The 57,671-nt window shown below is 40.3% G+C and carries 59 protein-coding genes and 1 pseudogene (1 of these 60 running past the window's edge); 41 read left to right on the top strand and 19 right to left on the bottom strand.

Annotated features, from left to right (window positions below; all coding sequences use genetic code 11):
• From Q8W26_RS08785 to Q8W26_RS08725, 13 genes are all read left to right on the top strand, one after another.
• Window positions 1-342, top strand: the end of a protein-coding gene (locus Q8W26_RS08785; RefSeq protein ID WP_101215199.1) for a M48 family metallopeptidase. 465 nt of this gene lie to the left of the window's left edge; the window shows 342 of its 807 coding nt (coding positions 466-807); its start codon lies beyond the left edge, outside the window; the stop codon is at window positions 340-342.
• 132 nt (window positions 343-474) lie between these two features.
• Window positions 475-1,092, top strand: a complete 618-nt coding sequence (locus Q8W26_RS08780) for an FKBP-type peptidyl-prolyl cis-trans isomerase (RefSeq protein WP_101215200.1) — start codon at window positions 475-477, stop codon at window positions 1,090-1,092.
• 858 nt (window positions 1,093-1,950) lie between these two features.
• On the top strand, window positions 1,951-3,105 hold the full coding sequence (carA, locus tag Q8W26_RS08775; protein WP_101215201.1) for a glutamine-hydrolyzing carbamoyl-phosphate synthase small subunit: 1,155 nt from the start codon (window positions 1,951-1,953) through the stop codon (window positions 3,103-3,105).
• 37 nt (window positions 3,106-3,142) lie between these two features.
• Entirely contained in the window at window positions 3,143-6,358 is a 3,216-nt protein-coding gene (carB, locus tag Q8W26_RS08770) for a carbamoyl-phosphate synthase large subunit (RefSeq protein ID WP_101215202.1), read from the top strand.
• 160 nt (window positions 6,359-6,518) lie between these two features.
• Entirely contained in the window at window positions 6,519-6,893 is a 375-nt protein-coding gene (locus Q8W26_RS08765; protein WP_101215203.1) for a rhodanese-like domain-containing protein, read from the top strand.
• Window positions 6,894-6,939: 46 nt separating this feature from the next.
• Window positions 6,940-7,617: a TIGR01621 family pseudouridine synthase gene (locus Q8W26_RS08760; RefSeq protein ID WP_101215204.1), complete on the top strand. Its 678-nt coding sequence runs from the start codon at window positions 6,940-6,942 to the stop codon at window positions 7,615-7,617.
• Between the two features lie 119 nt (window positions 7,618-7,736).
• Window positions 7,737-8,069, top strand: coding sequence for a hypothetical protein (locus Q8W26_RS08755; protein WP_153071521.1), 333 nt, complete (start codon window positions 7,737-7,739; stop codon window positions 8,067-8,069).
• Between the two features lie 278 nt (window positions 8,070-8,347).
• On the top strand, window positions 8,348-9,592 hold the full coding sequence (locus Q8W26_RS08750) for an efflux RND transporter periplasmic adaptor subunit (protein WP_101215206.1): 1,245 nt from the start codon (window positions 8,348-8,350) through the stop codon (window positions 9,590-9,592).
• A gap of 11 nt (window positions 9,593-9,603) precedes the next feature.
• A complete protein-coding gene (locus Q8W26_RS08745) occupies window positions 9,604-12,753 on the top strand; it encodes an efflux RND transporter permease subunit (RefSeq protein ID WP_101215207.1) in 3,150 nt (1,049 codons plus the stop codon).
• A gap of 41 nt (window positions 12,754-12,794) precedes the next feature.
• The gene (locus Q8W26_RS08740; protein ID WP_101215208.1) at window positions 12,795-13,304 is read left to right on the top strand and encodes a DUF4124 domain-containing protein; all 510 of its coding nucleotides are present in this window, start codon (window positions 12,795-12,797) and stop codon (window positions 13,302-13,304) included.
• Between the two features lie 195 nt (window positions 13,305-13,499).
• Window positions 13,500-14,603, top strand: a complete 1,104-nt coding sequence (locus Q8W26_RS08735) for a phosphoribosylaminoimidazolesuccinocarboxamide synthase (RefSeq protein ID WP_101215209.1) — start codon at window positions 13,500-13,502, stop codon at window positions 14,601-14,603.
• A 239-nt stretch (window positions 14,604-14,842) separates the two neighbouring features.
• Complete coding sequence (locus tag Q8W26_RS08730; RefSeq protein WP_101215210.1) at window positions 14,843-15,781, top strand: slipin family protein; 939 nt, start codon at window positions 14,843-14,845, stop codon at window positions 15,779-15,781.
• The gene (locus Q8W26_RS08725; RefSeq protein ID WP_101215211.1) at window positions 15,781-16,233 is read left to right on the top strand and encodes an NfeD family protein; all 453 of its coding nucleotides are present in this window, start codon (window positions 15,781-15,783) and stop codon (window positions 16,231-16,233) included. Before Q8W26_RS08730 ends, Q8W26_RS08725 begins: the two co-directional genes overlap by 1 nt.
• Before the next feature lie 112 nt (window positions 16,234-16,345).
• Here Q8W26_RS08725 and Q8W26_RS08720 read toward each other — a convergent pair whose 3' ends face one another.
• From Q8W26_RS08720 to lpxL, 4 genes are all read right to left on the bottom strand, one after another.
• Window positions 16,346-16,693, bottom strand: coding sequence for a hypothetical protein (locus Q8W26_RS08720; RefSeq protein ID WP_305473123.1), 348 nt, complete (start codon window positions 16,691-16,693; stop codon window positions 16,346-16,348).
• Window positions 16,694-16,731: 38 nt separating this feature from the next.
• Window positions 16,732-17,085, bottom strand: coding sequence for a hypothetical protein (locus Q8W26_RS08715; protein WP_305473121.1), 354 nt, complete (start codon window positions 17,083-17,085; stop codon window positions 16,732-16,734).
• Between the two features lie 93 nt (window positions 17,086-17,178).
• Window positions 17,179-18,267 carry an energy transducer TonB gene (locus Q8W26_RS08710; RefSeq protein ID WP_305473119.1) on the bottom strand — a complete coding sequence of 363 codons (1,089 nt, stop codon included), beginning with the start codon at window positions 18,265-18,267 and terminating at the stop codon, window positions 17,179-17,181.
• 239 nt (window positions 18,268-18,506) lie between these two features.
• Window positions 18,507-19,430: an LpxL/LpxP family Kdo(2)-lipid IV(A) lauroyl/palmitoleoyl acyltransferase gene (gene lpxL / locus Q8W26_RS08705; RefSeq protein WP_305473117.1), complete on the bottom strand. Its 924-nt coding sequence runs from the start codon at window positions 19,428-19,430 to the stop codon at window positions 18,507-18,509.
• Between the two features lie 120 nt (window positions 19,431-19,550).
• Here lpxL and hldE point away from each other — a divergent pair, with 120 nt between their 5' ends.
• Window positions 19,551-20,978, top strand: a complete 1,428-nt coding sequence (gene hldE, locus Q8W26_RS08700; RefSeq protein ID WP_101215215.1) for a bifunctional D-glycero-beta-D-manno-heptose-7-phosphate kinase/D-glycero-beta-D-manno-heptose 1-phosphate adenylyltransferase HldE — start codon at window positions 19,551-19,553, stop codon at window positions 20,976-20,978.
• A 123-nt stretch (window positions 20,979-21,101) separates the two neighbouring features.
• Here hldE and tolC read toward each other — a convergent pair whose 3' ends face one another.
• Window positions 21,102-22,463: an outer membrane channel protein TolC gene (tolC, locus tag Q8W26_RS08695; RefSeq protein ID WP_101215216.1), complete on the bottom strand. Its 1,362-nt coding sequence runs from the start codon at window positions 22,461-22,463 to the stop codon at window positions 21,102-21,104.
• 282 nt (window positions 22,464-22,745) lie between these two features.
• On the opposite strand from tolC, the gene Q8W26_RS08690 reads away from it, so the two are divergent.
• The 8 genes from Q8W26_RS08690 to Q8W26_RS08655 all read left to right on the top strand — a co-directional run bounded on the left by Q8W26_RS08690 (window position 22,746) and on the right by Q8W26_RS08655 (window position 30,196).
• Entirely contained in the window at window positions 22,746-23,387 is a 642-nt protein-coding gene (locus Q8W26_RS08690) for an NUDIX domain-containing protein (protein WP_101215217.1), read from the top strand.
• Window positions 23,387-23,851 (top strand): DUF1249 domain-containing protein, encoded by a 465-nt coding sequence (locus Q8W26_RS08685; protein ID WP_305473112.1) that lies wholly within the window; start codon window positions 23,387-23,389, stop codon window positions 23,849-23,851. Before Q8W26_RS08690 ends, Q8W26_RS08685 begins: the two co-directional genes overlap by 1 nt.
• Entirely contained in the window at window positions 23,848-24,657 is an 810-nt protein-coding gene (gene cpdA, locus Q8W26_RS08680) for a 3',5'-cyclic-AMP phosphodiesterase (protein WP_101215219.1), read from the top strand. Before Q8W26_RS08685 ends, cpdA begins: the two co-directional genes overlap by 4 nt.
• A gap of 80 nt (window positions 24,658-24,737) precedes the next feature.
• Window positions 24,738-25,346, top strand: a complete 609-nt coding sequence (locus Q8W26_RS08675) for a YqiA/YcfP family alpha/beta fold hydrolase (RefSeq protein ID WP_305473110.1) — start codon at window positions 24,738-24,740, stop codon at window positions 25,344-25,346.
• A gap of 75 nt (window positions 25,347-25,421) precedes the next feature.
• The gene (gene parE / locus Q8W26_RS08670) at window positions 25,422-27,335 is read left to right on the top strand and encodes a DNA topoisomerase IV subunit B (RefSeq protein ID WP_101215221.1); all 1,914 of its coding nucleotides are present in this window, start codon (window positions 25,422-25,424) and stop codon (window positions 27,333-27,335) included.
• Window positions 27,336-27,344: 9 nt separating this feature from the next.
• A complete protein-coding gene (parC, locus tag Q8W26_RS08665; protein ID WP_101215222.1) occupies window positions 27,345-29,654 on the top strand; it encodes a DNA topoisomerase IV subunit A in 2,310 nt (769 codons plus the stop codon).
• Window positions 29,655-29,661: 7 nt separating this feature from the next.
• Window positions 29,662-29,892, top strand: a complete 231-nt coding sequence (locus Q8W26_RS08660; protein WP_101215223.1) for a DUF3565 domain-containing protein — start codon at window positions 29,662-29,664, stop codon at window positions 29,890-29,892.
• Window positions 29,882-30,196, top strand: a complete 315-nt coding sequence (locus Q8W26_RS08655; protein WP_305473106.1) for a hypothetical protein — start codon at window positions 29,882-29,884, stop codon at window positions 30,194-30,196. Before Q8W26_RS08660 ends, Q8W26_RS08655 begins: the two co-directional genes overlap by 11 nt.
• A gap of 144 nt (window positions 30,197-30,340) precedes the next feature.
• On the opposite strand, the gene Q8W26_RS08650 is transcribed toward Q8W26_RS08655, so the two are convergent.
• From Q8W26_RS08650 to Q8W26_RS08635, 4 genes are all read right to left on the bottom strand, one after another.
• Window positions 30,341-31,942, bottom strand: coding sequence for an ATP-binding protein (locus Q8W26_RS08650; protein ID WP_101215225.1), 1,602 nt, complete (start codon window positions 31,940-31,942; stop codon window positions 30,341-30,343).
• 3 nt (window positions 31,943-31,945) lie between these two features.
• Window positions 31,946-32,530, bottom strand: coding sequence for a YfiR family protein (locus tag Q8W26_RS08645; RefSeq protein WP_101215226.1), 585 nt, complete (start codon window positions 32,528-32,530; stop codon window positions 31,946-31,948).
• A 315-nt stretch (window positions 32,531-32,845) separates the two neighbouring features.
• The gene (locus Q8W26_RS08640; RefSeq protein WP_101215227.1) at window positions 32,846-33,418 is read right to left on the bottom strand and encodes a tRNA-(ms[2]io[6]A)-hydroxylase; all 573 of its coding nucleotides are present in this window, start codon (window positions 33,416-33,418) and stop codon (window positions 32,846-32,848) included.
• An 88-nt stretch (window positions 33,419-33,506) separates the two neighbouring features.
• The gene (locus Q8W26_RS08635; RefSeq protein ID WP_101215260.1) at window positions 33,507-34,145 is read right to left on the bottom strand and encodes a sulfotransferase; all 639 of its coding nucleotides are present in this window, start codon (window positions 34,143-34,145) and stop codon (window positions 33,507-33,509) included.
• A 222-nt stretch (window positions 34,146-34,367) separates the two neighbouring features.
• On the opposite strand from Q8W26_RS08635, the gene Q8W26_RS08630 reads away from it, so the two are divergent.
• The 4 genes from Q8W26_RS08630 to rraB all read left to right on the top strand — a co-directional run bounded on the left by Q8W26_RS08630 (window position 34,368) and on the right by rraB (window position 37,464).
• The gene (locus tag Q8W26_RS08630) at window positions 34,368-35,675 is read left to right on the top strand and encodes a M20/M25/M40 family metallo-hydrolase (RefSeq protein ID WP_305473103.1); all 1,308 of its coding nucleotides are present in this window, start codon (window positions 34,368-34,370) and stop codon (window positions 35,673-35,675) included.
• Between the two features lie 160 nt (window positions 35,676-35,835).
• A complete protein-coding gene (locus tag Q8W26_RS08625) occupies window positions 35,836-36,144 on the top strand; it encodes a hypothetical protein (RefSeq protein WP_101215229.1) in 309 nt (102 codons plus the stop codon).
• 135 nt (window positions 36,145-36,279) lie between these two features.
• The gene (locus Q8W26_RS08620; RefSeq protein ID WP_101215230.1) at window positions 36,280-37,005 is read left to right on the top strand and encodes a 1-acylglycerol-3-phosphate O-acyltransferase; all 726 of its coding nucleotides are present in this window, start codon (window positions 36,280-36,282) and stop codon (window positions 37,003-37,005) included.
• Between the two features lie 57 nt (window positions 37,006-37,062).
• Window positions 37,063-37,464: a ribonuclease E inhibitor RraB gene (gene rraB, locus Q8W26_RS08615; RefSeq protein ID WP_101215231.1), complete on the top strand. Its 402-nt coding sequence runs from the start codon at window positions 37,063-37,065 to the stop codon at window positions 37,462-37,464.
• 71 nt (window positions 37,465-37,535) lie between these two features.
• Here rraB and Q8W26_RS08610 read toward each other — a convergent pair whose 3' ends face one another.
• Window positions 37,536-38,075 (bottom strand): thioesterase family protein, encoded by a 540-nt coding sequence (locus Q8W26_RS08610; protein WP_101215232.1) that lies wholly within the window; start codon window positions 38,073-38,075, stop codon window positions 37,536-37,538.
• Between the two features lie 162 nt (window positions 38,076-38,237).
• On the opposite strand from Q8W26_RS08610, the gene Q8W26_RS08605 reads away from it, so the two are divergent.
• Window positions 38,238-39,086 carry a tetratricopeptide repeat protein gene (locus Q8W26_RS08605; protein WP_101215233.1) on the top strand — a complete coding sequence of 283 codons (849 nt, stop codon included), beginning with the start codon at window positions 38,238-38,240 and terminating at the stop codon, window positions 39,084-39,086.
• A gap of 16 nt (window positions 39,087-39,102) precedes the next feature.
• On the opposite strand, the gene Q8W26_RS08600 is transcribed toward Q8W26_RS08605, so the two are convergent.
• The 5 genes from Q8W26_RS08600 to Q8W26_RS08580 form a co-directional block, all read right to left on the bottom strand.
• Window positions 39,103-39,822 (bottom strand): endonuclease, encoded by a 720-nt coding sequence (locus Q8W26_RS08600; protein WP_305473098.1) that lies wholly within the window; start codon window positions 39,820-39,822, stop codon window positions 39,103-39,105.
• 129 nt (window positions 39,823-39,951) lie between these two features.
• A complete protein-coding gene (locus tag Q8W26_RS08595) occupies window positions 39,952-40,449 on the bottom strand; it encodes a SprT family zinc-dependent metalloprotease (RefSeq protein ID WP_101215235.1) in 498 nt (165 codons plus the stop codon).
• A gap of 56 nt (window positions 40,450-40,505) precedes the next feature.
• On the bottom strand, window positions 40,506-42,035 hold the full coding sequence (locus tag Q8W26_RS08590; RefSeq protein WP_101215236.1) for a SulP family inorganic anion transporter: 1,530 nt from the start codon (window positions 42,033-42,035) through the stop codon (window positions 40,506-40,508).
• A gap of 252 nt (window positions 42,036-42,287) precedes the next feature.
• Entirely contained in the window at window positions 42,288-42,494 is a 207-nt protein-coding gene (locus tag Q8W26_RS08585; protein WP_101215237.1) for a cold-shock protein, read from the bottom strand.
• Between the two features lie 237 nt (window positions 42,495-42,731).
• The gene (locus Q8W26_RS08580) at window positions 42,732-42,989 is read right to left on the bottom strand and encodes a YfhL family 4Fe-4S dicluster ferredoxin (protein ID WP_101215238.1); all 258 of its coding nucleotides are present in this window, start codon (window positions 42,987-42,989) and stop codon (window positions 42,732-42,734) included.
• A gap of 260 nt (window positions 42,990-43,249) precedes the next feature.
• On the opposite strand from Q8W26_RS08580, the gene Q8W26_RS08575 reads away from it, so the two are divergent.
• The 7 genes and pseudogenes from Q8W26_RS08575 (at window position 43,250) to Q8W26_RS08545 (ending at window position 48,033) form a co-directional block, all read left to right on the top strand.
• Complete coding sequence (locus Q8W26_RS08575; protein WP_101215239.1) at window positions 43,250-44,866, top strand: recombinase; 1,617 nt, start codon at window positions 43,250-43,252, stop codon at window positions 44,864-44,866.
• A gap of 321 nt (window positions 44,867-45,187) precedes the next feature.
• Window positions 45,188-45,394: pseudogene (locus tag Q8W26_RS08570) on the top strand (transposase domain-containing protein); the annotation flags it as partial.
• Window positions 45,395-45,605: 211 nt separating this feature from the next.
• The gene (locus Q8W26_RS08565; protein ID WP_101215241.1) at window positions 45,606-46,055 is read left to right on the top strand and encodes a hypothetical protein; all 450 of its coding nucleotides are present in this window, start codon (window positions 45,606-45,608) and stop codon (window positions 46,053-46,055) included.
• Between the two features lie 10 nt (window positions 46,056-46,065).
• Window positions 46,066-46,521, top strand: a complete 456-nt coding sequence (locus tag Q8W26_RS08560; RefSeq protein WP_101215242.1) for a hypothetical protein — start codon at window positions 46,066-46,068, stop codon at window positions 46,519-46,521.
• Between the two features lies 1 nt (window position 46,522).
• On the top strand, window positions 46,523-46,966 hold the full coding sequence (locus Q8W26_RS08555; protein WP_101215243.1) for a hypothetical protein: 444 nt from the start codon (window positions 46,523-46,525) through the stop codon (window positions 46,964-46,966).
• A gap of 45 nt (window positions 46,967-47,011) precedes the next feature.
• Window positions 47,012-47,563, top strand: coding sequence for a hypothetical protein (locus Q8W26_RS08550; RefSeq protein WP_153071522.1), 552 nt, complete (start codon window positions 47,012-47,014; stop codon window positions 47,561-47,563).
• Between the two features lie 20 nt (window positions 47,564-47,583).
• Window positions 47,584-48,033, top strand: coding sequence for a hypothetical protein (locus Q8W26_RS08545; protein ID WP_101215245.1), 450 nt, complete (start codon window positions 47,584-47,586; stop codon window positions 48,031-48,033).
• 258 nt (window positions 48,034-48,291) lie between these two features.
• Here the strand turns inward: Q8W26_RS08545 and Q8W26_RS08540 are convergent, their stop codons facing one another.
• Complete coding sequence (locus Q8W26_RS08540) at window positions 48,292-48,711, bottom strand: hypothetical protein (RefSeq protein ID WP_101215246.1); 420 nt, start codon at window positions 48,709-48,711, stop codon at window positions 48,292-48,294.
• Window positions 48,712-48,764: 53 nt separating this feature from the next.
• Window positions 48,765-48,950: a helix-turn-helix domain-containing protein gene (locus Q8W26_RS17920; RefSeq protein WP_101215247.1), complete on the bottom strand. Its 186-nt coding sequence runs from the start codon at window positions 48,948-48,950 to the stop codon at window positions 48,765-48,767.
• 362 nt (window positions 48,951-49,312) lie between these two features.
• On the opposite strand from Q8W26_RS17920, the gene Q8W26_RS08535 reads away from it, so the two are divergent.
• The 3 genes from Q8W26_RS08535 (at window position 49,313) to Q8W26_RS08525 (ending at window position 50,631) form a co-directional block, all read left to right on the top strand.
• On the top strand, window positions 49,313-49,654 hold the full coding sequence (locus Q8W26_RS08535) for a hypothetical protein (protein ID WP_101215248.1): 342 nt from the start codon (window positions 49,313-49,315) through the stop codon (window positions 49,652-49,654).
• Window positions 49,655-49,847: 193 nt separating this feature from the next.
• Entirely contained in the window at window positions 49,848-50,159 is a 312-nt protein-coding gene (locus Q8W26_RS08530; RefSeq protein WP_101215249.1) for a hypothetical protein, read from the top strand.
• A gap of 70 nt (window positions 50,160-50,229) precedes the next feature.
• Entirely contained in the window at window positions 50,230-50,631 is a 402-nt protein-coding gene (locus Q8W26_RS08525; RefSeq protein WP_101215250.1) for a hypothetical protein, read from the top strand.
• 149 nt (window positions 50,632-50,780) lie between these two features.
• Here Q8W26_RS08525 and Q8W26_RS08520 read toward each other — a convergent pair whose 3' ends face one another.
• A complete protein-coding gene (locus tag Q8W26_RS08520; protein ID WP_101215251.1) occupies window positions 50,781-51,653 on the bottom strand; it encodes a hypothetical protein in 873 nt (290 codons plus the stop codon).
• 78 nt (window positions 51,654-51,731) lie between these two features.
• Here Q8W26_RS08520 and Q8W26_RS08515 point away from each other — a divergent pair, with 78 nt between their 5' ends.
• Both Q8W26_RS08515 and Q8W26_RS08510 read left to right on the top strand, forming a co-directional pair.
• Window positions 51,732-52,007, top strand: coding sequence for a helix-turn-helix domain-containing protein (locus Q8W26_RS08515; protein ID WP_305473090.1), 276 nt, complete (start codon window positions 51,732-51,734; stop codon window positions 52,005-52,007).
• A gap of 391 nt (window positions 52,008-52,398) precedes the next feature.
• The gene (locus Q8W26_RS08510; RefSeq protein ID WP_101215252.1) at window positions 52,399-52,638 is read left to right on the top strand and encodes a hypothetical protein; all 240 of its coding nucleotides are present in this window, start codon (window positions 52,399-52,401) and stop codon (window positions 52,636-52,638) included.
• Between the two features lie 28 nt (window positions 52,639-52,666).
• Here Q8W26_RS08510 and Q8W26_RS08505 read toward each other — a convergent pair whose 3' ends face one another.
• Window positions 52,667-53,524: a hypothetical protein gene (locus Q8W26_RS08505; RefSeq protein ID WP_101215253.1), complete on the bottom strand. Its 858-nt coding sequence runs from the start codon at window positions 53,522-53,524 to the stop codon at window positions 52,667-52,669.
• Between the two features lie 2,087 nt (window positions 53,525-55,611).
• Here Q8W26_RS08505 and Q8W26_RS08500 point away from each other — a divergent pair.
• Window positions 55,612-56,604, top strand: a complete 993-nt coding sequence (locus tag Q8W26_RS08500) for a nucleotidyltransferase (protein ID WP_101215254.1) — start codon at window positions 55,612-55,614, stop codon at window positions 56,602-56,604.
• Between the two features lie 3 nt (window positions 56,605-56,607).
• Window positions 56,608-57,516 carry an S-4TM family putative pore-forming effector gene (locus Q8W26_RS08495; protein WP_101215255.1) on the top strand — a complete coding sequence of 303 codons (909 nt, stop codon included), beginning with the start codon at window positions 56,608-56,610 and terminating at the stop codon, window positions 57,514-57,516.
• The last annotated feature ends 155 nt before the right edge of the window (window positions 57,517-57,671 follow it).

Genomic DNA, 57,671 nt, shown 5'->3' with positions numbered 1-57,671 from the left:
GCTTTTGATCTCGCTGGTGTGCAAAATAAAGAGTTATGGATGCAGGGTTTAGGCCTTGGTGCTCAATATGGTGTGGCATTACCTTTTGGGCGTAAGCAGGAAAGTGAGTCTGACAAAATAGGCTTAGATCTAATGGCTAAAGCTGGTTTTAAGCCTGAGCATAGTGTGACGCTATGGCAAGCTATGGGTGCTGCGGCTGGTGGGCAACAGCCAATCGAGTTCTTATCAACTCACCCATCAAATGAGAGACGCATTAAAGACTTAAATAAGGGTATGCCTAAAGCCAATGCCACTTACCAACAGGCACAAGCGTCAGGTTTACGACCAAGCTGTAAGGTCTAATTTTTGAAAATCGTAACCCTCTGACTATATAATCGTTAGAGGCTTAGGGTTTACTGTACACCGAATTTAATCGGCTTTAGTTTATAAACTGTGGCCTAATTAAATAATTATAATTAAATTAAAGAGAATAATATGTCTGATTACACATCTATCGAACAACGCGCAAGCTACGGTGTCGGCCGTAACATGGGTGAGCAACTTGCAGCTAACCCATTTGAAGGAATTGATATCACTGCTGTTCAACAAGGTTTAGCTGATGCTTTCAATAAAGCAGAAAGCCAAGTTAGCTACGATGATTTAAATGCTGCATTTAAAGAAATCAACGAGCGCATGCAAGCTGATGCTGCTGAAAAAGCAAAAGTATTAGCTGCTGAAGGTGAAGCTTACTTAGAAGAAAATGCTAAGCGTGAAGGCGTTACGGTTCTTGCTTCAGGTCTTCAATTTGAAGTTATCACTGAAGGTGAAGGCGAAAAACCAACGGCTGAATCAACGGTACGTACTCACTACCACGGTACATTAATTGATGGTACTGTTTTCGATAGCTCTTACGATCGCGGCCAGCCAGCAGAGTTCCCTGTAGGCGGCGTAATCAAAGGCTGGACTGAAGCATTACAATTAATGGCAGTTGGTTCTAAATACAAACTACATATCCCTCATCACCTAGCATACGGTGAACAAGGCGCAGGCGGTCAAATCGCACCATTTAGCGCATTAGTATTTGATGTTGAATTATTAGAAATCATCAGCTAATAAGCTTCATTAGTTGATAAAGAGCCACTAACGAACGTTAGTGGCTCTTTTTTTTGCTTGAAATCTTAGCATGGGGTAATCACCCACTAATCAGTTGACCAGATATTCTCGCTTAAATAGGTAATTAGTTTCTTTATTACCTGAGTACATCTCACCTCTCCAATGAATGGTTACTGTGTCCAAAATAAGTTAGACGTGGCTACTTGTCCCTATAATACTCTTTTTTATTCCTGTTTTTGGAATGCCTAAAGATAACCTTGCAATCATTAGTTTTTAACTCTCATGTCGGTAAATAAGGTGTTTTGGTGTTGATTTGTGGCTTTATTGCATGGTTAAGTTATTGTAATTGTTGGTTTTGTTTGGCTTTTTTGTTTCTGAGGGTGTTACTGGGTGTTATTTGAGTTAAGATTGCTTTAGTTGGCTTATTTGAGCGTTTTTTAATGTTTTTTTATCAAAAGAAACGAAAAATATATTGATTGCGTTGATTACTCTCATTAAGGTGTGCTCGTCCTCAATATTTTTTCACTTATAATAATAAATGGCTCTTTAATTGTACTCTAGTTATTAAATCGACGCCTAACGCTATTAAGGGTTGTATGTAATGGTAAGGTACTGATAAATAATGGTATTGCTTTGTTTTTTGTTGCTGGTAAGTAGGTGTTAAAGAGTGTTTTTCTCGTTGTTATCTTTGGTATTAATGACTTTCACTATGTAATTTATTTTAGTTGTTTATTTTGGTGTGACTCTGGACTATTGCTGTTACCTCGACTATACTACGCGGAATTTGGCTTAAAAAAGTAATTTAAGCTGTTTTGCATAAACTATGATGTCTCATAATGAGATGTTTTTTATTGTCTTTTGGAGGTTGCTTTGAGTAAATCTGCCTTATTAGTGCTTGAAGATGGTTCTGTTTTTCACGGAACATCAATTGGTGCAGAAGGTCATTCAGTGGGTGAAGTTGTATTTAATACTTCGATGACTGGCTATCAGGAAATTTTAACTGACCCATCTTACGCTCGACAAATTGTCACTCTTACTTACCCTCATATTGGTAACACGGGTACAAACTCAGAAGATGAAGAGTCTGACAAGATTCACGCTTGTGGTTTAGTTATTCGTGATTTACCACTATTAACAAGTAACTTCCGTAACGAGAAAACATTAAGTGATTACTTAACTGATAGCGGTGTTGTGGGTATTGCTAATATCGATACGCGTCGTTTAACTCGTCTCTTACGTGAAAAGGGTGCGCAAGCCGGTTGTATTATGGCAGGTGAAGTGGATGAAGCAAAAGCACTTGAGTTAGCTCAAGGTTTTGCTGGTCTAAAAGGCATGGATTTAGCTAAAGAAGTAACAACGAAAACGACTTATGAGTTTACTAAGAAAACTTGGTCTTTAGTTGGTGGCTTACCAAGTGATACGCCAAGTGAAGAGTTACCTCATCACGTAGTCGCTTATGATTTCGGTATCAAAGATAACATCATGCGTATGTTAGTTGACCGTGGTTGTCGCTTAACTGTCGTACCAGCTCAGACTCCTGCTGCTGATGTGCTTGCATTAAACCCAGATGGTATCTTCTTATCTAATGGCCCAGGTGATCCACAGCCTTGTACTTATGCAATTGATGCAATTAAGTCTTTCTTAGAAACTGATATCCCACAATTTGGTATTTGTTTAGGCCATCAGTTACTCGCATTAGCAAGTGGCGCTCAAACGGTTAAAATGAAGTTTGGTCACCATGGTGCAAACCATCCGGTTCAAGAACTTCAAAATGGCCGTGTGATGATCACTGCGCAAAACCATGGTTTCGCTGCTGACGAAGAAACATTGCCAAAAAATGTAGTTGCAACACACAAATCTCTATTTGATGGTTCTTTACAGGGCATTCATCTAACAGACAAGCCAGCATTTAGCTTCCAAGGTCACCCTGAAGCAAGTCCTGGCCCACATGATGCTGCTCCATTGTTCGATCATTTCATCGAATTAATCGAAGCGCGTAAAGCTGCTAAGTAACCATAAGTCTCAGACGAAATAGATAGGATTAAGAACGATGGCAAAACGTACCGACTTAAAAAGTATTCTTATTCTGGGCGCTGGCCCGATAGTAATTGGTCAGGCTTGTGAGTTTGATTATTCTGGTGCTCAGGCTTGTAAAGCACTGCGTGAAGAAGGTTACCGAGTAATTCTAGTAAACTCGAACCCAGCAACTATTATGACAGACCCAGAGATGGCAGATGCAACATACATCGAGCCAATTCACTGGGAAGTTGTAGAAAAAATTATTGAAAAAGAGCGTCCATGTGCGGTTTTACCGACAATGGGTGGTCAAACAGCATTAAACTGTGCGCTTGAGTTAGAAAGTAAAGGTGTACTTGAGAAATACAATGTTGAAATGATCGGTGCAACGGCCGATGCGATTGATAAAGCTGAAGACCGTAAACGTTTCGATGAAGCGATGAAAAAAATCGGTTTAGCGACGCCTGAAGCGGGTATTGCTCATTCGATGGAAGAAGCACACGAAGTTCAAAAGAAAGTTGGCTTCCCGTGTATTATTCGTCCATCGTTCACTATGGGTGGTACAGGCGGCGGTATCGCTTATAACATTGAAGAGTTCGTGGAAATTTGTACCCGTGGTCTAGATTTATCACCAACGTCTGAACTGTTAATCGATGAGTCACTAATCGGCTGGAAAGAGTACGAAACCGAAGTAGTACGTGACAAAAATGATAACTGTATCATTGTTTGTACGATAGAAAACTTTGACCCTATGGGGATTCACACTGGAGACTCAATCACTGTTGCTCCTGCGCAAACGTTAACTGATAAAGAATACCAAATCATGCGTAACGCATCGATGGCTGTATTACGTGAAATTGGTGTTGAAACGGGTGGTTCTAACGTTCAGTTTGGTATCTGTCCAAACACTGGCCGTATGGTAATCATCGAGATGAACCCACGTGTATCTCGTTCATCTGCATTAGCATCGAAAGCAACAGGTTTCCCAATTGCTAAAATCGCGGCTAAGTTAGCGGTAGGCTATACTCTTGATGAATTATCAAATGACATTACTGGTGGCGCAACACCAGCATCATTTGAACCATCAATTGATTATGTTGTTACTAAGATTCCTCGCTTTAACTTTGAAAAGTTTGCTGGTTGTGAAGATCGCCTGACTACTCAAATGAAGTCTGTTGGTGAAGTAATGGCTATCGGTCGTAACCAACAAGAGTCAATGCAAAAAGCATTACGCGGCCTTGAAGTCGGCGTGAGTGGTTTTGACCCGATTGTTGATGCTGATGACAATGAAGCGTTAAACAAAATTAAACACGAATTAACGACTGCTGGTGCTGATCGTATTTGGTACATCGCCGATGCATTCCGTTTCGGTATGACACTTGATGAAGTTTTCAACATCACGCGCATCGATCGTTGGTTCCTGATTCAAATTCAAGACATCGTTAGTGAAGAATATAAAGTCGCAGATGGTGGCATGGCTAACTTAACACCTGATTACTTGCGTTCACTTAAGCGTAAAGGTTTCTCAGATGAGCGTTTAGCGACGGTATTAGGTGTAGCTGAGTCAGAGGTTCGCAAAATTCGTGACCGCCATGACATTCACCCTGTTTACAAGCGTGTTGATACGTGTGCGGCTGAATTCTCTTCAGATACTGCTTACATGTACTCTTGTTACGATGAAGAGTGTGAGTCAAACGTAACCGATAAAGAAAAAATCATGATTATCGGTGGCGGTCCAAACCGTATCGGTCAAGGTATTGAGTTTGATTATTGTTGTGTACACGCTGCAATGGCGATGCGTGAAGAAGGTTACGAAACAATCATGGTTAACTGTAACCCTGAAACTGTTTCAACTGACTACGATACATCAGACCGTTTATACTTTGAATCAGTCACCTTTGAAGACGTGATTGAAATCGTACGTATCGAGAAGCCTAAAGGCGTGATCGTACAGTACGGTGGTCAAACACCACTTAAACTAGCTCGTGCTTTAGAAAGTGCTGGCGTACCAATTATCGGTACATCACCAGATGCAATCGACCGTGCTGAAGACCGCGAACGTTTCCAACAAATGATTGAACGTTTGGGTATCCAGCAACCAACGAATGCGACAGTTAACAGCGCAGAAGAAGCGATTGCTGAATCAGGTAACATCGGCTTCCCATTAGTAGTACGTCCTTCTTATGTATTAGGTGGCCGTGCGATGGAAATCGTTTATGACGAGCAAGACTTGCGTCGTTACATGACGGCAGCCGTTAGCGTATCAAACGATTCGCCAATTCTTCTAGACCGTTTCTTAGATAACGCAGTAGAAGTTGACGTTGATGCTGTCTGTGATGGTGTTGATGTCGTTGTCGGTGGTATCATGGAGCACATTGAAGAAGCGGGTGTTCACTCTGGTGACTCTGGTTGTTCATTACCTCCATACACGTTAGGTCAAGATATTCAAGATCGCCTACGTGAGAAAGTTCGTCAACTAGCACTTGAACTTGGTGTTATCGGTCTGATGAATACACAGTTCGCAATCAAAGATGGCAACATCTACATGATTGAAGTTAACCCACGTGCTGCACGTACCATTCCTTTCGTATCTAAAGCTACAGGTGTACCACTAGCGAAGATTGCTGCGAAAGTCATGGCGGGTAAATCGCTGAAAGAACTTGGTTTCACAACAGAAGTTGTACCACCATACTACTCAGTGAAAGAAGTTGTTTTACCGTTTAACAAGTTCCACGGTGCTGATCCAATCTTAGGCCCTGAAATGCGCTCTACCGGTGAAGTAATGGGTGTTGGTACAACATTCGCAGAAGCTTATGCTAAAGCTCAGTTAGGTGCTAAATCTAACGTGCCGAAGAAAGGTCGTGCGTTAATCTCTGTTCGTAACAGCGATAAAGGCCGTGTTGCTCAATTAGCTAAGAAGTTACTAGAACTTGGTTATGAAATTGATGCAACTCATGGTACAGCCGTTATCCTTGGTGAAGCAGGAATCAATCCACGCTTAGTAAACAAAGTAAGCGAAGGTCGTCCGCACATTCTTGACCGAATCACTAATGGTGAGTACGAGTACATTGTAAACACGACTGAAGGTCGTCAAGCAATTGAAGATTCTCGTAAACTTCGTGCTGGTGCATTACGTTACAAAGTAAGCTACACCACTACGATGAATGCGGCGTTAGCGACATGTGATTCCATTTTAGCTGATGATCGCGCTACAGTAACATCAGTACAAGAGTTACACGCTAAAATCTAATTTCAGTGTTAACCGAATCAAAAAAGAGGCTATTTTCATAGCCTCTTTTTTTTTGCCTTTGTATTAATGCTGTGGGTATATTAAGCACTTTTCAAATCCAATTCTTCAGGGTAGTCTAATAACCCTAATTAAACATAAATAATAAAAAGAAGGTTGAAGCATGAAACCCAGTAAAGAGTTTTTAGCATTAGCTCAGCAAGCATCAAAAAACGTTGCCCATACCGATATTGAAACACTAGCACGATGGCAGGAGGAACAACGTGACTTTTTATTGATTGATGTCAGAGAGCAAAGTGAGTGGGATAATGGCCACTTACCCGATGCAATCCACCTCAGCAGAGGAATTATTGAGCGAGACATTGTGGCGAGAGTGCCAGATTTTGAACATATTCTGGTTCTTTATTGTGGTGCAGGGCCGCGTAGCTCGTTAGCGGGAGAAAGTTTACAGAAAATGGGCTATCGTAATATTATCTCGCTTGATGGTGGGTTTATGGCTTGGAAGCAAGCTGACTATGCTGTGGTTACTAGTAATTAATTGTTATACTGGGCGCAACGTCATTTAACCTATTTAATAACCCCCAATGATCAATGCTTTTGACATTATTGATGACAATGACAGGTTTATTGTCATCAATAAATATAATGATATAGATTTTCACACGAGCAACCAACAGCTCGGAATTGTTGAGCTGGTTAAACAGCAGCTTGGCTATTCACAGCTTTTCCCTGTGCACCGTCTTGATAAAATGACCAGTGGTTTACTCATTCTCGCCAAAGACTCTATTTGTGCAGCAGCTTTTGGTGAGCTCTTTGAACAACGAAAAATGCATAAATATTACATCGCGCTCTCAGATAAAAAGCCAAAGAAAAAGCAGGGCTTAATCAAAGGTGATATGACCAAAGGGCGTAACGGTAGCTACCTGTTGTTAAAAACAACTAACAACCCAGCATTAACGCAGTTCTTTAGCTATTCAATTAATTGTGGTTTGCGTTTGTTTCTTCTAAAACCCCATAGTGGGAAAACACACCAGTTACGTGTAGCAATGAAAAGCTTAGGTGCACCGATCATTGGTGACTCCCGCTATTATCCCGGGCCTACCGAAGGAGTCGGTTATTTACATGCTTGGAAACTCAGTTTTGAGTTATTCTCTCAAAAATATCACTTTACGGCACAGCCTCGCTGGTGTGAATATGAGACTGCCGAGCAGTGGCTTTTACAAGCTGCTGAACCCGATGGCTTAGCTTGGCCAAGGGTTTAGTGTTTTAGCGTGTTGTTAAGTCATAGACTTTTCAACACTTATATGCAATTATCGACCGAGTTACTTTTTCTGTGAGATTGTCTGTGCATCTTAAGCGTGTTTTAATCGGCTGTTTTGTCATGATATCGATTGTTTTACAATCGTTTAATATTGTGGTGGATAGTGGTGCAGCACATCAATTAGATACAGCGCACTTAGCCACAGAGCATAATCATGCAACTCACCAATCTGAGTTTGTTGATTTACCAGCTAGCCACGCTAGTGGCAGCACTGAGCAACATGACTCGAGTGATTGCCATCACTGCGGACACTGTAGTGGTTCGCATTTAACTTGGGTTACTAGCAAAGCGATAGCGAGGTTTAATCCTTTACTAACCCCCGAAATTTACCCTAACCCAACTTTTTACCTGTCCTCTCTTAGCGAAACCGCCTTTAGACCTCCGATCGTCTAGCTTCCTTATTTCTATTTAACTTATACCATTTCCACTAATAACCTGATCATTTTTCACGGTCTAAACAAATGATAGCTACGTTATTTATTGCCTATGTAGAATCACTACATACGCCAATAAATGCCTTGCTCTAATTCGTTTATCCTCGTTACAAAATTGATCACTTAATCAATGGAATTGGTATTACGACCTTTAAATGTCGTTAGTTGTCTCTGTAATTTTATTCGCAGTGGCATGATTATTAATATTCAACTTGCTAATTTTAGCAGGGGAAGTCTATGAAATTTCGATCTATTATTCCGGCTGGCTTAGCCAGCGTATTACTTGTTTTAGGCATATTTAGTGCACCACAATTGCTTGCTCAGACTGATAAGCAGCACAATGCAAAGCAAAGCTCTCATTATGAAGGCGACGACCACGATCACACGCATGCACCTAACCAAGCTGCGTCAACTGTTGCAGCTACACAATCGCAACATGACTCACATCCAGATGCTGGTATCTCGCTATCAGCACTGCAAATGAGTGTTGCAAATATTAAGGTGTCGACACTCACCCCTCAAACTTTCTACCGCACTATTTATGCGCCGGGCGAGGTTAAAGCCAACGGTTACACTAGTTATGTAGTATCCCCTCGGACAGAGTCTGTGGTGATCAGCCGCCATGCCACCCTTGGCGAACATGTTGTCAAAGGACAAAAGCTGGTGACGTTATTTAGTGAGTCAGTGGCACAAGCTCAAGCAGACTATTTGATTGCGGCCACAGAATGGCAACGGGTGAAACACCTCGGTAAAAAAACTATTAGTGATAGTGAAATGGTGAAGGCTAAGACGGCTTTTAACGCTGCTTATGGTCGGTTGATCGCCTTTGGTATGACAAAGCGAGCGATTAAGGAAATCACTCAAACCACTAGGCAACAAAGTCATAATCAAGATATTAATCTGGGGCAATATACCTTGATAGCACAGCGCGCTGGTGCGGTGCTTAAAGACGACTTTACTCAAGGGCAGCGAGTAGCCGCTGGGGATACCGTGATGTTACTTGCTGATGAAAGTAGTTTATGGGTCGAAGCTAAGGTCTCCCCAAGCAAAAAGTTTCAATTAAGTGTCGATACGCCTGTCGAGGTTGTGTTTGATAATCAGCGTTATCAAGGCAAGGTTATTCAAGAAGCGCATACTATCGACCCAATAACGCGTACCCGTATTATTAGACTCGCAGTGGCAAATCTTGACGACTCATTACATTCAGGGATGTTTGTCGATGTTAATTTTAAGTTTGCAACGCTGACACCCGTGATGGCGGTGCCTGAGTCGACATTAGCTCGAAGTGCTGATGGCGATTGGACGGTCTTTGTGCAAGACCATCCCGGTGAGTTTAATGCGGTTGAAGTGAAGTTAGGTCGTTCATTGGGGCAACTTCGTGAAATTAGTGGCGTAAAAGCAGGTGCGCAAGTGGCGGTGCAAGGTGCGTTTTTTATTGCCTCTGAAATTGCTAAAGGCGGATTCGATCCGCATAACCATTAAGGGGCTGGCTGATGTTTAATAGAATCATTGACTGGTCGGTTAATAATCGACTATTGGTGTTAATTTTACTCGTGGTGACTCTCGTTGGGGCGGTGATTAGCATTCCTAAATTAAATCTGGATGCTTTTCCTGATGTTACTAATGTTCAAGTGGCTGTTAACACCGAAGCCCCCGGACTTGCTGCGGAGGAAGTCGAACAATTAATAACTTACCCAATTGAAGCGGTGATGTATGCACTGCCTGATGTTGAACAAGTTCGATCGATTTCTAAAACGGGTTTATCCGGTGTGACCGTCGTGTTCAAAGAAGGCACCGATATTTACTTTGCCCGTCAGCTGGTGTTCGAACGCTTGCAAGCGGCCAAAGAGCTGATCCCACAAGGGGTCGGTATACCAGAGATGGGACCTAACACCTCCGGACTAGGGCAAGTCTATCAATATCTGTTGGTTGCTGATGGTGACTCACAATATGATGCAATGAGCTTGCGCAGCTTAAATGACTGGATAGTGAAGCTATTGATTATGCCAGTGGATGGGGTGACGGATGTGTTATCTTTTGGTGGTCAAGTACGTCAATACCAAGTCAATATTGACCCAGCTAAGTTGCTTGCCTACCAATTAACTCAAGATGCGGTGGTCAATGCGCTTGAACGTAATAATACCAATGTCGGTGGTTGGTATATGAACCGCGGCCAAGAGCAATTAGTCATTCGCGGCACGGGTTGGTTCAAGAGCGGCCAAGCTGGGATTGATGATATTAAGCAAGTACCGGTTAAAACGGTGTCGGGCGCAGTCATAACAGTTTCAGACTTAGCCAAAGTCGAATTAGGCAGTGAAATCAGACAAGGGGCCGTCACTTTAACTCGCCGTGATGAACACGGTAATGCTGAATCTTTAGGTGAAGTTGTCTCGGGAATAGTGCTAAAGCGTATGGGATCAAACACCAAGGCGACCATTGATGGTATTAACGCCCGTTTACCGATGATTGAGCAGGCATTACCACAAGGTGTCCGCTTTGAGCCACTTTATGATCAAAGCGATTTGATCGCAAAGGCTGTCACCACGGTTGTAGACGCATTGGCTTTAGCCTTTATCTTCATCTGTATTGTCTTAGCGCTGTTTTTAATGAATCTTCGCGCGACGTTACTTGTGTTGGTCTCGATCCCAATCTCAATTGCAATTGCACTGATGGTGATGTCGTGGTGGGGCATTTCTGCCAATTTGATGTCATTAGGCGGGATTGCTGTGGCCATTGGTATGTTAGTTGATGGTTCTGTGGTGATGGTTGAAAGTATCATTAAACAACTTCATCGGCAGCAATCAACCCCTGGAGTGTCCCGACTAAGCTCGGCTCAGCAAGTAAAATTGGCTGGTCAAAGTGTTGCACGGCCAGTATTTTTTGCTGCGTCGATTATCTTAGTGGTCTTTGCCCCGTTATTTAGCTTTGAGGGGGTTGAGGCGAAGTTATTTCAACCGATGGCTGTGAGTATTATTCTTGCCGTTATTGCTGCGATTATCACCGCGCTATTCGTTGTTCCTGCACTCGCGACTTATCTGTTTAAGCATGGCGTGAGTGAGCGTGAGAGCTTCTTGTTAAAGCCACTGATTAGATTATATAAAATCAGTTTAGCTGCTGCGCTAAATCACGCCAAGTTGGTACTTGGCGTAGCCGTGATATTAGTGATTTCTGCGTTAAGTTTACTGCCGAAAATTGGCACTGAGTTTGTTCCTGAATTAGAAGAGGGCACATTAAACTTACGTGTTACCTTAGCGCCATCCTCTAGCTTAGAAACGGCGCTGTCAGTATCGCCAATTATTGAACGTAAGTTGTTGGCGTTTCCTGAGGTGAAATATGCATTAAGTCGCGTCGGTCGCCCAGAAATTGGGGGGGATCCTGAACCAGTCAATAATATTGAAGTTTATATCGGCTTATTACCTGTATCACAATGGACGAGTGCGACAAATCGATTTGAATTGCAGCAAAAAATGGAAATTGCATTAGAAGCGCATCCCGGCCTGTTGTTTAATTTCTCACAACCCATTGCAACACGAGTCGATGAGTTATTATCAGGGGTGAAAGCGCAGCTCGCGATTAAGCTATTTGGGCCCGAGTTAGCCGTATTAGCAACGAAAGGGCAGGAAATTGAGCATGCGGTAAAAGAACTTGATGGTGTGCGTGATGTTGCCCTAGAACAAATATCGGGTGAGGCACAACTCGTTATCGCGCCAAATCGAAAGCAGCTTTCTCGTTTTGGTATCTCGGTGGGCGATGTAATGGATGTGGTGCAAAATGGCATTGGTGGTATCGCTGCCGGGCAGGTGATTAACGGTAATGAGCGTTACGATATCTTTGTTCGTCTTGCTGCAAAACATCGCTCTGATTTAGAGGCGATAGCCGATATTCGGATGCAATCTCCTAGTGGCGCCTGGGTGCGTTTAGGGGATGTCGCCCATGTCAGTTATCAATCGGGACCACCACAAGTTCGCCGTGATGATGTGCAGCGCCGTGTTGTTATTCAAGCTAATGTGCAGGGGAGCGACATGGGCACCGTGGTTGCAGCTATTAAGCAACGTATTGCTGAACGTGTTGAGTTACCTGCGGGTTACTCCGTGGTGATTGGTGGCCAATTCGAGAGTCAACAGCGGGCACAAAAACGGTTAGCGCTTGTGGTACCATTATCATTGGCATTGATTGCTTTATTACTCTACTTCGCCTTTGGCTCAGTAGGGCAGGCAATGTTGATTTTAGTGAATGTGCCCTTAGCTGTCATTGGTGGCGTATTCTCTTTGTATCTATCGGGTCAGTATTTATCAGTGCCAAGCTCAATTGGTTTTATTACTCTATTCGGGGTGGCTGTGCTTAATGGGGTGGTGATGGTAGAGAGCATTAATCAGCGAATTGAAGCTGGCACTAGTAGTGCCGAGGCAATATTTAATGGCGCAACCTCACGTTTGCGTCCGGTGTTAATGACTGCGTTGACGTCGGCACTGGGTTTAATACCGATGTTACTATCAACGGGCATAGGCGCAGAAATACAGCGGCCGTTAGCGAGTGTGATTGTTGGGGGACTATTAACGTCGACCTTCTTAACGCTATTTGTTATCCCAGTGTTGTACAGTGGGTTTTCTCAGCATAAAATTCAACAATTAAAGCAGCTATAAGCTGCTTTAATTACGTGAACATTGATAAAGAAGGGTGTTAGATGTTAAATCGGTTAGTTTATTTTATTGTTATGATCAGCTTATTAGCCGCCTCTGGGTTATTTATTATTAAGCAACCCAACGGTGAACCTTGGTTATCATGGTCTGATTTTACGCCAGATAAAGAGACATTAGCTAACAACCGTCTGTTTAATAAAGCTGAGCAATTGACCGATACAGCATTGACTCATGTTGAGTCGTTAGTTGCTGCGCCAAAGGGTAAGACGCAACACGTGTACCGCTGGCAAGATGGGCAAGGGCAGTGGCATTATTCTGATAAGCCTCACTCAAACAGTGAGTTGGTTACTTATGACTCTGATGCGATCACAAGGTTGCCAAAGCTTGAACCGCCAATGAGTCAGCAACACGTTGAGAAACCCCATGATTTAGTTAATGAGAATCGGGCATTTATCACTTCGCCAAGTCAGGCGCTACATGATGCAAAACAAGTTCAGCAGTTAATGGATCGGAGACAGCTGCAGCTTGAACAGAAAATTAAGCAATCGCAATAAGCTACTGCATTAAGTTAGCGTTTGCATTTAGCGACAAAATTGTACGTGATTCAGATCACATTCGTTGGCAGGGTAAGGCATTTCTGCTATTATCCTGTGCAACTTTAGCGGGGCTAACATCCGCTATCTAATCGTTATATATTTTGTTTAATTCCTATTCAAATCGTTGAATAATTCAATACAGGACAACACTCAATGAGTCTTGCAGATAAAGTATTGGCAGTGAATGATGATCTGCCTATTCGCACCAACGTCCCTGTTCACAGTGGTAAAGTTCGTTCAGTATACTGGCTGACCGCTGAAGATAGTGCGCGTTTAATCAAAGAGAAAGGCTATGATGTTGCCGCAGATGCACCACTAGCGATTATGGTTATTAGTGACCGTATTTCAGCATTTGATTGTATTTGGCGTGGCGAAGGTGGAATGAATGGTGTGCCGGGTAAAGGTGCAGCACTCAATGCGATTTCAAATCACTGGTTTAAGTTATTTAAAGAAAATGGGCTAGCAGATAGCCATATTCTTGATATCCCGCACCCATTTGTATGGATTGTACAAAAAGCTCGTCCAGTTATGATTGAAGCAATTTGTCGTCAATATATTACTGGTTCGATGTGGCGTGCTTACGAAAAAGGTGAACGAGAGTTTTGTGGTATTAATTTAGTTGATGGCTTAACGAAAGATCAAAAATTACCCGAGTTACTGATCACACCTTCGACTAAAGGTATTTTAACCGGTATTCCGGGTGTACCTGAAGTCGATGATGTCAATATAACTCGTGCTGATATTGAAAACAGCTACCAAGCGTTTAACTTTACCAAACAAGATGATATCCCTCGCTATGAAGAGCTATTAAAGCAAGGCTTTAACTTAATCAGTGGTGAATTGGAAAAAGTGGGCCAAGTATTTGTCGATACCAAATTTGAATTTGGCTATGTAACAGATGGCAGTGGTCAAGAAAAGCTAATTTATATGGATGAAGTCGGTACTCCAGACTCATCGCGTATTTGGGATGAAAGTCAGTACAGCGCTGGTAACATCGTCGAAAACTCTAAAGAAGGCTTCCGCCAATTATTACTCAATCATTTCCCTGATCCAGATATTTTGTTAAACAAAGATCGTATGGATGAGCGTTTTGCATTAGCACGTGATAACGAACTACCTGAAAGTGTGTTAATGGATGTGTCAAAAACGTATATTGACATTGCTGAGCGTGTGACTGGGCAGAAGATTGTGTTATCGGATAACCCGAAAGCTGAGATCATCGAGGTATTACGCAACGAGTATCAATTGGTTGATTAGTTAAACCGATAAAAGAAGCCACCTTGCTGTACTTTATCAGCAAGCAGAGCGAGAGATCGGTGCGAGAGAAAAACCAATTGCAAATTGCGATTGGTTTTTTTTTGCGTATTACACTTTGACATATTATGTCTTGATGGGTTAATGTTTAAACACGTTGTGTGTCATTAGTCATAACATGCAAGGATATTTAAGCGTCTAGTCATAACGTTTACTCAACTGAGATTTAATTAAGGAAAATTATGGATACTTTACTTTCAAACCTATTTACCGCTGAGGTATTTCTATTTATCTTGGTGGTGGTCATTTTAAAATCATCGATTATTTTTGTACCGCAAAATCGTGCTTACATGATTGAACGCTTCGGTAAATTCCAATCTACTCGTGAAGCGGGTCTCAACTTTATTATCCCTTTTATCGATCGTATTGCCGCCGATCGTTCGCTTAAAGAGCAAGCGATCGATGTACCTAGCCAGAGTGCTATTACTCGTGACAATATTTCTTTAACCGTTGACGGAGTACTTTATTTCCGTGTACTTGATCCTTATAAGGCGACTTATGGTGTTGATGATTACATCTTTGCCGTAACCCAACTGTCTCAAACAACGATGCGTAGTGAATTAGGTAAAATGGAGCTGGATAAAACCTTTGAAGAGCGTGACCAACTCAATGCTCATATTGTTGCTTCTATTAATGAAGCGTCATCGCCATGGGGAATCCAAGTATTGCGTTATGAAATTAAAGACATTGTGCCACCTAATACCGTGATGGAAGCGATGGAAGCTCAAATGAAAGCTGAGCGGGTTAAACGCGCACAAATTCTTGAGTCCGAGGGTGATCGTCAATCAGCTATTAATGTTGCTGAAGGTCAAAAACGTTCAGTGGTGTTAAAAGCTGAAGCAGAAAAAGAAGAGCAGGTGTTACAAGCCCAAGGTGAGGCACAAGCGATTCTGGCAGTTGCTCAGGCGCGTGCAGAAGCAATTACCCGTGTTGGTGAAGCAGCCAACACACCTGATGGTCAAAAAGCAATTCAGCTTGATTTGGCATCTCAAGCTATTACCGCCAAAGCCGCAATTGCTAAAGAGTCGTCAGTGGTGTTACTGCCTGACTCAGGGACAGATGCGGCATCACTTGTTGCGCAGGCTACAACCATCATGAGTACCTTGAATAAGGAGAGATAATGGACTATTTAATCGAACATTTAGCTCAATCATTAATCGTTATCGGGCTGTTACTTTTAGCCATTGAAGTGTTGGTGTTAGGCTTCTCAACCTTCTTTTTATTATTTATTGGTGTGGGGGCAATCATTACTGGCGGCTTGATTATAGTCGGAATTGTGCCAAGTGAATTAGTGTTTGCTTGTTTTAGCGTCGCTGTCATTTCCGCTTTAGTCGCCATCTTCAGTTGGCGGCCCCTTAAAGCGATGCAAAGTCATGTCGAGGTATCAAAGCCCACGAGTGACATGATTGGCAATCGGTTTATTTTATCGCAACAACTTATTGCAGGGCAGTACGCTGCACAAAAATACTCAGGGGTTGAGTGGCAGGTAACAGCAACGACATCGATCGATAAAGGAGCTGAGGTTGAGATTGTCTCGGTAGATGTTGGAAAAATGGTGGTGAAAACAGCATAAAATATTGCATGGCTGTGGCCTTACTACTAACGACTCAAGCTAAGCTGATTTAGCTTGAGTCGTTTTTTAGTTTATGAGCGCTTGCACCCGTCGATTATTATTCGTGTCGACCCTAACCTTTATTTTCATCACGACTATTTTTGTATAACCCCATCAGGCGCTGTACTAAATAACAGCACAGGATCACGACTAAGATGATTGGGTAGTAATAGAGTGAGCTTAGTAAGCCAGCGTAAAATGGGGGGAATAACTCGGTTGAAGCACTGATGCTATTGCTAAATAACATCACAGTATCGATTAAAAGTTTCGTCACAGGACTCATGAAGACAAGCAGCATGTGAATTAACACTGCTTGTGTAAGCGATTTATTCTGCTGTAGCGCTTGTCTGAATAAGTGATAACTGACGTAGCCATAAACCAAACTCATTACGACTAAGCTTCGCTCAAACTCAAATGGCATAAAGCCTCCTTAAAATACACATGGTCATAGGCTTAATACTATTTAAGCCCAGAACTCTGATTCGAATGACGCTTATTTTTTAGGTTTTTTAACGATCGGTATATACGTTCAGTTAAATAAATCAGCAGTAAAGAGCCAAAAAAGATGGGGTAATGGAAATATCGATTGATGAGCTCGTCAACCATAGCTTGATTGATTAAGCCCAGTTGGAACCAATCTGCGATAAAATAAATAAAGGGAAATCCAAATATGATTGATAAATGAGTCAGCCCCCCGATATCAGGTACTTCAAGCAGCTTCTTTGCTTTCATTTCTTTTTTTGACCGTTGATCATAAGTGAAAGCAAACAGCATTAATAACATGGCAAGTGTGGAATCGAATTCGAATGGCAAAATAATTTCCTTAATTGAATAGACAAGCGTTTTTATAGCGAATAGATAACCCCTAATAAAAACGTTAAACTCTTAGGTGATAATTAGTTAGCTTTAACTCGTCTCAAAAGATATTTTCACTCGGCTTGTAGCGGCAACAGGTTTGCCATTTTCAAACTTTGGTGCATAACGCCAGCGTTTAACCGCAGCGATAGAAGCTTTATCAAAACGACTGTTACCACCAGACTCTGTCACTATTGGGTTTTTAACCATGCCTGACTCTGTGATAGTGAACTTGATAATCGTATAGCTAGCTCCTCTTGTAACGATCTTTTTAGATAAACGAGGCTTAGTTCTAAATAAAGGCGTTTGCTCCTGTGCATCACTCCAAGGCTTCATTGCACCAATGGCAATGCAATGCTCGGTTGCTTTATCCGTTTCCCCTTTACTTTCGAGCATTTGGATTAGAAATGCTCGAGTCATGAGCTCATAAGGGTGGGTTGGGCCTTCTAATGTTTCAAAGATTGGTAGGTTAGACTCAAAGTAAGAAATGGCTTTAGATTTTCGGTTGCGTGTTTGGTAGTACTTACCTGCATGGAAGTTAGCACGAATTACTCGGGTATCGTTCGGCTGTAAATGTTCTTGAAATACTTCTAAGGCCGATAAAATCATTTTGCTGTCTTTTGGACGAACATGCAGGAGCTTTATGCCTACTTCCAGCTGTATTTGAGCATAATAAACAGGGCTTTCTTTTTTATAGTTTTTGGCGACTTTTACCGCTTTTCGAAAATATGAGACTTTCTTTTTTCTTTCTTCCCACGGCATAGAGTCAGCTAGCTCGAAATACAGTGCGACCCATTCTTTGGCATCTGCCGGGTACTCATTCTCATAAATAGCTAGGATTGGCAGTAATACTTCATTCGCCTGTGCGAACTGTTCTTTTGAATTATAAACGGCACCTAAATTAATGGCTAAGTTGGCGTAGTCAGTCCCTGTTTTGTTATAAATCTTGCCACCGAGTTCATAAGCCTCTTTAGCAAACTTAATTTGTTGTTCGGCGCTATCTGAGGCGATTGCCTTTTTATAATTTTGATAGGCAACATCGAACTGTGGTTTTAAGTCATGGGTACTTTTGGCATAAGCGGTAGCAGGTAAGAGGCATGTGAGCGACAATGCAGCAGCGATTATTGATTTACGAATCATTAGTTCATCCTTGAATTATTCAGCAGGGAGCTAACATACTGGTAAATATTTAACAAATCAACAATTTGTTTACAAGGTGTTAACTGTTGGTACTTTATTTATACAAAAGTAACTGAAGTAAAGGACAGTGAAATCAACACTAAAATTAAGGTTTTTGATTAATGATAAAGCGGGTAAGGCGACTCACCATGTTAATGGTGAGAAAACGCTCTGCGTTAGCAGAGCGTCAGCAAAAAGGGTTAACGATACAGTGAAGGGTCACTTTTATTCGGGCGAGTTTTAAAGCGGCGATGTAGCCACATGTATTGATCTGGGGCTTTCATAATGCCTTGCTCAACAATCTTATTGGAGTAGATAGCATCTTGCTCATCATCGCCACTCGGGAAGTTGTCTAGTGGCGCCTCTAGTGAGATATGATAGCCACTGCCGTCATCTTTGCGAACAATAACGTAAGGTAGTACGACCGAGTCAGAGTTTTTGGTTAAGATTGAGGCTCCTACTACGGTTGCAGCCGTATCAACGGCAAAAAATGGCACAAACACTGCCTTACTGCGACCAAAATCTTGATCCGAAGTGTACCAGACAGATTCGCCATCATTGAGTGCTGAAATCATTGCGCGGATATTACGCTTAGTGATTAATTTGGCTGAGCGCATGCGGCCACACACTTGCAGGTATTCCATCACTGGGTTGTTGTGAGGGCGATATACTCCCGTTAGCTGGGCTTTTGATGAGAATAAACGTCCACCAATTTCTAGACAAAAACTATGTAGTGCAAATAATAAAACGCCTTTGCCTTGTTTTTGCGCCGCTTCGATGTGCTCCAAGCCAGTAAATGTCACTAAATTATTGATGCGCCACTGTGGCCACCACCAAGCCATACCTGTTTCAAATAGCGCGATACCGACTGACTTGGCATGGCCTTCGAGGATCTGGTCACGTTCACTTTGGCTTTTCTCTGGAAAGCATAATTCGAGATTGCGCACCGCTGTTTTTGCACGCTTTTTAAGTAAGCGCATTAATAAAGTACCGATAGCACCACCGAGTTTAATCAGTGTACGATAAGGCAGTAGGGTAATGGTTAGCCATAATAAAGCGATACCAAACCATAATAGCCAATAGCGGGGATGGAGAAAACTCATCTCAAAAGGAGGCTTTTGCAAAATTAAATCCTAAACATTTCTTTATTAGATGAATATTGTAGCCGATATCACCTTTGGATGTCTCGGCAAAAAGCGCTTTAACATGATACAATTTATTGAAATTTTCAAAGGAATTATAAAATGACTCTAGCCTTGCCACCATTTGAACAAGCCAACGTATTAGTTTTAGGCGATCTGATGCTCGATCGCTATTGGCATGGGCCTACTGGGCGTATCTCACCTGAGGCCCCGGTTCCTGTGGTTAAGGTTGAACAGATTGAAGACAGACCTGGTGGCGCTGCTAACGTTGCATTAAATATTGCTGCACTGGGTAGTCAATGTACCATTATTGGGATCACCGGCGACGATGAAGCGGGGTCTATTTTAACCGAGCAAATGAAAGCCTTATCGGTCAAGCCAGATTTTTATCAACAATCTGACATTCCAACGATTACTAAATTGCGTGTTATTAGCCGTAATCAACAGTTAATTCGTTTGGATTTTGAAGAAGACGCTGCACAAGTACAACATGCCCCTTTATTAGATAAACTTGCAGCGGGTTTAAGTAACGCCAATGTGGTTATCTTATCTGATTATGCCAAAGGAGCGTTACACGAGGTTGAGTCAATGATTGCTCTGTGTAAGACCCAGCAAACCCCTGTGTTTATTGATCCGAAAGGAACTGATTTTAGCCAATATCGTGGAGCCACGCTCTTAACACCGAATATGAGTGAATTTGAAGCGGTCGTCGGTCAATGTCACAGTGAAGCTGAAATTGTCGAAAAGGGTCAAGCTCTGATGGAACGCTTGGATTTACAAGCGTTGTTAGTCACTCGTTCAGAACACGGGATGACACTGTTACGTAAGGATCAACAAGAATTACACTTTCCAGCAATGGCGCGTGAAGTTTACGATGTCACTGGTGCCGGCGATACTGTTATCTCTGTGCTAGCGAGTAGTGTTGCTGCTGGTGCCGATATTGAAACTGCTTGTGCATTAGCGAATATTGGTGCTGGTGTTGTCGTTGGTAAACTTGGCACTTCAACGGTAAGTACCATCGAGTTAGCCAACGAGCTATCGAAAACTCACCCTGAAGTCGGTTTTGGCGTGATTTCAGAGCAGCAATTAAAAATCGCAGTTGCAGCAGCACAGGCGCGAGGGGAGAAAGTCGTTCTAACGAATGGTTGTTTCGATATTCTACATGCCGGTCACGTGTCTTATCTTGGCCATGCTGGTGGACTTGGCGATCGTTTAATTGTCGCGGTGAATGATGATGCGTCGGTCAAACGCTTAAAAGGTGAAGGTCGCCCAGTGAACCCAACCGATCGCCGTATGGCTGTGTTAGCTGGTCTTGGTGCCGTTGATTGGGTTGTGCCTTTTAGTGAAGACACACCGCAGCGTTTGATCAGCGAGATTTTACCAAATCTACTGGTAAAGGGCGGCGATTATAAGGTTGAAGAGATTGCTGGTGGTGAAGAGGTCTTGGCTAACGGTGGTGAAGTCAAAGTACTTAACTTTGAAGATGGTTGTTCAACCACTAAAATTATCGATGCGATTCGAGGTCATTAAGTTGCTTTCTCGAGGCTCTAAATAGGGCACTTTAAGACGACAATTGATAAACATAAAAAAAGCGCTGCTATTAAAATTTATAGCAGCGCTTTTTGTTGAGCGACCCAAGGTTACTGAGTTAGATTACTCTTTTTCAGTCGTCGTTGTTTCGGCAGCAATTAAGCCTTTGCTGATCAAGATTAAATCTTGTTCTTTTAACGTACCTGCCGTTTGTTTTAACTGTAATACAGATAAAATGTAGCCATAACGTGCATTAGCAAGTTGCTTCTTAGCGTTATACACCTGACGTGTACTGTTTAGGACGTCAACAATGGTACGAATACCTACCTCAAATCCTGCTTTGGTTGCTTTTAATGCACTATCTGCCGATGTAGCTGCTTGCGAATAGGCATTGATTGATGCAATCGATGCACGAACATCGTTAAAGCTACTACGAATGTTACGTACTACGCTACGGTGATTTTCTTCAAGAGACTGTGCACTAGCAACATAACCTAAACGAGACTGTTCAACTTGTGAACTGATACGGCCACCGTTATAAATAGGCACATTTAGTTGCAAGCCTACAGATGCTGAGCCTTGGTGATTATGCGCGGTGGTTTGTGATAGACCTTCGTTATTGTAGGTATGCGTCATTGATGCTGTGGCACCTAGCGTTGGTAGATGGCCCGACTTTGATAGGTCTATACGTTGCTTTGCAATATCAACGGCGAGGCGTTGATCAAGTAACGTTAAGTTATTTTCCTGTGCTAACTTAACCCAGTCACCTGATGTTGCAGGTTGAGGGATAGCTGGGCTAAACGTGTCAGTGTTTAGCTGGTCTAGGTTCTGGTGCTTCAAACCTGTAATCTCAGTTAGCGACTCAAGAGAGTTTACTAGTGTGTTTTGAGCAAAAATTTCGTTAGCCACTGAGATATCAAACTGTGCTTGCGCTTCATGAACGTCAGTAAAGGCGGTTAAACCTACTTCGTAACGTTGCTTAGTTTGTTCCAGTTGACGCTCGATCGCGCGCTTTTCTGCTTGAACGAATGAGAGGTTATCTTTGGCTTTTAACACATCAAAGTAAGCGTTGGCGACACGTAAAATCAGCCCTTGCTGTGCTGAAGCGAGTTGCGCGTCGCTACGGGATGCATTTTTTTCAGTTAAACTTAAGTTTAACCATGAGCCGTGAGAATATATTTGTTGGGTTAGGCTAACTTGCGCATTACCTCCCCAATGATCACCCCATTCGAAGCCTTTGCCGTCATGAGGGGCATTTGTCGCGCCGTTGCCAATTGAAATTGAACCAGTAATTTGAGGTAGTAGCACCGCTCTTGATTCGGAAATTGCAGCGAAGTTTTGATCTCGTGCAGCTTGGGCTTGTTTGATTTTTGGATCGCCCTGTAATGCTTGCTGATAAATTTGGTGTAAACCATCAGCACTGGCTGTCATTGTGAAAAGGCTAAGGCTAAGTGATAGCATTAGCTTACTTAATTTAACACTCATTTATTGTTCCTAAAGGGTTCTATTTGAGATTATGGGGCTAATTTATGTTTTTTTTGCTTTGTATACCAGCGACTAAGTGTAACAGTTTATTAAACTGTCAATAAAGTAAACTTAATCTTTTAACATGTTTAATAAAATTTAATCTTTGCTTATTATCCCGCTTGATAGTGGTATTGCAGTAAATGTGAAAAATTAGCGTAGAATAAGCTATCATACAATTTACTGAATACCTAAGTTTATCAATTGTTAAGCGGCAATTATTTAGCCAGAGGGAGGCGTTTTATGGGGAAGTTAACCACGTTTAAACGACAAGATGTCGATGTGATTAAGGAAGAAACATTGTGGCAGGGTTATTTTAAGATGCTCAAATTTTCTTTCCGTCACGCCTTGTTCGGTGGGGGACGCAGTCAAACTATCGAACGAGAACTATTTTCTCGGGGCAATGCTGTGGTGGTTATTCCTTACGACCCCGTTACCGATCAACTTATTTTGATAGAACAAATTCGAGTGGGAGCATTTGAGCATCAGATATCTCCTTGGATGGTAGAGCTAGTCGCGGGGATAATTGACGAAGGCGAACAACCACTTGATGTCGCCATTAGGGAAACTAAAGAAGAAACGGGGCTTGATGTGACACGTTGTGAAGCGTTGTTCAGTTATTTATCTAGCCCGGGTGGCACCTCTGAACGAATTGATTTATTTGTGGCTTGTGTCGATAGTAGCAAAGCCGCTGACATTGCTGGTTTAGATAGTGAAGGTGAGGATATTAGGGTTTTTGCGATGCCTGTAGCCGAGGTATTAAGAGCATTAAACGACGGCGAGTTTTTTAATGCTACTACCATTATTGGGTTACAATGGTTAGCACTAAACCACGGATCGTTACGTCAGCGTTGGCTCGATCTAAACAATCAAGAGAGTCGTTAATGCCAAGTAAGTGTTACATCAAGCCGAAGTATCAACCGGATCTATTAGCGTTGCACCGCGCTTGTAGCTTGAACTATTTGTCGTTATTGAAGCTATTGCCCAATTTAGATTGTGGCGGGTATTTCTTTTTCCATCTTGATAATGCTTGCTATCAAATTCATGTGATAGAACAAACGCAGTACACTAGTGTTGTGAGCATTGAAACTATTGCCAATAAAATAAGTTGCGGGGAAAGTGTTAATGAGCTCACACCGCAGATAAAAGTCAGGTTATACCATGATGCGCAAATGGCAGAAGTGTTAGCTAGTCGACAGATCCGCTATTTCAAATCGAGTTATGATTATCCCAATCGTTTGATGCAGCAACCAGACGAGAAATATCAGATCAACAAGTATTTAAGCGAGTGGCTAAAACACTGTTGTAATGATGGTCGCGTTATGCGAATTAATCAGGGAGCCTCATGAGTCAAAACATCCTTAAATTAAATCACAGTAGTCCGCAATTACTCCAGTTTACCGACTTACATCTCTCTGATAAAGAAGCGCTTATGGGGATTAATTGCGATGAAAGTTTTGCTGCGACTAAGGCGTTAGCAACTAAATTTCATCATGTTAACTTAACCTTGCTAACAGGGGATATTTCGCAAGACCATAGCGAAGCATCCTATCAAAAGTGTCGTGAGGTGTTTCGTAACCAAGGCCATCCTGTTGCGTGGATCACCGGTAACCATGATGATCTTAGTATGCAAAATGATATTCTGTCCGATGGGGACATAACGCCTATTAAACGGATAGTCTTTAAACATTGGCAGTTAGTGTTATTAAATTCTCAGTTACCCGGGCAAGTCTGTGGCAACCTTGCTGATGAGCAATTAGCGATGATTGAGTCCGCTGCCAGTGAATACCCAGAGCATCATTTGATGTTAGTAATGCACCATCATCCCGTACTTATGGAGAGTCAGTGGATAGATAACCATCGATTACTTAATAGTGATGAATTATGGCAGGTGATTGCTAAAGTCCCGCAAGTGAAATGCATTATGTTCGGTCATGTTCATCAAGCCGTTGATGTCACTCAATCAGGAGTGCGTGTTTTAGGTTGTCCTTCAACGAGTATTCAGTTTACGCCAAAGCAACAAGAGTTTTCTGTTGATACCGCGCAGCCGGGTTTCCGTCACTTAGAGTTACTGGTGAATGGAAGTGTTAAAACCCAAGTGCATCGTGTCGAAGGCACGCCGTTTATTGCTGATTTTGATCCCGCAGGCTATTAGCCTCATGATTGTAAATTGCGAGCAAATGTTCGCAATTTTTACAATTTCATCTTAAGCTACGCCCTTTTCAAGGTTTTTCTGTGTCAGTTGCTTCCTCGTCCGATAATATTTTAATCTATCTTCACGGCTTTAATAGTGCGCCGCAGTCTTTTAAAGCGCAACAAGTCAAAGGCTTTATCGAACAAACTTACCCGCATGTGGAACTGATGATTCCGCAAATTGCTTTAACTCCTTTAGACGCATGGCGGCAGCTAGAAACTATGCTCAATGACGTTATGACAAGGCGACCTCAGGCGCGCGTTGGTTTTGTTGGTAGCTCATTAGGTGGTTTTTTTGCGACCAAATTAGCTAATCAATTTGGTGGTAAATGTGTTTTAATTAATCCTGCTGTGACTCCGTTTAAATTGATTGAATTATTAATCGGTGAATACACTAATCAGTATACAGGGCATATACAACAGGTCACCATGGCACACGGCGAGGAATTAGAGCTGCTACAATTTGATCAAATTAAATCAATAGAAAACTATTGGGTGCTGTTACAGCAAGGCGATGAAACCCTTGATTACCGATTGGCTGTTGCTGCATACAGTGGCACAAGAGTCACGCTAGAACCCTTAGGCGATCACAGTTTTATTGGCTTTAACCGCTATTTGAATTCAATTGTTGAATTTTTATTTGAAAACTAGCCCTAAGCACTTAAATGATCGAGCAAATTTCGCTACACTGAACAGTTATATATTTTATAATTAAAAGGCGATGTTGTGACTGAACAACAATACAATTCTGATGCGATTGAAGTACTAAACGGGTTAGAGCCAGTAAAGCGCCGTCCAGGTATGTATACCGATACCACTAGACCGAACCACCTTGGTCAAGAAATCATCGATAACAGTGTTGATGAAGCGTTAGCTGGCTTTGCAAGTTCCATTCAGGTGATCCTTCATGAAGATCACTCTCTAGAAGTGATTGATGACGGCCGCGGTATGCCCGTTGATATTCATCCTGAAGAAGGGGTGAGTGGTGTTGAACTAATTCTTTGTAAACTCCATGCTGGCGGCAAATTTTCGGGTAAGAATTATCAGTTCTCTGGTGGTCTACACGGAGTAGGTATCTCAGTTGTTAATGCGCTTTCTTCACGAGTTGAAGTGGTCATTCGCCGTGATGCTAAAGTGTATGAAATTGCCTTTGAGCACGGTGATAAAGTTCAAGAACTTCATGAAACTGGCACCTGTGGTAAACGCAACACTGGTACTCGAGTTCGTTTTTGGCCCGATCCGTCTTATTTTGATTCATTCAAATTTTCCATTTCTCGCCTTAATCATAACCTTCGTTCTAAAGCGGTGTTGTGTCCTGGCCTAAAAATAAAATTTACCAATAAAATCATTAAAGACACTCAAGAGTGGCATTATGAATCCGGTTTACAAGATTACTTATTAGAGACCGTTAAACAATGGCCTTGCCTACCTGAAACGCCTTTTGTTGGCTCAATGAGCAGTCAGTCAGAAGCGGTTGATTGGGCAGTCGTATGGCAACCTGAGGGAGGGGATGCGTTAAGCGAAAGCTACGTAAACTTGATCCCCACCATTCAAGGGGGAACACATGTTAACGGACTCCGGGCCGGTTTACTCGATGCCATGCGCGAGTTTTGTGAATTTAGAAACTTACTGCCCCGTGGTATCAAATTAACACCTGATGATATCTGGGATAAGTGTAGTTACGTTTTATCGGTTAAAATGCAAGACCCAGCATTTGCTGGTCAAACTAAAGAGCGTTTGTCATCGCGCCAATGTTCGGCGTTTGTGTCAGGTGTTGTCAAAGACGCCTTTAGCCTATGGTTAAATCAGCATACGGAGATTGCAGAGCAGTTAGCTGAGTTGTGTATTAATAACGCACAACGTCGCCTCAAAGCGAGCAAAAAAATTGCACGTAAAAAGGTCACTTCAGGACCTGCGTTACCCGGTAAACTCACCGATTGTACAGGGCAAGATCCTGCTCGGGCTGAACTGTTTTTAGTAGAAGGTGATTCGGCTGGTGGTTCAGCTAAACAAGCACGAGATCGAGAATTTCAAGCGGTTATGCCACTGCGTGGTAAAATTTTAAATACGTGGGAAGTTGAATCTACTCAAGTATTGGCCTCTCAAGAAGTTCATGATATCTCCGTTGCTATTGGCCTAGACCCTGATTCAGCAGATTTGTCGGCACTGCGATACGACAAGATATGTATTTTAGCTGATGCTGACTCCGATGGATTACACATTGCAACGCTGCTATGTGCCTTATTCGTTGCCCATTTCAAAACGCTGGTTGAGCAAGGGCATGTTTATGTCGCTATGCCGCCGCTTTATCGAATCGATATTGGTAAAGAGGTTTTTTACGCTCTTGATGAGGACGAGAAGAAAGGCATTTTAGACCGTATTGAAGCGGAGAAAAAACGCGGCAAAGTGAATGTTCAACGATTTAAAGGATTAGGTGAAATGAACCCACTTCAGCTGCGTGAAACAACCATGGATCCTAACACTCGTCGTTTAGTGCAATTAACGTTAGACGATGAGCAACACACTCATGAAATGATGGATATGTTACTGGCGAAGAAGCGTTCTGGCGATCGCCGTACCTGGTTAGAAACTAAAGGCAATTTAGCACAAGTTGTCGATGTAGTAGACGAAGAGAAATAAGGGTTTAACGTGACAGATTCAATTGAAATGAGCCTTGATGGTGTCGAACAGCAGTCGATGGTCAAATTTACCGAAGACGCTTATTTAAACTATTCGATGTATGTAATTATGGATCGCGCCTTGCCCCATATTGGTGATGGTCTAAAGCCGGTGCAGCGACGTATTATTTACGCGATGTCAGAACTTGGCTTAAACGCCTCAGCTAAATATAAAAAGTCGGCACGTACCGTTGGTGATGTATTAGGTAAGTTTCACCCGCACGGTGATAGCGCTTGTTATGAAGCGATGGTACTAATGGCTCAACCGTTTTCTTATCGGTATCCGTTAGTTGATGGTCAAGGTAACTGGGGAGCACCAGATGATCCTAAATCCTTTGCTGCAATGCGTTATACCGAAGCTAAGTTATCCAAATTCAGTGAAGTGATGCTTGGAGAGTTAGGGCAGGGGACTGTTGAGTGGCAGCCAAACTTTGATGGCACCTTAAAAGAGCCTGTGGTGTTACCGGCTCGTTTACCACATATTCTACTTAATGGTATTACGGGTATTGCTGTGGGAATGGCAACGGATATTCCACCACATAATGTCCGTGAAGTGGCCAGTGCCGCCGTGCAGTTATTAGAGCAGCCTAAAACAGAATTAGTAGAGCTCTTAAGTCATGTGCAAGGACCTGACTATCCGACTGAAGCCGAAATCATTACGCCTAAATCTGACATTGAAAAGATTTATAGTACGGGTAAGGGCTCAATTAAAATGCGTGCGGTCTATGAAATCGAAGACGGCGATGTCGTGATCACCGCTTTACCACATCAAGTTTCAGGGGCTAAAATTTTAGAACAAATCGCCGCACAAATGCAGGCGAAAAAGTTACCAATGGTTTCTGATTTACGTGATGAATCTGATCATGAATGCCCGACCCGTTTAGTGATTGTCCCTCGTTCAAACCGTGTAGATATCGACGGTATTATGAATCACTTGTTTGCGACGACTGACCTTGAAAAAAACTATCGAGTTAACCTTAATATTCTGGGTCTAGATAATCGCCCTCGGGTAATGGGTTTAAAAGATATTTTAACGGAGTGGATCACTTACCGTCTTGATACGGTGCGCCGCCGTTTACAACATCGACTTGATAAAATTCTAGCGCGGTTACATATCCTTGATGGTTTACTCATTGCTTTTTTAAATATCGATGAAGTTATTGAGATTATTAGAACTTATGATAATCCTAAAGCGGAATTGATGTCGCGTTTTGGCTTAACCGTAATCCAAGCTGAAGCGATTTTAGAGATTAAACTACGCCAATTGGCGAAACTTGAAGAAATTAAAATTCGCGCTGAGCAAGAAGAGTTAGCATTGGAGCGTGATAAAATTCAGTTGACGCTGTCTTCTGAGCGTCGCATGAAAACCTTGGTTAAAAAAGAAATCATCGCTGATGCTGAGAAGTTTGGTGATGAACGCCGCTCACCGATCATTGAGCGTGGTGAAGCAAAAGCATTGTCAGAAAAAGATTTAGTGCCAAGTGAAGCGGTAACTGTAGTCGTTTCAGAGAAAGGCTGGGCCCGCTGTGCTAAGGGTCATGACATAGAACCACAAAATATGAATTATAAAGCGGGTGATGCTTACCTTTGTTCAGCTAAAGGACGAAGTAATCAGCCTGTGGTATTTATTGATACATCAGGGCGTGCCTACAGTACAGATGCGCATACTTTACCTTCTGCGCGAAGCCAAGGTGAACCCTTGACGGGGCGCTTTACCCTAACTGCTGGTGAGACCGTTGCTCATTCTGTCATGGGGCAAGAAAAACAATTGTATTTGTTAGCAACCGATGGCGGTTATGGCTTTATTGGTTCCTTTGATGACATGCTTAGCAGTAATAAAAAAGGTAAGGCGCTGATAAGCAGACCTAAGGGTAGTGAAGTGATGCCCTTAGTGCCTATTGCAGATGCCGAGCAACAACTATGTTTATCGATATCGAATGAAGGTCGAATGTTAATTTTCCCATTATCTAGCTTGCCAAAACTAGCGAAGGGTAAAGGGAATAAGATCATCAATATTCCGAGTTCACGCGTACAGAGCCGTGAAGAATTTGTTAAGCAAATTGCGGTTATCTATCCAGACAGTGAAGTTACCCTGTTGGCTGGGAAGCGTAAGCTCACGCTAAAAGCGTCAGATTTAGAGCATTATTCCGGTGAACGTGGCCGCCGAGGTAATAAGTTACCGCGAGGGTTACAACGCGTTGATGGTGTAGAGGTTAACTCGCCACAACCCGATAATGTTGATATTGACGGTATTGAAGATGATAGCCCTGTGGAAACTTAATTAATCAATGAAACAAGCCATCGTAGGTTACCACCGAGATGAATTAAACGCCTGGGTGGCTAAATTATCTTGTGGACATAATCAACATGTTAGGCACAACCCCCCTTGGGTTAGTCGGCCTTGGGTCACGTCCTCACAAGGCCGTGACAACATGCTAGGGTATGAACTTAATTGTGTTAAATGCGACGAGAAAGCCCCAAGAGACTGGCACCTGCTAATAGAGAGTAATGATGAGTAAATTAGTAATAACCAAACAACAATTAATTAATGTGATCGTGGCATGGGGTAGTGGCTCAACAAGCACAGAGCAACTACAACATTGGATGCTAGATAACTTTGAGCCAGACGAGGCGGATATTGGCTCGGGTGAAAGTGAATCTGTCGTTGAGGCGATGCATATTGTAATGAATGAATATGAACTGGCGAAAGAGTCGAAGTGTCTTGTTGAGCAATATCAGTTAGCGATTAACTTTATTAACTGTGATGAAACTAATTTCATGCAACGTAAGAGTGATTTTTTGCGTCAAGCTTTTTGCGATTAAGCCTTTCTGAAAATTGTTGGCTCCTGAGTACTAACGGGGGACAGCAATTATCAAGTGTTGGCTCTAGCTGTTGTGGTAGAGCCTAATACAACTTCGATACAACAGCCTACGAACCTCATGACGACTTATAGCTTCTCTCGATAGCTACTTTGGTTGTGCTGGAAAAGTGATAGTTAGACTTAACCCTTCCCCCACTTTACTACTTGCAACAATATGGCCGTGCAATCCTTGGGTTACAAGGTTGTAAACTAAGTGGGCCCCCAAACCGCTTCCCCCTTTATTTCTCGCGGTAGTATAAAAAGGCTCAAAAAGTTGGGTCAGTTCCTCTGCTGGCATACCACAGCCATTGTCTTGATAAATAAGCTCAATATCACCTTGATTTTGTGTCACGCTGATTGTGATCTTGCCACGCGCATTATCTTTAAAGGCGTGTTTGATAGAGTTCATTAACAGGTTTGTGATGATTTGTGACAAAGTGCCTGCATTACAATGTGCTGTAATCGACTGAGCGCAATCGATGCAAATAGTATGCGGCACTTTTTTTAGTTTTGGGCGCAGAGATAATAAAATTTCTTCTAAGTAATTTTTGATGTTTAACTCCCTAACTGCTCCACTGGCTTGGTCAACAGCGATGCGCTTAAAGCTACTAATTAAATCAGCGGCTCGCGATAGGTTAGATAAACTAATATTGGTACCATCGATTGCCTGGGCTAAAAACTGTTGTAAAACTTTTTGGCTTAAGGTGTTATTTTCGTAATGTTCCTGAAGCGCTCGAACTTCTTCGCCAAGGTGGCTAATGGCTGTCACACCAATTCCAACCGGAGTATTGACTTCATGTGCTATACCAGCGACCAAGTTTCCTAATGAAGCCATTTTTTCTTGTTCAACTAACTTCGCTTGATATTGTTCGAGCTCTGAGAGAGTATTTTTTAATTCAATATTTGACTGTTCTAGCTGTTCAGTACGCTCTGCTATTTTATCTTCAAGACCTAGGTTAAGTAACCGAACTTTGTCTTCTGTCGCTAGCTGACGACGGTAGTGGACTTCGATTTCGTTGAGCATATGGTTGAAACTTTGGGTTAACTGGGAGAACTCATCATGACTAGTCTCTCTCACTCGTAAAGTGTAATCCTGTTGAGTCCGTATCGCTTGAGTGGTACTGAGGAGGTTAAATAAAGGTTGCAGCAAGCGGCGTTGAAACTTCAACGAGATTATAAAGCTTATTAATAAGCAGAAGCTTAATGTTATTCCGACCGTAATAGCAACTTTTTGGTGGAAGGCATTTAGTTGATGTAACACTGAGTGCTGAAAAACATAGCCAATGGTGTCGTTGTCCACAGTGATCGGCGCTGTAATATAGTGTGATAAGCCATCAAAGGTTGGAGTTAGATAAACTTCTAGTGCTGAAATTGATGAAAAGTTCGTTCCGTTTTTATAAGATGCTACGGCTGATAATGTACCATTTTCCACACGGTAGACATTGGCTCCAGAGACATAAGGGGATGTTTTTAGCGAGTTTAAAATCTCAACTGCTGCGTCTTTATCATTAAAAGAAATCGCTGGCCCTAGGTTATAAGCTAATAATGATAAATTAGACCGAGCATTATCATTAAGGTTTTGTTTAAAAGTGCTCTCGAGTAAAACACTAAAGGTGATAGCACTGGTTAGTAAACTGATAAACGTTATGCTGAGAATTAACAGTAATAATTTGTTTTTAAATGATAGATTGCGAGTTAATTTCATCATAACTTAAATCACTTTAGCTAGGGCTTTTAAACGAGGCTGCAATTTGATGTTACTTCGCTCAATATTATTTTGACTAATTAGAATTTTCATTTTTCGGTTAATGATAACTAGGGAAAGCATACCCCCCTGCGCTAAAAATGCTTTGCTTTGACCAATTAAGAGGGTGTTTTTTGAGAGGTTGATAATATCTTGCTCATTTAAGTGCTCTTGGTGATGGTTAATGATATAGAGAATTTGACAGGAGGCATTGGAATTCTTAAGTTGTTGCTTATTCATAAACTCACTATATGTAATGGGCTTTCCTTGTGTAGTTTTTTGTTCTAGTGCTCGAAAATATTGACGGAGTGTTGGTGATGGTTCGCCAAAAATACAAATAGAAAATGAGTTGTTTGGCAGAGATTGTGAGGCTTTAGGCCATTGAGCGAACTTTGTAATTTGATAGACAAATGCGGCTGTGAGCTGCTCCTGTGAAGAATTGTTTGCAAATGATTTCGAAGGAAAAAGACAAAGCCCAAAGACAACACCAACTACAATCGAGTGCATGATAGTGTTAATAATGTGGGTAGACTTCGTTTTTATAATAGCCATCCAGTTTTCCAAATCATCATAAAAAGAAGATATTTTAGTGACTTTACAACTCACTTATGGCGTATCGCCCGAGATTAAAATTCAGCAGATGCGATTCAAGCATATACTAAAACACTTAAACTATCAGTAGTGGAGTTGCTCACACCGAGAAAAATGGGTCTAGCGTTATTTTTAGCCATCTAGATAAATGGTCTAGACGCTGGATAATTTTAGTTGGTGATACTGCGTGAAAGAAGAAGGCTTCCTTGAGATTTTATCTCACTAGCAGAGAGTGAGCTTTATCAGGTGGCTGATGATAAAGCTCAATTAATGAAATTAATGCAAGGCACCCGTAAATGGTAGCTTTTCGCAAATCTTAGCTTCAGCAATCAATAACTCTTCTAAGCGAGTATCAACCGACTCTTTGTCGAAATATTCGTAAGCTAACTCTACAAATAGGTCTTTGTGTTTGGCTTCAGATTTTGCAATAGCAGCGTAAAACTCTTGATCTTTACCTGCTTCCAAAGCGTCGGCAACAAGTGAGAAACGTTCGTAACCACGGGCTTCGATAATGCCAGCTATCAACAGGCGGTCCATCATCAATTGGTCACGAGGGTGGCGACATAATGCACGAATTTCTTTGATGTATAAATCTTTAGTGTCATTTCTTAATAAAACGTCACGTGCCGTCATTAATTTAAGTACTTGTTTAAAGTGGATCAATTCTTCTAAGGCGAGGTCTGTCATCGCACGAACAAGCTTAGGACGATCTTGATAGTGAGACAGCATGGAAATTGCCATACCCGAAGCCTTTTTTTCAGCAGCGGCATGATCTTGTAAGAAGTAATCGAAGTTAGCTAAAACAGCTTCGGTCCAAGCAGCAGGGGTATTAAATTTTAATTCAAACATGACATCTTTAGAGTGATATAAAAACGTTAATTTTACCTGTGAATGACGCAGGAAAAAAGGCGCTAGATCAAATTATCACGCCTAAGCCTTATTTAATGAGTGGATAGGGCAAGGGGTCCATTCGACCACGTCTTGTTGATTCGACTTTCAATGGGCTTTTGACTTGCTTCCAAGCGGTTACTTTACCTCCGCGATTAACGTGATCAAACCCTGCTAATGGAGTTTGTTCAATCGCAAGGAAAGCGAGTAAACGTTCAAAGCTGTCATTAGCACTGATATCGATATGCAGAATATCTTGTTCTCGTCCTAAGAAGTAACTTTGTATGTTTTGCTGGTGGCGTTGATAGCAGTCAATTAAAAACTGGTCATTGTTAATGTTTTCAGTGGTTAATGGTGAAAATACTTCGTTGTAACAACGTTTAATAATTGTATTAAATCCGCCATCCTCTCGTTGTAAGTTTACGTGCATTCGCTGCAATAACTGCTTTATAGATGGTACCCACTGAGAAAGTTCTCGCGTTAAATTGATGAATTTAGCGTTAGGGTAATATTGGTCTAAAGCTTGATAATCACAGAAGATTGGCGTGTCCGCGATAACTTGGGCTTGCTCGAAACATTTTTCGATATAGGCGGTATGAGCCGTTGCAAAGCCTAACTCAACCATCGCTTTACAAAGGCTAGTGGTTGCCGTTCTAGGTAGGCCGATAACGAATATTTTGTTGTTTATCACATTGAGCGTCTTGAGGAGTAAAATTAATTTATTATCCCAAAGCTGTTGCGTGATGAGTAGATGTTTATCGAATATTTTGACATTGAATCGTTTTTTTCATCACATTAGTATCATTCCTTGGTATGATGCAAAAAAATAAGTATTGATATTTCAATACCGTGTGTCTTCCGTGCTTCGATGAGTTTGTACTCGCTGATGCCAATACTTTGGAAAAATGTAATGAAGAGAATCCTTCCGTTAGCTTTAATGATGACCGTTACTGCTTGTTCGTTTAATAAACCACCATCAATATCACAACCGCAAGTTGTTGCTGATATTACATATCTAGCTTCTGACGAATTGAAAGGGCGCGGTAATTTTACCCCAGGTATTACACAAGCTGCTGAATTCATTAGCCAACGCTTTAATGATATCGGTTTAAAACCGTTTAGTGGTTTAGATCAATACCAACAAGAGTTTGTGCTATATAACATCACATCTCAGGTAGAAAAATTACAGTTAAACGGTCAGACGATTGCTGCTGAGCAAGTTGCTATAGCAACATCAAAGAAACAGCTATCATGGACAAGTCCCCAACAAGCTAATATCGTGCTAATTGGAGCCGATGATGACTTCAGGGCACAGTTATCGGTGCTTAACCAAGTTGGCAAAGACGCACTAGTGTTGGTTGACCCAGCACATAAGAAAACCTTTTTACGTTATCAAGCGTATTTTAATCGTGGACTTAACAAATTTAATCATGATCAAGGTGGCTCGTTGGTGTTAGCCTTGACGGAGATTAACCAAGTTAATGAACTTAACTTGAGTACGACAAGTCACGTTAAGCAACAAAAACTTGCAAACGTTGTTGGGGTTCTACCGGGTAAGAGCAAAGAGATGGTGCTGTTTTCTGCTCATTATGACCACTTGGGAATGGACGAAAGTAAAGAAGGCGATAAGATTTATAATGGTGCCGATGACGATGCATCCGGTACCGCAGCAGTTATCAATTTAGCGCAGTATTATGCGCAGCAAGGAACACCTGAACGAACCTTAGTTTTTGTCGCATTCACTGCCGAGGAAATTGGTGGTTACGGCTCTAAGTATTTTTCAACTCATATCAACCCTGAAAGTATTGCAGCTATGGTTAATATAGAAATGATTGGTAAACCATCGAAGTTCGGTGCCGGTGGTTTATGGATGACTGGATTTGAACGTTCAAATTTGGCGCAAATCATGAACAAATCTTTAGCTGCACAACAACTAGAAATCCACCCGGATCCGTACCCTAAGCAGCGTCTGTTTTATCGTTCAGATAATGCGACTTTAGCGCGTTTAGGTGTCCCTGCACATAGTTTCTCTTCAACACAATTAGAGAGTGATAAACATTATCATCAATTGAGCGATGACCTAGCTAGCCTCGACTTAGACTCCATGACCAAAGTCATTAATGCTTTAGCTGTAGGAAGTCAGCCACTAGTTGATGGCGTTGCAACACCAACTCGTGTTGATACTTCTAAGGTTAAAAGTGGTGGTTTAATTTATTAATTGTGAACAGCTCCGCTAAATAGTTAAAGGTTAGAGCTGCTAATTGATAGATATCATGATTTTTGATGAGGGGGTTGTTATAATCCCCTTTTTTATTACTCGGTATTCGGGTAATAGATAACACTTTATATTGTCGTTTGATTCAATTAAGGAATTTGTTTTGTCTGGAACTCAACGGGCTTTTCGCTTAGCTATTGCGGGATTAATGGTTATTTTTGGTTTGCTATTTTTTTCGCAAGCTGGTTATTTTGTTATTCGCTATTTAACCTTAAAAGAACCATTAGAGTTAGCGGCACAACACGCTTTAGCATTAAGTGCATGGCGTTCATATTGGCTTTTATTTGGCGCATTTATTATCCAGTTTACTGCAAAGCAGCTACTAGCAAAGCCACTGCTATGCGGTTGGATTGGTCTTAGTTTGATTGCGACGATAACGACTTTCTTAATGTTACCAAGCCTGCCACACTAATGTGTTGATTTACTCATCAGTATTAATGAGGGCGTGAAGCGTCTAAAATATTCAGCGTACAGCTGTATACATTACTGGTGAGTTTCCTCATAATAGCGCCTTTAAAATTTAGTTTGAGTTGAATTAGGTACACTAATGGTTGCATTGTTTAGAATTCTGTTCTTTTTACCTATTGTGGTAGTTGTTTGTTTAATTGGTATTTTGATTTGTGTAGTGCGTCCGTTTCATCGCAATAACACTTATACTGTGTCAAAGCTATTATCAAGCATGGCACCGTTATTTGGCATTAAATTGCTAGTGCGTGTTCCTCAAGATTTAACCAATACGCCAAAAGTTATTATTGGTAATCACCAAAATAACTTCGATTTAGTCACTATCTCTGGCGGTGTTACCCCGGGCGTTGTGAGTATTGGTAAGAAAAGTTTAAAGTGGGTGCCAATTTTTGGCCAACTTTATTGGCTCAGTGGAAATATTCTAATTGACCGTAAGAACAAATCACGAGCTGCTGGTACGATTAATCAAACTGCGGATAAGATGGATAAGAAGAACCTCAGTATCTGGATGTTCCCTGAAGGAACACGCAGTCGAGGACGCGGTTTGCTGCCATTTAAGACTGGGGCATTTCATACCGCAATCCAAGCACAGGTGCCTATTATTCCAATCGTACTTAGCTCAACGGGTCATTTTAGCCTAAATCGCTGGAATAACGGTTACGCAATTGTGGAGCACCTACCTGAGATTGATACTTCGTCAATTGATAAAAGTGGGATTCGCGATCTCGCCGAGCAAGCTCGTCAAGCTATGTCTGATAAGATTGAGCAATTAGATGCTGAGGTCGCGCAACTAAATGCAAAGAAATAATATCTAGATAACTTGATTTGATTTATAATTTTAGTTGAGTCAACTTTGAGAATTATCATGTCTGTAGAAAAAGAAATTGAACATCAAAAAATCGACAATCGTGAGATCGTCGACAGTTTATTAGCTGATGGAAGTAACCCTGATGCTGAGTACCCAATTGAGCACCACTTGTCATGTGCAAATTTTGACAATCTGGAAAAAGCAGCCGTTGATGCATTTAAATTAGGTTTTGAAGTCTCTGATGCTGAAGAGCTTGAGTTAGATGATGGTGCAATTATATTTTGTTTCGATGCGACTGTTGATCACGAATTGACTGTTGAACGTTTAGACAAAGATACTGAAGCGCTGATCCGCTTAGCCGACAAACATAAAATTCAATATGATGGTTGGGGTACTTACTTCATTGATGAAGATGGAGTGGTTGTAGGTGATGAGTTTGATGAAGATGATGAATTTTAACTACTAAGATTACGTTGTTATTCGTTGATAAATAAGCCGTTCAAAGAACGGCTTTTTATATAGTATTTAAATTATTTATTTGATTCTTGATGTTTTTTTGCTTCGAGCAGTGCTTGCCAATGCTTAATTGCTTCGGGGAGTGGTGGAGCATCACGTTGTTCTCCTGCCACTTCGAGCAGTTGTGATGTCGGAATCGTTTTGCCTTTGCAAACAAATAATCCTTTCAGATTTGCAACGGCATGCAATATACCGTTGCTAACAAATCGCTGTTCCATATAAAAATATTTATCATCCCAAGCAATGATTTTTGTCTCAACAGTGCATTTTTGCCATGGCTTAATATCTTTGATGAATGTTAGTTCCGTTGAACTGACAACGGGTAACCATTTACGCTTGAGAAGTGCTTTAAATAATCCTGATTCACACATCATCCAGGTTCTTGCTAAATCCATTAGGGCAAGATAACGCGAATTGGTTAGATGCATGTTGATATCTACATCAAGAGGTAATACACGGAAATCATAGTGGCTGGTGTCGAAAATGCTTTGCTTAGCTCGGTGGCGTGGTATCTTCCATAGAAGCAGGTAAAGTAGTCGGAGGTATAAATTCATGTGAAAACCAAAAATGCAAAAAGACATCTTACCAGTTTGATTCTGGTAACGGTAGTCTAGAGTTAATATTCTAAATACAGTGTTTGAAAACAATTATTAACGACTTGAAAAATATTAACTTGCCCATAAATATACATTATCAATCGTAAGAGAATCTTGACCATGTCAAATGTAGTCGATCTAAATTTAGAAAACTTTCAGGCCACCTTGTTAGAGCAACCTGCTGAGCAATTAATCCTAGTGGAACTGTATTCACCAAGAGATGAAGCAGGAAAGCCGATGTCTGCTCAACTCATACAACTGGCCTCGCAAACCCCTGCCATTGTTCTGGCAAGAGTGAACTGTGATGAGCAGCCTCAAATTACTCAGCAGTTTGGCGTTTCTTCTGTGCCGACATTGGTTTTGATCCGTGCTGGTCAGCCTATTGATGGCTTAGTCGGTGTTCTGCCTATGGATAAAGTTCAAGAAATGTTATCGAAGTACTTACCCAAGCCAGAAGATGACTTGTTAATTCAAGCGAGTGCGATGTTGTTGGATGAGTCTGCGGATATTAATCAAGCGTTTTTATTAATTAAACAAGCTTATGAGCTCGACAGCCAACGTATCGATATTGTCAGCTGCTATGTCGAGGTGTTAATCAAATTAGGTCAGTTAGCGCCAGCGGAAGAGTTACTTGCAAGTTTTGCTCTAGAAGATAAAAATGCTAACTATCAGCGCTTAGTTTCTTTACTTGAGCTTGCCCAAAAGGCTGGGGAGTCACCTGAGATACTTGCTCTTGAGCAACAGTTAGTTCAAAAGCCCGATGACCCTCATATTAAATTACAACTCGCAGTCACATATAGCCAGGCCAATAAAACCGAGCAAGCACTGGAACTATTGTTTAGCATTTTAATGTCACAACTTGACTTTGAAGATGCCAAAAAGCATTACCTGGATATTATTGCGAGTTTACCGGTAGGTGATCCACTGGCCTCTAGCTACCGCCGCAAACTTTACAGCCTTCTTCACTAAGCAATTGTCCTAAAGGTTATTGTAAGCGCTGCGTTGCGCAGCGCCGCTTCACAAATGGGTTTGAATTACCTTGAATATTGGCAATTCGACTATCTCGTAAACACTCTGCGGCAGTGACTGGGTCTTGTTTATCCCAAGCGTTAAACAGGCGCTGCTGAGAACGTGATAATTGTAACTGATACTGCTGCTGGAAATAGAAATAAATCCTCGCAATATCTCCTCGACGATGTGCTGGCGGTTGCGTCTTTCGCCCTTTAAAATCAACGACTACATCACATTGGCCATATTGGTAAGCAGCACCATTCCATTGGCTAAAGCGGTAATTAGATCGATCCCCATTAACTTCACCAATTGCGGCGACTAAATTATGTAGGTCGCCTTCCATTTTTTGGAAGGTCTTATCATTTTTAGTACAAGCTTTTCGTCGACCTTGTTGCCAACATTGGCGTTGATGGCCAAATTCCCACGCAGGTACAATATGCTCCCATTCAATTCTGCTTGCTCGTTTTAACTGTTTTCGGTATTCATAACCACAACTGGCAAGGTCTGGACGAAGCTTTTTACCTTGACGATAGATGTCGCAGCCACAATAAAAGCTAGTATCACTGGCTTGATGCAGTTTGTTGGCAATTTTTTTTGCTTTTGAAAAATTAATATGGCCAGCATTGACTTGGCTGTGCATCGTTAAAAGAAGCAATGAAGTACAAAATATGTTTAAGAAGAGTTGTCTGGTCATTAAATGGACTGCTATTTATTTACGGGTTAATTTTCCCCGCGGATTCTAACGTTTGTTTGTGAGTTTTGGCAAGAGTTGGTGCTTTTATTTGTCAACGCGCTATTTATGATAGCTTCTATTAAATTATGTTTACATTTCAGTAATTTCTTTTAGGGGTGATTTACAACGTTTGCAACAATACACTGCACCCTTAATGACCTTGTTGTGACGATTCATACTTAACGGTATTTCAGCGCATAAACAACGGTAGCGAACAGTACGTATACCGATATTATCAGTGTTATATTGGTGTGTGCGAAGGGCTGGTAAATTAAAGATATCATTCATCACCCACTGCCAGTGTTTACCATGAGGTGGCGTTTTACCATAACATTGCCACACTACAAGATGGGCAATTTCATGAGCAACGACGTGCTCTAGGAAGTGAGCTTGGTTTTGTTGATAAATGAGAGGGTGGAACCGTAACGTATTTTTTTGTAATAAAGCGCACCCTGCAATACGACCACGTTGATTTGTTAACACTTGTGGACGAGGGAATTTACGGCCTAGCTTTCTTTCAACGAGTTGATAACACTGCTCGACTCGTGTTGATAGCTGCTGTTGAAGGTCAGGTGATAATTGGGGCATGGTTTAATATGAAAAGCGCTGGCAAAGTGCTCGCCAGCGCTTAATTAATCTTATGATTAAGCGAGCTTGTCACTAGCTACGTGGTAATCAGGATCTTCCATTACGTTTACTTCAACTAAGTCACTGGCTTTTTGCAGTAAGTTTTTACATTCTGGGCTCAGGTGACGTAAATGTAACTTCTTACCTAGATTGACGTAACGCTCGGCAATCGCATCAATTGCTTCTACACCTGAGTGATCATAAACACGCGAGTTTTTGAAATCGATAATAATATCATCAGCGTCGCCATCGTAATTAAACTGTTCTTTGAATGAGCTAATAGCACCGAAAAACAACGGGCCTTCGACTTCATACACAGTCCACTCATTTTCATCAACTGAGCGTTTAACCATGACGTGTTTCGCATGTTGCCATGCAAAGACTAGGGCAGACACAATCACACCTACAATAACAGCGATGGCTAGATCAGTAGCTACTGTGACACCTGACACTAATACTAAAATGAATGCATCAGATCGAGGAATTTTCTTAATTGCTTTAAAGCTTGACCATTCAAATGTCGCGATAACGACAATAAACATTACCCCAATAAGTGCTGCAATAGGTATTTGCTCGATTAAGCCTGACGCGAACAAGATAAAGCCCAATAATGCAAGCGCGGCTGTGATGCCTGACGCTCTGCCACGTCCACCTGAGTTTACGTTAATCATTGACTGACCAATCATTGCACAACCACCCATACCACCGAAGAAACCGGTTGTGGTATTAGCAAGGCCTTGGGCGATACATTCTTTGTTACCTTTACCACGTGTCTGAGTTAATTCATCAATCAAGGTTAAGGTAAGTAGTGATTCAATCAAACCAATGGCAGCTAAAATTAGCGAGTATGGCAAGATGATCATGAACGTTTCCCACGTAAATGGCACCATTGGGATATGGAATTTTGGTAACTCACCAGCGATAGAAGCAACATCACCGACGACTTTTGTATCAAGGTTTAAACCTATGGTTGCTAGCGAAACAATCACAATTGCGGCTAATGCTGATGGCACAGCGGTAGTGATTTTTGGTAGGAAGTGAATGATTAGCATTGTCACTGCGACTAAACCCAGCATCATCCATAAGGTTTCACCTTGCATCCACTGCATCACACCATTAGCGTCAGGTTCTTTAAACTGACCTAATTGTGCTAGGAAAATCACAATGGCTAAGCCATTTACGAACCCTAACATCACTGGATGCGGTACCATCCGAATAAACTTTCCGAGCTTAAAGACTCCGGCAAGAATTTGGATTATTCCCATTAATACTACGGTAGCAAAGAGGTACTCAACACCATGGTCTACAACCAATGCTACCATCACTACAGCAAGGGCACCTGTTGCACCTGAGATCATGCCTGGGCGGCCACCAAAGATCGCCGTAATCAAGCCGACGATAAATGCGGCGTAGAGACCAACTAAAGGTTCAACATTAGCAACAAAAGCGAACGCAACGGCCTCTGGTACTAATGCAAGTGCAACGGTTAGTCCTGAAAGCACATCGGCCTTAAGACTAACGACTTTATTAATATGTAGCTTCAACATAAGAGTTCTTATAGGTTAGGGTTACTATCGTTTTAATTAAACGATAAGAGGTAAATCGTAAAAAGGCGCTAAATTCTAGGGATTTTGGCGCAAAAGTCAACAAAAAACACGCGTTGTGTATCGTTAACAATAGTCGAAGATGGAAGTTTTTTTTAGGTTTTACGTAAGAGAAGATCAGTGAGACTGTGTTGTTTTTTAGGTTATATCGGACACTGAAGGAACAGGTTGCCTATGTGACAACCTGTAGAATTTTTAGATCGCTATTACATTTAAAGCTTGAGGACCTTTTTGACCGTCTTCAACTTCAAATTGTACTTCTTGCCCATCGTTTAGGGTTTTGAAGCCATCACCTTGTATTGCTCTAAAATGAACGAAAACATCTGAGCCGCCCGGCCTTTCAATGAAACCAAAACCTTTTTTCTCATTGAACCATTTTACGCGACCTGTTGTAGTAGCCATATTAGCCATTCTCCATTGTTTTATTATGATAATTCGGTGCAACAAATGCATCATGCACTAGCTAAAATCACTGAATAAAAAATCATCACTTGTATTAAGAATTAGATATATAAAGTGTGTTTAATAAACAGGTTGTTGAATTTAGCAGCAATTTGAGTGTAACTTAATCATCTCAAAAGTAAACAGGGTAAATAGCCTTTTTATTTAGCCTTTTAGCTAAGTTTTTTCATGCTTAGATTAGATTTGGTCACTGTGATGGATCATTACATATTTGTCATACAGTTGGTCTTGGCTTTCTTGATGTTTCGGGTCGATGATAATGCAGTCGATTGGACAGACTGCAATGCAGGTTGGTTTATCATAATGACCGACACACTCGGTACATAGGTCGGGATCTATTTCGTATATTTTTTTACCGTAACTAATCGCTTGGTTTGGGCATTCTGGATCACACATATCACAGTTGATGCAGTTGTCTTTGATTAATAGTGCCATGTGTTTGATTTTCCTGGCTAAAGTCAAATAGAACAAGGGGTACAGCGTATTTGACGTAATAGGAAATACGTTACAATAGCTTACGTTCGTTTCAATAAATTTCGTTGATTATACCATAGCCGTAACACAAATGAGTAACACAAAAAATTGTGGTATTTCGTGTATTGGTTTTTGACTAACATTCTTGGTGTGTTTTGTGTATTAAATTAAATATTAACAGGAAAGCTTTATTGCACCTGCCTTTTAGGACTATGTACATAATGAAGTCAACCCAAAAAAAGCCAAGTAAAGCCGAATATGACGATGCAATCTCAAAGTGGGAGTCATTTGAACCACCTTATTCAAGCTCACACATAAAATCTTGTGTTACTGCCGCGAAAACAATCTTGGCATTCACAGGAAAACCTAACATTTCGAAGTACGAAATAACTAACCACCTTCGAATTGTTTTTAACAAAAAAGGTGAGGCGACATTCAGAACGCACTTTGGTAATAAAACAGGCATAAAGACATCAAAATTAGGTGTTTATCCTGAGTTACAGCCGAGAGTAGCTAGAGACATTGCTACTTCGATGTGGAAGGGAGATGTTTCTCTGAAGACTGTACATCATGCAATAGATTTGTTTGAGGAAGATAGAAAGCGAAGAAACAAAAATGGAAAGCTTAAAGACAGTACAATAAAAACTTATCTCAGTAGGACTAAGAAGCTTCGCTACTATTTTCGTGAAAAAGATGTTTTCGCTAATGTAAAAATCATTGATGTTGAGAATGTTCTAGATAACATTATTGCCAGCGAGACAGGTAACTATGCTAATGAACTGTCTGATGAGATAAAGCGTTTGTGGAAGTTTGCGGCATCAAAACTGGCCGATGGTAACAATGTTACTTCAAAGATTGCTGTGGACTACGTTTCGTCGAGGGTTAATAGAAGTAAAGCGACAAAGCTTTACACCGATCTTGATAGTATCGCACAATTATATTCAAATGTTGCAGCAGCAACTAGCCTTCACCAGGTCAATGCCGTTAGGTTTATGGTTCTAACAGGTGTTCGTCCTATTAATGTTCATAATTTGCGATGGGATTGGTTGGATTGCGAAACTTATCCGACTAAAATTACGTTTCCTGATTATGCAATGAAAGCGAATCGGGAGTTTATTTTGCCTGTAACAGATGAAGTTAGAAAAATTCTAAACCTTCAACGAGACTGGCGTAATAATGTGGGAGTTAACTGTAACCAGCAACACGTTTTTCTTAAACCTAGGAATTTAAAGGATGCATTTTCTGTTAGATCACTTGATAAGCTGATTAAAGACTTTAGTCCTGTAGATTGCGTGAGGGGAGCGTTGAATGAACAGAGCATCAAGGGCAGAAATGGAGCTTTTAATACAATGTGTCGTAAATTTGCTAAATCGAATATTAAAGGGCTTCTTGTCACGAAAGCAAATAAAACACTAGGCGAATCCACTTACATTTCAAAGTTAGTTCTGCATCACGCATGTGGTAAGAGTCAAGATGGGCTAAATGATGATATGGCCGAACACTACGACTTTTCTGATGAGCTTTTCAACGTGGAGTTTGATGTGAAGTTAGAAGGTCTAAGGTTGCATGAAGAAAGTATACTTACAAAGGTTAATGCTTTAACACATAGCCAGCTTCGCCCAACAGGGCTGGGTAAGAAAAAAGAACTACGTGAAAGAGAAAACTCTGCTAAAGATGAGCTACGACGGTACATTAGGTCTAGGCTAGGTAAAAGAGGTTACACTTCTTTCATCAATAGTTACATCCTTGATATATCAACACCAGTGAATAAGTTAATTTTGAATGGTGAAGGGAGGAAGTTGATTCATTCATACTTAAATAACGCACAAGCAGCCTAAACAAAGTTTCCCCCTTCGAGGGTAAGCGATTCACTTAAAGTGAATCTGAAATAATTCATGTAAAAGCCTGTCAACTATATGTGTTTGAAGGCTTTTATCTGGAAAGGTATATTTATGATATTTTATATAAGCTACAGTATCAAAAAGTAGGTTTTGACTTCGTCTAGCAAGCAGTTGTGAGCAAGTTTCTGACGCTCATTCATGATTATTTTCGTAGTTCGCTTTACATGGTTTTGTTCGGTAGTAAAAATGAAGTTTTAGTATCATCACTTTATTGACTGTCGGTTATGATAGGTAGAGTAAAACCCGGGGTGAACCACTATAAAGCCACTTTTTATCGGCCGTAAAAACTGGCTATTTAGCCAAATGGTTAATGAGACAATCGACAGTACTAGCCTTTATAGTATTGTTGGAATAGCCAAAGCCAACGGCCTAATACCTTATGAGTATTTTACCCATTGTTTAAATGAACTCTGCCAACCCTCACTAGACATTGACAGTTTGCTACCGTGGAATATTAAACAATAGCAGCCTTTAGCTAGACACATACTGAAGAGTCGTAACTTATATGCACAATGTTCCGTCTTAAGTACAATTGTGTACTTTATCTTCATTCCATAGGATACACGCCAGCAAAGGATTGCTCCCATCACTATGTCGTACTTGTATTCCTATTGCTACCTCAAACTAATTAGCACTTCAAGCCTTTTGTTGTGCAAGAATCTACATAAGGAAAATTATGATTAAAAGAGTAGGGTCTCTACTGTTTATGACGCTCTTGTCATTTAACAGCCTCGCCGACTGGAAGATTAACAACGGTTCTCTTTGCGGTACTCAGTTGGCCTCAGACGAAAACAAAGTAGCGAGAGCTAATGGTGAAATTAAAAACATTTCGTCATCTTCAGTGTATGTATTTTGTCCTGTTGTTAAAGATAAGACTAGTGAGCAGAAATTAAATCATGTCACGCTTTACACATCATTTTTAGCTACTGCGAAATGCGCAGGTGGTACCTTAGATACGTCTGGTAAAAGCATCCAACATTTTACAACTTCGGACGTTCAGCCGGGTAGTAACATCGTTACTAGCATATCAAGAGATACGGACTCTAATGATGACGATTCTTCGTACTACGTCACCTGTCACTTAACACCTGGCAGCGCTCTTAATTATTACATGACAGCAGAATAGGTTAACCTTTATGAAAAAATTACTATTAGCATTATTAGTGTCAGTTGGTGCCTCTTCTCATGTGAATGCTTTAGATTATAAAATATTCAACGGTTCTATGTGTAAAGCAATCAGTGGCTCAGACTCAGTCCATCTAAACCGAGCTTATTCGCAATTGACGAATATCAGTTCGACCAAATCTGTCGACGTCATTTGTCCGATTGTAAAGGACGTTGATTCGCAAGACTCTGTAGATTATGCACGCATTGTTGTTAGGACTCCAAACGGGAATACTACATGTACAACAGTTGCTGCTAAGCAAGTTGGCACAAACTACCCGAGTAATCCAACGGTAATTGGGCAAAACTCTAGTATCCAAGAGAGAGTATTGTTCAACGTTGATGCTACCACGCCGGTTAGTGCTTACAGTATTAAATGCGCATTGGCACCAAAAGCCGAAATTCTAAATTATAAGTTTGGGGAATAGTATGAAAAAGGTAATAACTCTTGTTCTTCTAATGACATCAAGTAGTTTAATGGCAGAAGATGGGAAGATTTTCCCCGCTTCGATGTGTGATGCGGTTAATTATTCTGACAGGGTGAATTTAGACCGCACTGACGGACGTCTAAAGAATACTGGTTCCTCATCCATTGATATTCTTTGTCCAATTGTCAAGGATGATACGAGCCAGCAGTCAATTAACGACTTATGGGTCATTGGAAATTATAATAACAATGGTACGTGTCGAGGTATGACGGAAGACCCATATGGGAATGTTGTTGCAGGAGCTAATAAAATGATTTTCTCTGGTACTAATTTTTATACTAGCATTGAGAAGGATCTAGACTCTAATCATGACAAGGCTATGTATTATATGGCGTGTAGTTTGCCTAAAAATAGTACTCTAAGTTTCTACCATTTTGTGGAGTAGTATGAAGAACGGCAACCCATGGTTGCCGTTGTTCTGGTAACTGTTATGAAAAAAATACTCTACTTACCTATGCTCGCCTTTGCTTTTGTTGTTATTTATTATTCATTAAAGGAAGAAGAGGTTGAAGTTGTGCTTACAGATCCTAGTAACCCATCTTTGTCTAGTCGCGAACTTAAGGTTGATGGGGAGCAGTATTTAGCGTCGCCCAACAGATCTCTTTTTCCTCATCATAAGCAATTAAATGATAGTGTTAAACCCGAAATTGATGCATCTGATGAGTCAGCAAGCGATAGAAAAGTTGATCTTGATAGGTACATCCAAACAACGACTGAAATTGTTAATACTGCTCTTAAGAATGAAGGAACATATGATATAGATAATGATCTGTATAATCTTTTTGATGGACTAGAGTTCTCTAATATCGAATCAACATGTTTCGATGATAAGTGTAACGTTAAGCTAGAAGGGCTTTCTTCGGGTGATTTGCATCAAGTGGTTAGTAAGCTAACGTATCATTCCCCATGGGCAAAGTTGGCTTTGTCTGTATATCAACATGATAATTCGGCTGAAATAGATCTAATTATCAAAGAACATTAAACTTAACTCTTAGGAGATTTATGAAATATTTACTAATATGCCTTGTACTAATACTGCAAGGGTGTGGCAGTTCTGAGCCCGAACCTACTTTAATAGTGAACAATGTTAATAACGCTAAAACATTAGAGGAGGTAAACTTGTCTCCAGGTAGCGGGGTGCTTGATATTAAGTGGAAGGGTATCAGCTCGGATGTTGATTTGTATTTAGTGACGAAAGAAAAGCAAACATTTGTTCATGAGGATGAAATTGGAGCGATAAAGCTCGGCTCAATCTCTAGAGGGGTTAATAAGCTCACTTGTGAGGTCGACGCAAGTTATGTAGAGGTAATGTGTTCACTGCCTGATGGTAAAAATTATATAGATATGACTGAGTTGGTTCATGAGATCCCTCAAGAGTTGGTTCTTTACATTAGATATACAACTAGTGATGGTTCGATAAATTCCACAGGCGTTATAGTCTTTCTTAATTAGGAATAAATCACGTTAACTTTATGCTCGCGAATCTTAGATTCGGAGCATAAAGTTCAATTTATATTGAGATGTTTGACTCGCAAGCATCAGTTTAACTTGATTGCTATGGCTTCTTTGACTACAAAGTCTATTCTGCTGTTTTTTAATATACTTAGGTGTGTGCTACCGCCATCTCTTCTGCTATTGGTACATGTGCGACTGTTAAATTTGATTGAGTCCTATAATAAGTTGAAACTGACCGTTCAAGCTAAGGTCTATTCAAATAAGTTCTTTTCTTTTGCAATAAAGCAGATCTTCTATAACTACACAACTTTCGTTTAACCATTTAGTTACTTGCTGTCTCTTTAAGCCCTGAGCGATGGCAAACTCAGTTTGAGAGTCATTATATTTATCAAAAATAAATTCCTCTAAAGATACAGCAATCAAAGGAGTATCGGTTATTGCTTCATGCTGCAATTCTCGAATCCAATCAATCATGTCAAAGTCATAAAAGTCAGATGTATCATACACTTCTTTTACATCAGCAAGGAAAATATCCGCAATATCATCCTCAAATATGCATGCCTCTATATCTTCTCTGTAGGCTTGTCCTCTAGTATGAATCAAGAATGATGACCTCACTCTATCTTCCCAACTATCTTGCAAGGCTTCTAACCTCAGTGCCGTTAATTTAATCATAATTTACCTCTCCTTTCGCCCCTTGAGTAAATGGCTTGCTCCTAGGGAAACGTTTAAATAGACTTACACTTCTCGATAAAGTTGAAAACCGACTGTTTACAAAAGAGAAGCTTTTTATGTGAGATTCTATAAGTCGTCAGTGCTTTACGATGTCTATGTTCATTGACATAAACCCATAATGTTTTTCGGCTGACCTTTAGAATTTCACAAGCTTCATCAGCAGTTATGAATTTTTGCATATTGTCTCTAATCAATGAGTTCTACACACGACTCTATAAGCATAATCACTCTCGCGTGTTAGTAAAATAACTCTGAATATCTCATCATCTGAGATGATTCAAGCTATTTTAATTTATAAGGGATTTTTCAGTTGAACCTATCTGGGTGCAACAGACAGAGAAATATTAGCAGGTAAAAATTTATATAGTCACGTAGTTTTAGGCGGTGATCGCCTGCTTTGTCGCAATTAGTTCTTTTACATAACACCGGCGTTTAAAAAATAACCATTCTTGAATGCTTTGGATAATGTTTAGCAAATAGAGCTTAGTTTCCTCCCATCGTTTCTATGTAATTTTGAGTCCATAAAAACAGGAAGAACACTATGCAAGTAAAAACTTATTCGTTAAAAACAGAGCAAATGATTCAGCTGCTAGAAGCGTTAACTATTTCTTTATATAACAATGAAGATAAAATCGATTCATTAGCGGTGGGAGAGTTCGGTCGTTACGACGACTTTGTTTATGCTGAAATTATTCAACATGACCTTGCTTACTTATTGCCACAGCAACGAGAAGCAATAATGAAAGTTGTCAGGGAGTTGGTTTCAGCGACGGCCCAAGCTTATTCATCATTATTTGATGAGTATATAGAAAGCCTTGAAGAGTTGTCATTGCAGGGCTGTTCCGGCGCGAAAAGCGAAACAGTCACCTTTCTAGTGACTTAATCGCGCAATATTTGGTGAGCCTTAGGCTCACCATTTTTTATTTTAAAAACTACGTTTGATAATACAAAAATAATCCCTCCTTTATTAGTCAATAATGAAACCGCCATATGTACTAAATTATTGCTTCTTAACTGCAATAATTTACACACCTTGTACTTAAGTAGTTAAAAATAATTAACTACAAGGAAGTTTTATGAAACAGTATGTATCTGCACTTGATTTAATCGAATTATCAAATGACGTTGGTAATGCCATAGTGCATAGCGAGCACGCTATTAATTCGCTGCAATTAAATACTAACAATTATAATTTTGAAAAAGTTTGGCAAGAGCTCCTAGATATTCAATTCTGGGGTTATGATGTTACATATCAGCAAGCAGCTAAAGCTGTGTGCGAGCAATTAATTCAATCTGCTTGTTTGGTCAATGAACAACAGCTAATGATTGATGATGAGTTTATAGATGAGTGCCTCGATGACATTGAGCAATTAAAATTTGATTTTTAGGCCAATGCGTCATAATTTCCCTCTTGTGTTTCTACTTAGTTTTGAAGACAAACTAAGCAGGAACATTAATGTGACACACACAAAAACAACATTCATTCGTAAATATAAAAGAGCTAGTAAAAGTATCTGGGATAATGACGATTCAACTATATTGTTACTTGCTGATATCAAGGGCAATGATGATGGAGAAAGAGCATTTAACTTTACTCGTTATATCTACTTGCATCGTGATAACGTCGGTAACGTTTTAGGAATTAGCATTTCGAAAGCGATGTTAGATGAACACCCTGATTTCTCAGGTCGTTATCTAGAAGGTGTCGAGATGTTTGCGATGTTATTGCTTTATATCGATGACATTACAGAGTTTTGTACTTTATTTGCAGATGAATTTGAGCGTATCTTTTTACTTGAACCAAGGGACTATTTTGAAGCAGCAGAATTGCGTTGGTTTAGTATTTTAGGAGATGCATAATGATTAGCGAGCCGCTGGCTCGCTTTTTCTGTCTTTGAGTGTGTGTTGTTTGTTGATGTTAGATAGAAAGGGAGGGCAATTGCTCCTCCCTGGAGTAATACGTACTTCTAACGTATTTATTACTTTATATTAAGGTGTAGAAAAGCAGCTTAACTTTTTGCAACCTCTTCTAATCGAATTGCGGCCTCACTTAGTAAGGCTCCATCATCATAGTCAGTAGTACCATTTCCTTTCACTGATACTTCATAGTCAACTTTGTATTCCACTTTTGATTGACCTCGGTAGAGATAAACTTGAACCATGGTGTTAACTGCTTGGCTGTCTTTATAAAGTTTAAAGTAGCTTGATGAAATAGCTCCGTTTGTTTCGTTAGAAAAGTTAATGCTACTGTACGTTCTAACAAAGTTGGTTTTCACTGATTCAGGGTCAAAGTCGACATTAAACTCTCCCTTTTTGCGGACAATATCTGTGATAACAGGAACGCCTTTCACCATGATGTTGGTTAAATGATGTTGCAGTCTATCGTCAGTTACTAATGCTGGTATTTCCATAAATACAGGGTTGCGAACTGTTTTAACGACAGCTGATGTAGCCGAAAGTAGTTTTACAGTAATCGCACTATCTGTTTCAGTGATGGTATATGGAAAGCTTACATTAATGACTGAGCGGTAATCACTGTTGCCCGATACAAGCTGACCACTGTAATAAGTGAGCTGAAACGCATCATTTATAGGGTGAACCGAGGTACCCCAGTACTCTTTGATAGATTGAGAAATGTAATTGGTGCATTTTTCACCGCGACAATTATTAAACCCAGATAAAGACCGGATATGGTCAGCAACAGCACGTTTAACAGATGATGTTGTGGTGACGTTACTACCAACCCCTTTTAACTTTTTGAACTCGAATGTTCTTTCTTTGATGTTATTTTGTAATGAGATAGTTCTAGGCTCGATAGATGTTTTACAACCGACACTAGCAAGTAAAGCGACAGCTAAAGTTGTAATCCTGATAAAATTCATTGTGTTTCCTTATATAAATAAATTCGAACTTATTATCGAATTTCGAACATATTAATGAATCAAATAAAGTTTTCAACCATGAAAACAATATTTGAACCGAATTATCGGAAATTAATCGGCTGGCTGACTGCTGAAAGAAAGTTTAAAAAAATCACCCAGCCGCAACTCGCTGATAAGCTTTCGCTTCCAAACCACACTTATATTTCTAAAATAGAACGCTTTGAACGCAAACTTGATGTGTATGAGTTTGTAACGATTTGCCAAGCGCTCGAACTTGACCCACATGAAGGGATAGAAATTTTATTGAAGCCCGCTTCGAATTTTCATTTGAAAAAGCCTGAACAGTACTTGTAAAAATCTTTGGTATTGGATGATGTTTTATCGAGTTATTAGATAGTTTTCTTACCAAGGGACTATATAAAATAGAGTCCACACTATTTTAAATGACTCAACCGTTGCTCCTCTGAAATGCTGATTGACTACCTGTCCTAGCGGGTGGATATTAAATTTGGCAGCTACAGGTTTCCAAGAGTTAGTTATATTGATTAACTTTGGAGAGCGTGAACTAGAGAATCATGCTGTGATAACTTCACGAAAGCGTTGAAGTTATGACTGACGGATAGCAGAGCAGACCATAAAAATAAGAAGCAGGCGCATAGCGCCTGCTTTTTTCATGCTCGAAACCATTAATTCCCCTGTGGATTATCTATTTACTTATGCAGAACAAAACTATAGGAGTCTTTGCATGAGTACATATAAGCATCTATTAATCAGCATGTTGCTGAAAGAAGGTAAAATGGTTTCAAAACTTTTTGGGGATTTATTATCACTATTCGGTGTCTTTGATATGTTAGATGTCATCACCTTAAAACCGATAACAGCATATCAAGGTATTGAACTCATTTTTATTTCATTTGTGTTTTACGGCTTATCGCTGCTGTTTTTATTTGTCAGTCTTTGTCATGAACAAAGAGAAAGTAAATAACGATTAAGCACCCAGAAGGGTGCTTTTTTTAACGATAAAATAAAGCAGTAATTTCATCACAGAACTTCGTTCGGTAAATAATAGCAGACTGGAGTAGCAGGACATCTGCTTCACTAAGCAAAGGTTTTTTGCTGGCTTTATCATAACGAGAAGGTAGCTCATCAAACAGCTGACGATGAAAGCGTTTGATATCTTCAAAAATGTGTTGTGATTGTGAAAACAGAAATACTTTTGAATAGTAACCCTCTTTTAGGGCATATAACCATTTTAGCAAAATCTTTTCTCGCGCTTGCTTGTTTTTAAACGAGTGTTCTATTTCAATTGCGGCAATACAGCCGTCGGCCTCCATCACTAACCCGTCGACATTTCGAACAGCATTGCTTTTAAATAAGCGCTTAAATTCTGGCTCAGTGATGATGCCGTTCCACATTGATAAACCTAGCTGGTTTTTAACCCCTCGCAAGCAGCAGTATATTGCGATTAAATCGTGATGAACGCTATTAGCATTAAACTGTAAAGCGGGGTTAGCCGTTGAACGAAAATAAACTGACATACACATCAACTCTTCTGCATAGCGTGCACCATTGTAGCTAAGGACGTAAACACGGCCATCGGGTGAGCGAAACGTTGTCATCATCTCTAATAGCTGCTCTTTGACGAGTTTATTTAGGTGCTCAAGCGCTTGATGCTTTGATACTCCATACAGCCACATAATAAGCGTTGGTGATATTATGTTAAAGCGAGCTACTATCATCATTGTTAGTTGCCGTCGGCGTTTCCCCGTTATATTACTATTAGCGCCAGGCGCATAAGTCATGTTTAGTGATAGGTAGGGTTGATAAAGCTCATTGTGTTGTTGAGCATCTGTGGTGCTGGACTGGTTCATAATCTCTCTCTATTTAAAGGTAATATTAGTGTCGCTGTTGACTACTTTAAATAGGTAATGGCATAACGAAATCCAGCCATTAACACCACTTTTGATACCGAGAATGAGATGGAGGAAGGATAAAAAAACTCTCGGCCTCAATATTGCGATGATTATCGCAATCAATCCAGTCTTTGACTGATACTCTCAATACGTTGTATTTCAAGCATATGCTTTGTAACGCCCGTCAGTCCTTATGTTGCTCTGCAACGAACTGTCTTGACGAACTGCGTTCTAGCGTGACAAACCAAAGCGAATATGTACTGAGCTACGCTCTGTACTACCCCCATTTTGCCGCTTAGGGACGATGCGTATGTGTCATACTGATTGCATCTTTCCTCGCTATTTATTTTCTGACGAAAATAGGGTGGTTTAGTCTCAACTTGTGCCAAGTCTCATCTAAATTTCGCCAAGGCGAAACTAAAAGTGGGGGTAGTACAGAGCAATCTGTACATATTCGCTGCTTTCGTCATCTACAGCTTCGCTTACGATAACTGTCGCAATTTGATAGTCTTTTTCAAAGACGCTTTTTTGCAGTTTTTCATGCTGAAAAATGCTGTTTAATCTTTCAGATTGTATCTAACAGAAGGCCTTGGCATAACTATAATAAAAAGTCACTCATCTCTCTCAATTGAGTGGGTAAGCCAAGTCCTCTACGTCTTAAACCAAAATATGAGCTGATAACCATTAGAATGTGAATTGGCCAATTGCTAATAAATTATCAGTTAAGCTATCAATGTTATGTGCTGCATTATTGCACGTCATGTTTATGCATAAAATGTGAATGACATAAAAATATACTCATCAGTGTGCTCTTGAGGAAAAAACTCTACTCTGGTTTTAGTATGGTCGGACATGTAAAAAGAATCAGTTGAGGCTAAGTTTTATCCATTTATTTAAGATTAGAGTCCTTTCATGTTATTAATTGTTGTCTTATTGAGCTCAGGAGTCAATATTAGCGACTTTATTGTACTTGGCTATGCCATGAATGCTATTTTATATTTAGTTGTGTCAGGTGGCTTAATAGCGTAACTTAAAAATTAAAAATATTTTGTCCTTTATTTGGTTGTTAAAAATTAAAAAAATCTTCTCTTTCTTTTTTCTTTCTAAATCTATTCTAGAGAGCATTGATATTACATATACTGTTAAATTAATAAGTAACTGTATTTTAATGTATAACGTTGCTACGAATGAGTTATATTTGGAAAACCTGCTACGAACTAGTTACATGTTAAAAACCGGTAATTAATTGATTTATAATTGATATTGTTGCTACGAATGAGTTAGTAAAGTTGCTACGAATGAGTTATATATCTAACTCGTTCGTAGCAATTCCAAAAACTGAAAATATTTATATAACTTATTTTAAATCATGCGTTTAGCCTTTCGGTATGCAAAAGTTGCTACAATTGAGTTAGTTTTTTATAACTCATTCGTAGCCATTTTTGTAACTGACTCGTAGCACTTATTAGTGTGAATGCTATCGTATTGAATTATTGTTATTTTTTTTCTTGTGTACAATTTTCGCTCCATTGCGTAGCCTGAGCTACGGTGTGAGTTTTTATGTGAGATTTGTGAATTTTTATTCTCTTCTTGTGGGCAGTTACTCTCATCTATTATAGATTAGGAGTAAAGGAGTTACTGAAGCAAAACAGACCTAGAATGGATAAGCAAGATGAGAACATTGTTGATTTGTATATTTTTATTAAGCGGACAACCCATTGAGTCCACTTAAAAGTAGAAAAGGTGATGCTTGACCACACCGATTCTCGTTTTGGCTATTCAATCGTTGGTGCTAACGCCTGCAATAATGTGTGCGACGTTGAACCAACAAAGCACACCGAACTCCGAACCAAAACTGTCGAGTGTAACGCATCACCTTGGTTGCTTTTTTAAATGGCGATTTCCAGTGAAAAAACTAAACATTTCAACAAAACACACCAAACAATCTAATTGTATGATCTATGTCTTGATTTTTCTGTATTGAACCCCATATGTATAAAGATTCATTTAATGCATATAAATCTTGATATGAGCGAGGGGCGACTATGGCAACAACGGTTAACAGTGCATTCAATAAGTTCATGAAAGACTATGTCAATCTAGATAGTGACCAAGTAGTAAAAGCTCGTGCAAGTAGAAATTGGCTTATAAAGCAAATTAATAATTTCCCCGGAAAAAACGATGATTTCCCAGCTTTATATGAAGAAAAACATTTTGGTTTTGGCTCATTTGCAAGATCTACTAAAAAACGTAACTTAGATGATATTGATCATCTCGTTTGCATGAAAGCTCAAGGGCTCACATATACTGAATATAGTGATACCATTTACATACATGTCCCTGATGACATCAAACCATTCAGTAAGCTAATGCAAACAAATGCAGATTACCTTAGCTCAATTAAAGTTGTTAATCGATTTGTAAAGCATTTAGATGCTATTCCACAGTACAAAAAAGCAGAAATCAAACGTAATCAAGAAGCGGCAACGCTTCAATTGAGTACATATGAATGGAATTTTGATATTGTCCCCTGTTTTTATACAACTGAAGATAGCAACGGCAAAAGTTTTTATATAATTCCTGATGGAAATGGGAACTGGAAAAAAACAGACCCAAGGTTAGACAAAAATAGAACGACACGAGTAAATCAACTTCGCGATGGTCATGTTTTACAAGCTATAAGAGCTATGAAATACTGGAATAAACGTCAAACGATGGCAACGATGGGTTCATATCTACTTGAGAACATGATTCTTGATTATTATGAAAATAATAGTGCAACACAATGGATTGACATTGAAGTTAAATATTTACTTCAGTATATAAAAGAAAATATCTACTCAAGTGTTGCTGACCCTAAAGGTATACAAGGCAACATCAATACATTAACTGATGATGAGAAATATTCTATTTTCAGCCGTGCATATGATGACTATGCTAGAGCGGTTGACGCATCTCAGAGTGAAAATTCAAATCCAGCATACGCTATAGGAAAGTGGAGAAGTATTTTTGGTTTAAACTTTCCAACTTACGGATAAAAGATGAATAATTTTAATACCAACCAGAATTCAGATGTCGCTATAGATAAACTTGCAGCTCAAAACCAATTATATGGCGATGCAAAGAATCGACTTGGATTATACTTAGTACTTTCAATTCCTGTAATGATATTACTAAATATTATCGTCAAACCTCTCCTGATTAATGATACATTCAGGTTAGGGTGGAATTTTGATCTCACTGATTCTATTGCTTTCTATGCTTTACTTTTAACTATGTTTGAGCTGGTATACTTAAAACCCCAAATATCAAAACTTAAACAAAAAGCAGCAAAGATCCAAGAAGACTTCGACTGTACAGTTTATGAATTAGAATGGAATGATATATTATGTGATAGCAAACCGTGCGAATCAGAAATCAAAAACTCTTCTGATAAATATACAAAAAAAGGAAAATCTAGAGCTGTATTTGCTAATTGGTATACTCCTGATGTAGAACAAATAGATCAAGTTAAAGCTATCCTTGTTTGCCAAAAAGAAAATTTAGGATGGGATGTTTCACAGCGAACAAAGTTTATTTGCTTTATTTCTTCGATTTCAATCGTAGTGTTTCTATTAAGTTTAATAGTTGCTTTCTTTCTGGATTTTACACTTCAATCATTTATTCTGTCAGCAATTATCCCTAGTTTACCAGCGATTAGCTTCTCTATAACTAACTACTTTGAAAATAAAGAAGCTATCGCGAGTAAAGAGAAGTTAAAAGAAGCAACAGAGAAAGTCGAGAACATTAGAAACCCGACAATCAAATACGCAAGAAACATACAAAATTTAATTTATCTAAATAGAGTTAACAATAGCTTGATTTTTGATTGGTTTTATAATTATTTACGTGATTCAAATCAATCTGGAATTAGCTACGCATCAAAGCAACTCATTCAAAGATTATTCTAGTACCTAAAGGTTGAGTGTGCCATTAGATTCACTCAGCCTATTCCTCACAACTTTAGCCAACGAATGATATGGACTCCCTATTCTGGTCTAATAACACTGGACACTTCGATTTAGAATAATACTATTATTAATCGAGGTGAGTATGACAACAAAAC

The organism is Psychrobium sp. 1_MG-2023 (assembly GCF_030689115.1).
Lineage (GTDB): Bacteria > Pseudomonadota > Gammaproteobacteria > Enterobacterales > Psychrobiaceae > Psychrobium.
The sequence above is the reverse complement of the archived record's forward strand: the minus strand, read 5'-3'. Positions and strand labels throughout refer to the sequence as shown.

Bases quoted from the DNA above. Each gene is read 5' to 3' on its own strand.
- Q8W26_RS08780 (WP_101215200.1), top strand. From the start codon at position 475: ATGTCTGATTACACATCTATCGAACAACGCGCAAGCTACGGTGTCGGC.
- carB (WP_101215202.1), top strand. From the start codon at position 3,143: ATGGCAAAACGTACCGACTTAAAAAGTATTCTTATTCTGGGCGCTGGC.
- Q8W26_RS08765 (WP_101215203.1), top strand. From the start codon at position 6,519: ATGAAACCCAGTAAAGAGTTTTTAGCATTAGCTCAGCAAGCATCAAAA.
- Q8W26_RS08760 (WP_101215204.1), top strand. From the start codon at position 6,940: ATGATCAATGCTTTTGACATTATTGATGACAATGACAGGTTTATTGTC.
- Q8W26_RS08755 (WP_153071521.1), top strand. From the start codon at position 7,737: ATGATATCGATTGTTTTACAATCGTTTAATATTGTGGTGGATAGTGGT.
- Q8W26_RS08750 (WP_101215206.1), top strand. From the start codon at position 8,348: ATGAAATTTCGATCTATTATTCCGGCTGGCTTAGCCAGCGTATTACTT.
- Q8W26_RS08745 (WP_101215207.1), top strand. From the start codon at position 9,604: ATGTTTAATAGAATCATTGACTGGTCGGTTAATAATCGACTATTGGTG.
- Q8W26_RS08740 (WP_101215208.1), top strand. From the start codon at position 12,795: ATGTTAAATCGGTTAGTTTATTTTATTGTTATGATCAGCTTATTAGCC.
- Q8W26_RS08735 (WP_101215209.1), top strand. From the start codon at position 13,500: ATGAGTCTTGCAGATAAAGTATTGGCAGTGAATGATGATCTGCCTATT.
- Q8W26_RS08730 (WP_101215210.1), top strand. From the start codon at position 14,843: ATGGATACTTTACTTTCAAACCTATTTACCGCTGAGGTATTTCTATTT.
- Q8W26_RS08725 (WP_101215211.1), top strand. From the start codon at position 15,781: ATGGACTATTTAATCGAACATTTAGCTCAATCATTAATCGTTATCGGG.
- Q8W26_RS08720 (WP_305473123.1), bottom strand. From the start codon at position 16,693: ATGCCATTTGAGTTTGAGCGAAGCTTAGTCGTAATGAGTTTGGTTTAT.
- Q8W26_RS08710 (WP_305473119.1), bottom strand. From the start codon at position 18,267: ATGATTCGTAAATCAATAATCGCTGCTGCATTGTCGCTCACATGCCTC.
- hldE (WP_101215215.1), top strand. From the start codon at position 19,551: ATGACTCTAGCCTTGCCACCATTTGAACAAGCCAACGTATTAGTTTTA.
- tolC (WP_101215216.1), bottom strand. From the start codon at position 22,463: ATGAGTGTTAAATTAAGTAAGCTAATGCTATCACTTAGCCTTAGCCTT.
- Q8W26_RS08690 (WP_101215217.1), top strand. From the start codon at position 22,746: ATGGGGAAGTTAACCACGTTTAAACGACAAGATGTCGATGTGATTAAG.
- Q8W26_RS08685 (WP_305473112.1), top strand. From the start codon at position 23,387: ATGCCAAGTAAGTGTTACATCAAGCCGAAGTATCAACCGGATCTATTA.
- cpdA (WP_101215219.1), top strand. From the start codon at position 23,848: ATGAGTCAAAACATCCTTAAATTAAATCACAGTAGTCCGCAATTACTC.
- Q8W26_RS08660 (WP_101215223.1), top strand. From the start codon at position 29,662: ATGAAACAAGCCATCGTAGGTTACCACCGAGATGAATTAAACGCCTGG.
- Q8W26_RS08655 (WP_305473106.1), top strand. From the start codon at position 29,882: ATGATGAGTAAATTAGTAATAACCAAACAACAATTAATTAATGTGATC.
- Q8W26_RS08650 (WP_101215225.1), bottom strand. From the start codon at position 31,942: ATGATGAAATTAACTCGCAATCTATCATTTAAAAACAAATTATTACTG.
- Q8W26_RS08645 (WP_101215226.1), bottom strand. From the start codon at position 32,530: ATGGCTATTATAAAAACGAAGTCTACCCACATTATTAACACTATCATG.
- Q8W26_RS08640 (WP_101215227.1), bottom strand. From the start codon at position 33,418: ATGTTTGAATTAAAATTTAATACCCCTGCTGCTTGGACCGAAGCTGTT.
- Q8W26_RS08630 (WP_305473103.1), top strand. From the start codon at position 34,368: ATGAAGAGAATCCTTCCGTTAGCTTTAATGATGACCGTTACTGCTTGT.
- Q8W26_RS08620 (WP_101215230.1), top strand. From the start codon at position 36,280: ATGGTTGCATTGTTTAGAATTCTGTTCTTTTTACCTATTGTGGTAGTT.
- rraB (WP_101215231.1), top strand. From the start codon at position 37,063: ATGTCTGTAGAAAAAGAAATTGAACATCAAAAAATCGACAATCGTGAG.
- Q8W26_RS08610 (WP_101215232.1), bottom strand. From the start codon at position 38,075: ATGAATTTATACCTCCGACTACTTTACCTGCTTCTATGGAAGATACCA.
- Q8W26_RS08605 (WP_101215233.1), top strand. From the start codon at position 38,238: ATGTCAAATGTAGTCGATCTAAATTTAGAAAACTTTCAGGCCACCTTG.
- Q8W26_RS08600 (WP_305473098.1), bottom strand. From the start codon at position 39,822: ATGACCAGACAACTCTTCTTAAACATATTTTGTACTTCATTGCTTCTT.
- Q8W26_RS08595 (WP_101215235.1), bottom strand. From the start codon at position 40,449: ATGCCCCAATTATCACCTGACCTTCAACAGCAGCTATCAACACGAGTC.
- Q8W26_RS08590 (WP_101215236.1), bottom strand. From the start codon at position 42,035: ATGTTGAAGCTACATATTAATAAAGTCGTTAGTCTTAAGGCCGATGTG.
- Q8W26_RS08585 (WP_101215237.1), bottom strand. From the start codon at position 42,494: ATGGCTACTACAACAGGTCGCGTAAAATGGTTCAATGAGAAAAAAGGT.
- Q8W26_RS08580 (WP_101215238.1), bottom strand. From the start codon at position 42,989: ATGGCACTATTAATCAAAGACAACTGCATCAACTGTGATATGTGTGAT.
- Q8W26_RS08575 (WP_101215239.1), top strand. From the start codon at position 43,250: ATGAAGTCAACCCAAAAAAAGCCAAGTAAAGCCGAATATGACGATGCA.
- Q8W26_RS08565 (WP_101215241.1), top strand. From the start codon at position 45,606: ATGATTAAAAGAGTAGGGTCTCTACTGTTTATGACGCTCTTGTCATTT.
- Q8W26_RS08560 (WP_101215242.1), top strand. From the start codon at position 46,066: ATGAAAAAATTACTATTAGCATTATTAGTGTCAGTTGGTGCCTCTTCT.
- Q8W26_RS08555 (WP_101215243.1), top strand. From the start codon at position 46,523: ATGAAAAAGGTAATAACTCTTGTTCTTCTAATGACATCAAGTAGTTTA.
- Q8W26_RS08550 (WP_153071522.1), top strand. From the start codon at position 47,012: ATGAAAAAAATACTCTACTTACCTATGCTCGCCTTTGCTTTTGTTGTT.
- Q8W26_RS08545 (WP_101215245.1), top strand. From the start codon at position 47,584: ATGAAATATTTACTAATATGCCTTGTACTAATACTGCAAGGGTGTGGC.
- Q8W26_RS08540 (WP_101215246.1), bottom strand. From the start codon at position 48,711: ATGATTAAATTAACGGCACTGAGGTTAGAAGCCTTGCAAGATAGTTGG.
- Q8W26_RS17920 (WP_101215247.1), bottom strand. From the start codon at position 48,950: ATGCAAAAATTCATAACTGCTGATGAAGCTTGTGAAATTCTAAAGGTC.
- Q8W26_RS08535 (WP_101215248.1), top strand. From the start codon at position 49,313: ATGCAAGTAAAAACTTATTCGTTAAAAACAGAGCAAATGATTCAGCTG.
- Q8W26_RS08530 (WP_101215249.1), top strand. From the start codon at position 49,848: ATGAAACAGTATGTATCTGCACTTGATTTAATCGAATTATCAAATGAC.
- Q8W26_RS08520 (WP_101215251.1), bottom strand. From the start codon at position 51,653: ATGAATTTTATCAGGATTACAACTTTAGCTGTCGCTTTACTTGCTAGT.
- Q8W26_RS08515 (WP_305473090.1), top strand. From the start codon at position 51,732: ATGAAAACAATATTTGAACCGAATTATCGGAAATTAATCGGCTGGCTG.
- Q8W26_RS08510 (WP_101215252.1), top strand. From the start codon at position 52,399: ATGAGTACATATAAGCATCTATTAATCAGCATGTTGCTGAAAGAAGGT.
- Q8W26_RS08505 (WP_101215253.1), bottom strand. From the start codon at position 53,524: ATGAACCAGTCCAGCACCACAGATGCTCAACAACACAATGAGCTTTAT.
- Q8W26_RS08500 (WP_101215254.1), top strand. From the start codon at position 55,612: ATGGCAACAACGGTTAACAGTGCATTCAATAAGTTCATGAAAGACTAT.
- Q8W26_RS08495 (WP_101215255.1), top strand. From the start codon at position 56,608: ATGAATAATTTTAATACCAACCAGAATTCAGATGTCGCTATAGATAAA.